Annotated in this window: 47 protein-coding genes and 1 tRNA gene (1 of these 48 running past the window's edge); 24 read left to right on the top strand and 24 right to left on the bottom strand. The window is 58.7% G+C overall.

Annotation, left to right across the window (positions count from 1 at the left end; all coding sequences use genetic code 11):
• Nucleotides 1–12: 12 nt before the first annotated feature.
• From AKL27_RS07255 to AKL27_RS07275, 5 genes are all read right to left on the bottom strand, one after another.
• Entirely contained in the window at nt 13–1,029 is a 1,017-nt protein-coding gene (locus AKL27_RS07255; RefSeq protein WP_050462142.1) for a TRAP transporter substrate-binding protein, read from the bottom strand.
• Nucleotides 1,030–1,191: 162 nt separating this feature from the next.
• Nucleotides 1,192–2,010: an HpcH/HpaI aldolase/citrate lyase family protein gene (locus AKL27_RS07260; protein ID WP_050462143.1), complete on the bottom strand. Its 819-nt coding sequence runs from the start codon at nt 2,008–2,010 to the stop codon at nt 1,192–1,194.
• Entirely contained in the window at nt 2,010–3,200 is a 1,191-nt protein-coding gene (locus AKL27_RS07265; protein ID WP_050462144.1) for a CaiB/BaiF CoA transferase family protein, read from the bottom strand. Before AKL27_RS07265 ends, AKL27_RS07260 begins: the two co-directional genes overlap by 1 nt.
• Nucleotides 3,201–3,246: 46 nt before the next feature.
• Nucleotides 3,247–4,407: an acyl-CoA dehydrogenase family protein gene (locus AKL27_RS07270; RefSeq protein WP_050462145.1), complete on the bottom strand. Its 1,161-nt coding sequence runs from the start codon at nt 4,405–4,407 to the stop codon at nt 3,247–3,249.
• 84 nt (nt 4,408–4,491) lie between these two features.
• Nucleotides 4,492–5,349 carry an FAS1-like dehydratase domain-containing protein gene (locus tag AKL27_RS07275; RefSeq protein WP_050462146.1) on the bottom strand — a complete coding sequence of 286 codons (858 nt, stop codon included), beginning with the start codon at nt 5,347–5,349 and terminating at the stop codon, nt 4,492–4,494.
• Between the two features lie 269 nt (nt 5,350–5,618).
• Between AKL27_RS07275 and AKL27_RS07280 the strand changes: the two genes are divergently transcribed.
• Nucleotides 5,619–6,578, top strand: a complete 960-nt coding sequence (locus AKL27_RS07280) for a LysR family transcriptional regulator (protein WP_050462147.1) — start codon at nt 5,619–5,621, stop codon at nt 6,576–6,578.
• Between the two features lie 32 nt (nt 6,579–6,610).
• Here AKL27_RS07280 and AKL27_RS07285 read toward each other — a convergent pair whose 3' ends face one another.
• Nucleotides 6,611–7,375: a sulfite exporter TauE/SafE family protein gene (locus AKL27_RS07285; RefSeq protein ID WP_050462148.1), complete on the bottom strand. Its 765-nt coding sequence runs from the start codon at nt 7,373–7,375 to the stop codon at nt 6,611–6,613.
• A 322-nt stretch (nt 7,376–7,697) separates the two neighbouring features.
• Here AKL27_RS07285 and AKL27_RS07290 point away from each other — a divergent pair, with 322 nt between their 5' ends.
• Both AKL27_RS07290 and AKL27_RS07295 read left to right on the top strand, forming a co-directional pair.
• Nucleotides 7,698–8,510 carry an SDR family oxidoreductase gene (locus AKL27_RS07290; protein WP_050462149.1) on the top strand — a complete coding sequence of 271 codons (813 nt, stop codon included), beginning with the start codon at nt 7,698–7,700 and terminating at the stop codon, nt 8,508–8,510.
• Between the two features lie 50 nt (nt 8,511–8,560).
• Nucleotides 8,561–8,650, top strand: a tRNA-Ser gene (locus AKL27_RS07295).
• A gap of 380 nt (nt 8,651–9,030) precedes the next feature.
• Here AKL27_RS07295 and dgoD read toward each other — a convergent pair.
• The gene (dgoD, locus tag AKL27_RS07300) at nt 9,031–10,194 is read right to left on the bottom strand and encodes a galactonate dehydratase (protein WP_050462150.1); all 1,164 of its coding nucleotides are present in this window, start codon (nt 10,192–10,194) and stop codon (nt 9,031–9,033) included.
• A gap of 111 nt (nt 10,195–10,305) precedes the next feature.
• Here dgoD and AKL27_RS07305 point away from each other — a divergent pair, with 111 nt between their 5' ends.
• Entirely contained in the window at nt 10,306–11,214 is a 909-nt protein-coding gene (locus AKL27_RS07305) for a LysR family transcriptional regulator (RefSeq protein WP_050462151.1), read from the top strand.
• A gap of 30 nt (nt 11,215–11,244) precedes the next feature.
• Here AKL27_RS07305 and AKL27_RS07310 read toward each other — a convergent pair whose 3' ends face one another.
• The gene (locus tag AKL27_RS07310) at nt 11,245–12,171 is read right to left on the bottom strand and encodes a LysR substrate-binding domain-containing protein (RefSeq protein WP_050462152.1); all 927 of its coding nucleotides are present in this window, start codon (nt 12,169–12,171) and stop codon (nt 11,245–11,247) included.
• 146 nt (nt 12,172–12,317) lie between these two features.
• Between AKL27_RS07310 and AKL27_RS07315 the strand changes: the two genes are divergently transcribed.
• Together AKL27_RS07315 and AKL27_RS07320 are read left to right on the top strand one after the other, a co-directional pair.
• Entirely contained in the window at nt 12,318–13,472 is a 1,155-nt protein-coding gene (locus AKL27_RS07315) for a mandelate racemase/muconate lactonizing enzyme family protein (RefSeq protein ID WP_050462153.1), read from the top strand.
• 78 nt (nt 13,473–13,550) lie between these two features.
• On the top strand, nt 13,551–14,882 hold the full coding sequence (locus tag AKL27_RS07320) for an MFS transporter (protein WP_083438922.1): 1,332 nt from the start codon (nt 13,551–13,553) through the stop codon (nt 14,880–14,882).
• A gap of 163 nt (nt 14,883–15,045) precedes the next feature.
• On the opposite strand, the gene AKL27_RS07325 is transcribed toward AKL27_RS07320, so the two are convergent.
• Nucleotides 15,046–16,398, bottom strand: coding sequence for a sensor domain-containing protein (locus AKL27_RS07325; protein ID WP_050462154.1), 1,353 nt, complete (start codon nt 16,396–16,398; stop codon nt 15,046–15,048).
• A gap of 231 nt (nt 16,399–16,629) precedes the next feature.
• Between AKL27_RS07325 and AKL27_RS07330 the strand changes: the two genes are divergently transcribed.
• Nucleotides 16,630–17,253, top strand: coding sequence for a hypothetical protein (locus AKL27_RS07330; protein WP_157056832.1), 624 nt, complete (start codon nt 16,630–16,632; stop codon nt 17,251–17,253).
• 39 nt (nt 17,254–17,292) lie between these two features.
• Here the strand turns inward: AKL27_RS07330 and AKL27_RS27615 are convergent, their stop codons facing one another.
• Nucleotides 17,293–17,457 (bottom strand): hypothetical protein, encoded by a 165-nt coding sequence (locus AKL27_RS27615; RefSeq protein WP_157056833.1) that lies wholly within the window; start codon nt 17,455–17,457, stop codon nt 17,293–17,295.
• A 208-nt stretch (nt 17,458–17,665) separates the two neighbouring features.
• Here AKL27_RS27615 and AKL27_RS07335 point away from each other — a divergent pair, with 208 nt between their 5' ends.
• Nucleotides 17,666–18,499 (top strand): AraC family transcriptional regulator, encoded by an 834-nt coding sequence (locus tag AKL27_RS07335; protein ID WP_050462156.1) that lies wholly within the window; start codon nt 17,666–17,668, stop codon nt 18,497–18,499.
• A 40-nt stretch (nt 18,500–18,539) separates the two neighbouring features.
• On the opposite strand, the gene AKL27_RS07340 is transcribed toward AKL27_RS07335, so the two are convergent.
• On the bottom strand, nt 18,540–19,127 hold the full coding sequence (locus tag AKL27_RS07340) for a LysE family translocator (protein ID WP_050462157.1): 588 nt from the start codon (nt 19,125–19,127) through the stop codon (nt 18,540–18,542).
• A gap of 306 nt (nt 19,128–19,433) precedes the next feature.
• Nucleotides 19,434–19,610, bottom strand: a complete 177-nt coding sequence (locus tag AKL27_RS27620; RefSeq protein ID WP_157056834.1) for a hypothetical protein — start codon at nt 19,608–19,610, stop codon at nt 19,434–19,436.
• Nucleotides 19,611–19,682: 72 nt separating this feature from the next.
• Between AKL27_RS27620 and AKL27_RS07345 the strand changes: the two genes are divergently transcribed.
• The 9 genes from AKL27_RS07345 (at nt 19,683) to AKL27_RS07385 (ending at nt 37,988) form a co-directional block, all read left to right on the top strand.
• Nucleotides 19,683–20,009, top strand: a complete 327-nt coding sequence (locus tag AKL27_RS07345) for a hypothetical protein (protein WP_157056835.1) — start codon at nt 19,683–19,685, stop codon at nt 20,007–20,009.
• Nucleotides 20,010–20,154: 145 nt separating this feature from the next.
• Nucleotides 20,155–23,358: a calcium-binding protein gene (locus AKL27_RS28620; RefSeq protein ID WP_050462159.1), complete on the top strand. Its 3,204-nt coding sequence runs from the start codon at nt 20,155–20,157 to the stop codon at nt 23,356–23,358.
• 135 nt (nt 23,359–23,493) lie between these two features.
• The gene (locus AKL27_RS28625; RefSeq protein ID WP_157056836.1) at nt 23,494–26,724 is read left to right on the top strand and encodes a calcium-binding protein; all 3,231 of its coding nucleotides are present in this window, start codon (nt 23,494–23,496) and stop codon (nt 26,722–26,724) included.
• Nucleotides 26,725–26,812: 88 nt separating this feature from the next.
• On the top strand, nt 26,813–30,034 hold the full coding sequence (locus AKL27_RS07360; protein ID WP_050462161.1) for a calcium-binding protein: 3,222 nt from the start codon (nt 26,813–26,815) through the stop codon (nt 30,032–30,034).
• Between the two features lie 405 nt (nt 30,035–30,439).
• Nucleotides 30,440–32,977: a nitrite reductase large subunit NirB gene (gene nirB / locus AKL27_RS07365; RefSeq protein WP_050462162.1), complete on the top strand. Its 2,538-nt coding sequence runs from the start codon at nt 30,440–30,442 to the stop codon at nt 32,975–32,977.
• A 43-nt stretch (nt 32,978–33,020) separates the two neighbouring features.
• Nucleotides 33,021–33,368: a nitrite reductase small subunit NirD gene (nirD, locus tag AKL27_RS07370; protein WP_050462163.1), complete on the top strand. Its 348-nt coding sequence runs from the start codon at nt 33,021–33,023 to the stop codon at nt 33,366–33,368.
• 5 nt (nt 33,369–33,373) lie between these two features.
• A complete protein-coding gene (locus AKL27_RS07375) occupies nt 33,374–34,657 on the top strand; it encodes an NAD(P)/FAD-dependent oxidoreductase (protein WP_050462164.1) in 1,284 nt (427 codons plus the stop codon).
• The gene (locus AKL27_RS07380) at nt 34,654–37,437 is read left to right on the top strand and encodes a nitrate reductase (protein ID WP_050462165.1); all 2,784 of its coding nucleotides are present in this window, start codon (nt 34,654–34,656) and stop codon (nt 37,435–37,437) included. The genes AKL27_RS07375 and AKL27_RS07380 overlap by 4 nt, the downstream gene beginning before the upstream one ends.
• A gap of 119 nt (nt 37,438–37,556) precedes the next feature.
• Entirely contained in the window at nt 37,557–37,988 is a 432-nt protein-coding gene (locus tag AKL27_RS07385) for a hypothetical protein (protein WP_050462166.1), read from the top strand.
• 26 nt (nt 37,989–38,014) lie between these two features.
• Here the strand turns inward: AKL27_RS07385 and AKL27_RS07390 are convergent, their stop codons facing one another.
• The 6 genes from AKL27_RS07390 to AKL27_RS27625 form a co-directional block, all read right to left on the bottom strand.
• Entirely contained in the window at nt 38,015–40,045 is a 2,031-nt protein-coding gene (locus AKL27_RS07390) for a putative bifunctional diguanylate cyclase/phosphodiesterase (protein WP_050462167.1), read from the bottom strand.
• A gap of 2 nt (nt 40,046–40,047) precedes the next feature.
• Nucleotides 40,048–41,250, bottom strand: a complete 1,203-nt coding sequence (locus AKL27_RS07395) for an EAL and HDOD domain-containing protein (RefSeq protein ID WP_050462297.1) — start codon at nt 41,248–41,250, stop codon at nt 40,048–40,050.
• Between the two features lie 147 nt (nt 41,251–41,397).
• A complete protein-coding gene (gene hemW, locus AKL27_RS07400; protein WP_050462168.1) occupies nt 41,398–42,642 on the bottom strand; it encodes a radical SAM family heme chaperone HemW in 1,245 nt (414 codons plus the stop codon).
• Complete coding sequence (gene rdgB / locus AKL27_RS07405) at nt 42,639–43,223, bottom strand: RdgB/HAM1 family non-canonical purine NTP pyrophosphatase (RefSeq protein WP_050462169.1); 585 nt, start codon at nt 43,221–43,223, stop codon at nt 42,639–42,641. The genes hemW and rdgB overlap by 4 nt, the downstream gene beginning before the upstream one ends.
• A 146-nt stretch (nt 43,224–43,369) precedes the next feature.
• A complete protein-coding gene (rph, locus tag AKL27_RS07410) occupies nt 43,370–44,104 on the bottom strand; it encodes a ribonuclease PH (protein WP_050462170.1) in 735 nt (244 codons plus the stop codon).
• Complete coding sequence (locus tag AKL27_RS27625) at nt 44,101–44,382, bottom strand: hypothetical protein (RefSeq protein ID WP_157056837.1); 282 nt, start codon at nt 44,380–44,382, stop codon at nt 44,101–44,103. Before AKL27_RS27625 ends, rph begins: the two co-directional genes overlap by 4 nt.
• A 113-nt stretch (nt 44,383–44,495) precedes the next feature.
• Here AKL27_RS27625 and AKL27_RS07415 point away from each other — a divergent pair, with 113 nt between their 5' ends.
• The 4 genes from AKL27_RS07415 to AKL27_RS07430 all read left to right on the top strand — a co-directional run bounded on the left by AKL27_RS07415 (nt 44,496) and on the right by AKL27_RS07430 (nt 48,652).
• The gene (locus tag AKL27_RS07415) at nt 44,496–45,389 is read left to right on the top strand and encodes a YicC/YloC family endoribonuclease (protein ID WP_050462298.1); all 894 of its coding nucleotides are present in this window, start codon (nt 44,496–44,498) and stop codon (nt 45,387–45,389) included.
• Nucleotides 45,390–45,429: 40 nt separating this feature from the next.
• Nucleotides 45,430–46,071: a guanylate kinase gene (gene gmk / locus AKL27_RS07420; RefSeq protein WP_050462171.1), complete on the top strand. Its 642-nt coding sequence runs from the start codon at nt 45,430–45,432 to the stop codon at nt 46,069–46,071.
• An 80-nt stretch (nt 46,072–46,151) separates the two neighbouring features.
• Nucleotides 46,152–46,355 (top strand): DNA-directed RNA polymerase subunit omega, encoded by a 204-nt coding sequence (rpoZ, locus tag AKL27_RS07425; RefSeq protein WP_050462172.1) that lies wholly within the window; start codon nt 46,152–46,154, stop codon nt 46,353–46,355.
• A 35-nt stretch (nt 46,356–46,390) separates the two neighbouring features.
• On the top strand, nt 46,391–48,652 hold the full coding sequence (locus AKL27_RS07430) for a RelA/SpoT family protein (protein ID WP_050462173.1): 2,262 nt from the start codon (nt 46,391–46,393) through the stop codon (nt 48,650–48,652).
• Nucleotides 48,653–48,669: 17 nt separating this feature from the next.
• Here the strand turns inward: AKL27_RS07430 and AKL27_RS07435 are convergent, their stop codons facing one another.
• A complete protein-coding gene (locus AKL27_RS07435) occupies nt 48,670–49,587 on the bottom strand; it encodes a LysR family transcriptional regulator (RefSeq protein WP_050462299.1) in 918 nt (305 codons plus the stop codon).
• Between the two features lie 131 nt (nt 49,588–49,718).
• Here AKL27_RS07435 and AKL27_RS07440 point away from each other — a divergent pair, with 131 nt between their 5' ends.
• Nucleotides 49,719–50,327, top strand: a complete 609-nt coding sequence (locus tag AKL27_RS07440; protein ID WP_050462174.1) for an FMN-dependent NADH-azoreductase — start codon at nt 49,719–49,721, stop codon at nt 50,325–50,327.
• Between the two features lie 65 nt (nt 50,328–50,392).
• Here the strand turns inward: AKL27_RS07440 and AKL27_RS07445 are convergent, their stop codons facing one another.
• Both AKL27_RS07445 and greB read right to left on the bottom strand, forming a co-directional pair.
• Nucleotides 50,393–51,736 (bottom strand): DUF3422 family protein, encoded by a 1,344-nt coding sequence (locus AKL27_RS07445; protein ID WP_050462175.1) that lies wholly within the window; start codon nt 51,734–51,736, stop codon nt 50,393–50,395.
• Nucleotides 51,737–51,890: 154 nt separating this feature from the next.
• A complete protein-coding gene (greB, locus tag AKL27_RS07450) occupies nt 51,891–52,448 on the bottom strand; it encodes a transcription elongation factor GreB (protein WP_050462176.1) in 558 nt (185 codons plus the stop codon).
• 285 nt (nt 52,449–52,733) lie between these two features.
• Here greB and AKL27_RS07455 point away from each other — a divergent pair, with 285 nt between their 5' ends.
• Together AKL27_RS07455 and AKL27_RS07460 are read left to right on the top strand one after the other, a co-directional pair.
• Complete coding sequence (locus tag AKL27_RS07455) at nt 52,734–53,633, top strand: hypothetical protein (protein WP_050462177.1); 900 nt, start codon at nt 52,734–52,736, stop codon at nt 53,631–53,633.
• 81 nt (nt 53,634–53,714) lie between these two features.
• Complete coding sequence (locus AKL27_RS07460; RefSeq protein ID WP_050462178.1) at nt 53,715–54,323, top strand: hypothetical protein; 609 nt, start codon at nt 53,715–53,717, stop codon at nt 54,321–54,323.
• 35 nt (nt 54,324–54,358) lie between these two features.
• Here AKL27_RS07460 and AKL27_RS07465 read toward each other — a convergent pair whose 3' ends face one another.
• The 3 genes from AKL27_RS07465 to AKL27_RS07475 all read right to left on the bottom strand — a co-directional run.
• Nucleotides 54,359–55,669: an EAL and HDOD domain-containing protein gene (locus AKL27_RS07465; RefSeq protein WP_050462179.1), complete on the bottom strand. Its 1,311-nt coding sequence runs from the start codon at nt 55,667–55,669 to the stop codon at nt 54,359–54,361.
• A gap of 160 nt (nt 55,670–55,829) precedes the next feature.
• Complete coding sequence (locus AKL27_RS07470) at nt 55,830–56,717, bottom strand: 23S rRNA (adenine(2030)-N(6))-methyltransferase RlmJ (RefSeq protein WP_050462180.1); 888 nt, start codon at nt 56,715–56,717, stop codon at nt 55,830–55,832.
• A 194-nt stretch (nt 56,718–56,911) separates the two neighbouring features.
• Nucleotides 56,912–57,671, bottom strand: the final stretch of a protein-coding gene (locus AKL27_RS07475) for a ClcB-like voltage-gated chloride channel protein (protein ID WP_050462181.1). It continues 980 nt past the right edge of the window; the window shows 760 of its 1,740 coding nt (coding positions 981–1,740); the start codon falls outside the window, past its right edge; its stop codon occupies nt 56,912–56,914.

Below are 57,671 nucleotides of genomic sequence, written 5' to 3' on the forward strand. Positions count from 1 at the left end.
CATCGCCAGCGCTTATTTGGCAGCACCGACCGCTGCCGTTTCCTTGTAGATTTCCTGAATCAGATCCTTGCCGACCCGCGCCTCCATGGCCCGGTGTACCGGCAACAATGCCTTGCGCCACTCGGCTTTTTCAGCATCGCTCAGGTAATACACTTTGGTCTTGCCCGAGGCTTTGATGGCTGCCAGCGCATCATCGTTTTCCTTTTGCGCGATCACGTTGGTGTAACGCGTGGCATCCTTCATCGCACCTTCCAGTTGCGTGCGGATATCTGCCGGCAATGCATCCCAGAACTTCTTGTTGACGATGACCGCATAGCCGATGTAACCATGATCCGATACCGTCAGCTGCGACTGGACTTCATAGACTTTTTGCGTATAAATATTGGACGGCGTATTTTCGCTGCCATCCACTACGCCGGTCTGCATCGCCTGATAGACCTCGGAAAACGCCAGCACTTGCGGATTGGCTTTCAGTGCGCGGAATTGCTCATCGAGCACTTTCGATGACTGGATCCGCATCTTCATGCCCTTGAAGTCCTCCACCTTGTGCAACGGCTTGTTGGCGGTCATCACCTTCATGCCATTATCCCAGTACGCCAGCCCGGTAATGCCCTTGCTTTCCAGTTTCTTGAACAGGCGCTGACCGATCGGGCCCTCGGTGATATGGGCCAGCACGGTCCGGTTCGGGAAAATATACGGCAAGTCGAAGACCTCATATTCCTTGACGCCGAGCGGACCGAACTTGGCCAGCGATGGCGCCAGCATCTGCACGGCACCGAGTTGCAGCGCCTCCATCTCTTCCTTGTCCTTGTACAACTGACTATTCGGATACAGTTCGACTTTCACGCGCCCCTTGGTGCGCTCTTCGGCCAGTTGCTTGAAGCGTTCCGCGCCCTTGCCCTTGGGCGTATTGTTGGCGACCACGTGGCTGAATTTGATGATGATGGGCTGTTGCGCACGGACCGGCAACGCCTGCAAGCCGATAGCGAACAATGCCGAGCTGACCACGGCAACCAGTTTCTTATGCATGCTTTTGTCTCCTTCAATTGAGTGCCTGGTGCGGTTGCACTGCATTCTCCTTCCCTGCCAGCCGGACCCTCTGCGTGGTCATCGGCAAACCATCTTACGTCGGAACTGCAAAGAGGCAGCGTCCCGGCTTACTGCAACTTCAAATTTCATCCATTTCTCAAACTATTCACCGGCTTGATGCAGAAAAGCCTGGGCCTGCATGATCACCGGTTTGTCGATCATGCGGCCATCCAGTGCAATGGCGCCGCCATCGGCGTTGGCGACTGCAGCCATTACCGCACGCGCCCATTCCAGTTCGGCCGCACTCGGCAGAAACCCTTGATTGACCACCGCAACCTGACGCGGATGAATGCACAATTTGGCACCGAAGCCGAGACGCCGTGCACGCGCTACTGCGGCCGCCAGAAACGGCGCATCATCGATACGGGTAGTCACGCCATCGAGCGGCGCCGCGATGCGTGCCAGACGTGAGGCGATCGTCATTTCCAGTCGCAAATGGGTCAACTCGCTTTCCGCTTCATCGCACTGCACACCCAGATCAACCTGCAAATCAATCGAACCGAAGGCCAGCCGTTCGACCCCGGCAGCACTGGCAATAGTGCGCATCTGAGTCATGCCCATCGCGGTTTCGACCAGCGGCAATACGCGTTGCGTGGCAGTCATGTGCGGGCGCAAGGCATCGACGTCGTCACTGCGCTCGGTTTTCGGCAACACCAGCCCGGCAATATTGGCCGGACCGAAACAGCGCACATCGTCGGCATACCATTCGGTATCGGCGGCATTGATGCGCACCCATACATTCGGCAATGCGCCCTGGGCCTGCAACCAGTCATGCAACACATCGCGCGCCTGCACCTTGGCTGCCGGCGCCACCGCGTCTTCCATATCGACAATGACTGCGTCGGCGCCGCTGGCCAGCGCCTTGCTGAAACGCTCCGGACGATTGGCCGGCACGAACAGATAAGACCTGGCGCCTGCCATCAGATCGCTCCGCGGGCGCGCAAGTCGCCGATCTGCTGCGGTGCATAACCCAACCCGGCAAGGATGGCGTCGGTATGCTCTCCGAGCGCCGGTACTGCATCCATGCGGTAATCCCAGGTATTGCTGACCCCTGGCGGCAACAATGCCGGCAGCGGCCCGACCGGCGAACCCACTTCGGTCCAGCGCTGACGCGCCGCCAGTTGCGGATGCTGCCACAGGTCTTGCATGGTATTGACGCGGGCATTGGCAATTTGCGCCTGATCCAGCCGCTCCACCACTTGTTGTGCCGTCAGTTTGGAGAATGACTCCAGAATCTGTGCGCGCAGTACGGCCCGGTTCTCATGCCGGCGCGAATTCGATGAAAAGCGCGGATCGTCGGTCAGTGCCGCATCCTGCAGCACTTGTTCGCAAAACACCTTCCACTCACGCTCATTTTGCAAACCGAGCATAACGACATTGCCGTCGCCGGCCGCAAACGGGCCGTAAGGATAAATCGTGGCGTGTTCCGCGCCCGAGCGTTTCGGCGCCGACGCACCTTCGTAAGCGTAGTACATCGGAAAGCTCATCCATTCGGTCAGCGCTTCCAGCATCGACAGATCGATATGGCTGCCAACGCCATCCCGGCCGCGCTTGATCAGCGCCGCCAGAATATTCGAATAGGCATACATGCCGGCCGCGATATCGGCAATCGAACAACCGGCCTTGGCCGGTTCATCGGCAGAACCGGTCACCGACAAAAAGCCGGCTTCGCTTTGAATCAGCAAGTCGTAGGCTTTCTTGTCGCGATAAGGACCGTTCTCGCCATAGCCCGAAATGTCGCACACGATCAGGCGCGGATATTTGGCATGCAACACCGCCGCCGACAAACCGAGACCGGCCGCCGCACCCGGTGCCAGGTTCTGCACCAGCACATCGGCCTGTGCCAGCAATTTGTCGATGATGGCCTGCCCTTCTGCATCTTTCAGATTCAGACTCAGGCTTTCCTTGGATCGATTGGTCCAGACGAAATGCGACGACATGCCGTTGACGCGTTCATCGTAGCCACGCGCAAAATCGCCGACACCGGGCCGTTCGATCTTGATCACGCGGGCGCCCATATCGGCCAGCTGGCGGGTACAGAACGGCGCTGCAATCGCATGTTCCAGACTGACCACGGTGATGCCCTCAAGGGGCCGGGTTGCTTGCATCATTTTTTGTTTTCCTCAGACGATTGGTCGGCAGTATCAGCACCATGCATCAGAACGAACGCGGCAAGCCCAGAATATGCTCGGCCACATAGGAATAAATCAGGTTGGTCGAAATCGGCGCCACCTGATACAGGCGTGTTTCGCGGAATTTGCGCTCGACATCATATTCGCAGGCAAAGCCGAAACCGCCATGCGTTTGCAGGCAGACATTGGCGGCTTCCCACGACGCCTTGGCCGCCAGGAATTTGGCCATGTTGGCTTGCGCGCCGCATGGCTGGTGCGCGTCAAACAATTCGCAGGCCTTGAAGCGCATCAGATTGGCAGCTTCGACTTCGATGTAACTGTCGGCAATCGGAAATTGCACGCCCTGATTCTGGCCGATAGGCCGGTCGAACACGATGCGCTCCTTGGCATATTGTGCGGCCTTGTCGATGAACCAGTAACCGTCGCCGATGCATTCCGCCGCAATCAGCGTGCGCTCGGCATTGAGACCATCGAGAATGTATTTGAAGCCCTTGCCTTCTTCGCCGATCAGATTCTCGACCGGGATTTCCAGGTTATCGAAAAACAATTCATTGGTTTCATGATTGACCATGTTGGGAATCGGCCGCACCGACATGCCGTTGCCAATCGCCTGGTGCAGGTCAACCAGGAAGATCGACATACCTTCCGATTTTTTCTTGACCTGATCCAGCGGCGTGGTACGTGCCAGCAAGATCATCAGGTCCGAATGCTGAATCCGCGAGATCCAGACCTTTTGCCCGTTGACGACATAGCGGTCGCCCTTCTTCACCGCCACGGTCTTGATCTTGGTAGTATCAGTGCCGGTCGTCGGTTCAGTCACGCCCATCGATTGCAAGCGCAAATCACCACTGGCGATGCGCGGCAGGTAGAGCCGTTTTTGCTCTTCCGAACCATGCCGCAGCAAGGTGCCCATGTTGTACATCTGACCGTGACAGGAACCGGCATTGCCGCCGCTGCGATTGATTTCTTCCATGATCACCGACGCTTCGGTCAGGCCGAGGCCGGAGCCGCCGTACTCTTGCGGAATCAGCGCCGCCAGCCAGCCGGCCTTGGTCAGCGCATCAACGAAGGCTTCCGGATAACCGCGCTCTTCGTCCACCTTGCGCCAGTACTCTGCCGGAAAGGTCATGCACAAATCTTTGACCGCATCACGCAAGTCCTGGTACGCATCCGATTGAAACGACATTCTTATCTCCTGAAATTTTCTGTCTGACTTAAGTATCTGTAATGACTGTCTGTAGTTGAATCTGCAATGAAGTCTTGCCTGCCCTCAGGCGACCGTGGCCGTTGCCAGCATGGCCAGTTCGCCGCGCAGGTTTTGCGCCCACAACGTGACCTTGCCATCCTCTTCGCGCTTGCCGCAAACATCGAAGGCTTCGATATCGAACAGGCTGCCGACCGCGCGGAAATCAAATTCCTGCAATATCGCTTGCGGCATCTGACGCTGCAACAGATCGGCCAGCAAGGTGGCGATCAGCGGACCATGCACGATCAGGCCCGGATAGCCCTCGACGCCGGTGACGTAGTCGCGGTCATAGTGGATGCGATGACCGTTGAAGGTCAGCGCCGAATAACGGAACAGCAACACCGGATCGGGTTCGATACGACGCGTCCACTGCGCATCGGCCGGCGCCATCCTGGGTGCTGCCGGCGCCGCGCCGGGTTGCGGCAAATCACGATAAACGATGTCATGTTCTTCGTACACGGCAAGCTGGCCGTCGTGCGTCATTTCATGGGCCACAGTGACAAAGGCCAGATTGCCGGTCTTGCCCTGCTTGACGTTGACGCTGGCGATGCGCGACGTGCGCGTGGCATCGGCACCGATAGTCAATGCGCCCGGAAAACGCAAACGACCGCCGGCCCACATGCGGCGCGGCAATGGCACCGGCGGCAAGAAACCGCCGCGCAGCGGATGACCATCGGCGCCGATCTGCGATTGCCGACAGGCAGTCCAGAAATAAATCCAGTGCCACAGCGGCGGCAACGGATCGCCGCTGGCCGGCGTCACGCTGCGGTCCAGCGTAGCAGCCAGCGCGCCGGCGAAAGACGGACGAATCACATCCTGATGCGCTTCAGTCTTGCCGACCCATTGCTGCAACAACGACAAGTCGAGATCGTGGGGTGTCATGTTTCTGCCATGCCAATGAAATAAGATAGGCGCAGTGTGCCGCTCAGGGCGCGTCGTGACAATTGGCTTTTTTGGAAGGGGGCCTTTGCTTCTGCCTAAGTCACGCGGCGTCGCCCGCCACACAAGGATTTATGGCGCACTGCAGCGCAAATGCAGGTTCAAAGTACGGAACAAACCGGCTCCGGCAAGATGCAACGATGATGCTCACATCCGGCGCTGGCAGGCGTACTATAGAGGCACTTTATTGCCATTACCGACAAGAGCCGCCCATGCTATTCGATCTGACCGACCTGCGCCTGTTCATCCTGATCGCCGAACTCAACAGCCTCACGCGCAGTGCCGAGCGCATGAATCTGTCGCTGGCGGCGACCAGCAATCGCATCAAGGAACTGGAATCGCGCTTCGGCATGCGGCTGCTGTATCGCGAAAGCAAAGGGGTGCAACTGACCCCGGCCGGACAGACCTTATTGCTGCACGCGCAACAATTCATGCAACAGGTGGAACGCCTCAAGGGCGACATGCAACAGTACAACAATGGCATCAAAGGCTACATCCGCATTTTTGCCAATACCACCGCCGTCACCGAATTCATGCCGGAAATTCTGGGCAAGTTCCTGACCACCCATCCGCAGGTCAACGTGGCGCTGGAAGAACGTCTGAACCACGACATCATCCGCGGTATCCAGGAAGGCACCGCCGATATCGGCATCGTTGCCGGACCGGTGCAAGGTGAAGGTCTGGAAATCCTGAATTTCTCTACTGACCGGCTGGTGCTGGCGACCGCACTGGAACATCCGCTGGCCGGCGCCGGACGCATCAGTTTCGCCGAGACCCTCGAATACGAACATGTCGGCCTGCACGAAGGCAGCACCCTGCACCACTTCCTCAACCGCATCGTGGCCGAAACCGGCCAACGCCTCAAACTGCGGATTCAGGTGCGCAGCTTCGAAGCCATGTGCCGCATGGTGGAAACCAATGTCGGCATCGGCATCTTGCCGCAGTCAGCTGCCAGCCGCCATCGTCAGACCATGCAACTGGGCCTGATCGAACTGACTGATCCGTGGAGTGTGCGCGAGCGCAGCGTGGTGGTGCAACGACTCGATGACTTGCCGTTGTATGCGCGCGAGCTGGTGGATTTCATCCGTCAGGAAACCGCGCTGAGCAGCGCGGTACTGGCGGCCGAAGCCGCTGAAGCCGCGGCCGCCGCAGCGGCAGCCTGTGCCGAATAGAGTGGGACGGCAATCCGCCGCTCGGCGCAGCCTCAGCCGTGAATCATCATCCACAGTGAAATGGCGATCAGCGCGCCGCAGAACAGGATGCGCAAACGCCGCTCCGGCAGATGATGCGCCAGTGCCACGCCCCACGAAATACTGAGCACCCCGCCCAAGGCCAATGGAATACCGACACCCCAGTCGACATGGCCGGCGCGCGCATATGTCCATAACGCCACCAGCGTCCCCGGTGTCACCATCGCCAGCCCCAAACCCTGCGCCGCGGTCTGCGTGGCACCGAAGAACGCTACCAGGGCCGGCACCGCCACAATCGCGCCACCAACACTGAAGAATCCGGCGGTGGCACCAGCGCCGATACCGACCGTAAACATGTATTTCTCCGCCAGCAGCACGCGTGGCCGTATTTCCTTTTGCTTGCGCAGCAAGGTCCACAGATAGTAAAGCGCCAGCACTGCCATGAATATCGCGAACGAAAAATGCAGTGTGGCCGCATCCACCACGGTCGCATAATGCGCCGCAAAATACGTCGTGAATACCGCCGGTATGCCCATCATCATGGCCGAACGCAATTCGATCTTGTTGCGTTGCTTGTAACGCCAGAATCCGATCAGCACATTCGGCACGATCATCACCAGCGCCGTCCCCTGCGCCAGTTGCTGATCCATGCCATACATGAAGCCCAGCACCGGAATCGCAATCAGCCCGCCACCAATGCCAAACAGGCCGCCAAGAACACCCAGCAATCCGCCCAAGACAAAATTGACTGCGGCCGCAAAAAACAGAGAATGCATCATAGGTGTAAAGTACGCACTTGGCCCGCCAATGCAACCGGATCTGTTGCTTGCCGAACGGTCATGTGAACCCAAAAGGAGAAATGTGTGAGTGGTATCGTCGTAGTGGCGCTCGAGTTCGCCGTGGTGCTGATGATCGGGCTGGCTATTTACATGGTCTTGAAAAAATAGGCTGGCTGCGCTGCTGCCACTGCCCTGTGACGGAGTGTATCAGTCCGTGTTTTGCATCACAAGTTGGAGCCTGCGGTCCGGCCCCGGCCAGAAAGATGAAATTTTTTAACGCTTGCCGCAACCGATGGTCGGCACAAGCCAAGGATAGGGAATCATGGAATTAGGATTGCAAGGAAAAATCGCGCTGGTCTGCGGCGCCAGCAAAGGCTTGGGTTACGCCTGTGCCGAACATCTGGCGCGTGAAGGTGCACAGGTAGTGATCGTGGCGCGCAATCAGGAAACACTGGATCTGGCCGCAGCCAAACTGGCCGCCGTCAGTCCCGGCGGCGCAGCCGCCATCATCGCCGTCGCGGTGGATATCGCTACCGCCGAAGGCCGCAGCAAGGCACTGGCAGCGGTCGACAAACTGGCCGGCGCCACCAATCGCGGCCCGGACATTCTGGTCAACAATGCCGGCGGCCCGCCAATTGGCGACTTCCGCGACTGGGACCGTGACATCTGGCTCAAGGCCATCGATGCCAACATGCTGACCCCGATCGAACTGATCAAATCCAGCGTCGATCAAATGATCGCACGCGGCTGGGGCCGCATCATCAACATCACCAGCGGCTCGGTCAAAGCGCCGCGTTACGATCTGGGCCTGTCGAACGGCGCCCGTTCCGGACTGACCGGCTTCGTCGCCGGCGTCGCGCGCAACATTGCCAAGAGCGGCGTCACCATCAACAACCTGCTGCCCGGCAGCTTCGAAACCGACCGCCTGCTGAGCGGCTTTGCCGCCTCCGCCAAGCTGACCGGCGAAACCGCCGAACAGGTGCGCGTGCAGCGCATGCAGGAAACCCCGGCCGGCCGCTTCGGCAACCCTGACGAATTCGGCGCCACCTGCGCATTTCTGTGCAGCAAGCATGCCGGTTTCATCAATGGCCAGAACATCCTGATGGACGGCGGCGCCTATCCGGGCGTGTTTTAATCAAAAACTGGCAGGCCCGGACGAGTAATGTATAATGCCGGGCTTGCGCAGGAAGGTTGGCAGAGCGGTTGAATGCACCAGTCTTGAAAACTGGCGAGGATGCGAGTCCTTCGTGAGTTCGAATCTCACACCTTCCGCCACTTATTTTCAAAACACCCGCTTTTGCGGGTGTTTTCATTTGCGGAAGGTAGTAAGCCGCCTGCGCGGCTTACGCGTGAGATTCGAAGGGAATCGCTTGCAAGCGATTCAGCGGCCTGCAGCATGTAGGCGAACTCACACCTTCCGCCACTTATTTCCAAAACACCCGCTTTTGAGGCTGTGTAAAAACGCAAATTTACCAAAAATTGGTGGGTAGGGAGACCCTCGCCGATACCGAGAAAATTGAATAGCGGCTGTTTTGAAAGGCCGATTTTTCGATGGGTTAAAAATTTTTACGTTTTTACACTGCCTCTTTTGCGGGTGTTTTCATTTGCGGAAGGGAATAAGCCGCATGCCCACGATGGGGTCGGGTCGTCCGTACTTACTGGTCGACCACAAAGCCGTCAAAATGCGGCCGCATGCTGATTGGTTTGACCAGCGCGGGACGAATCTTGCGGGCGTCCGGCAATACGTTCATACCCAGACCAGGTCCGGTGGGAATATCCACGAAACCATTCTTGGGTTCCGGCACAACGTCCACCACATTGTGGCCCAGATGCTTCATGGTCGAGGTGAAGGTGCCCGCTTCAAAGCCGGTGGCATACTCCTGAATCGCGAAATTGGGGATGGCGGCCGCCACCTGCAGACAGGCTGCCAGACCGATCGGTGACAGCGGATTGTGCGGAACCACTTGCACATGCCGGGCTTCGGCCATGGCCGCGACCTTCTTGGCACCGGTAATGCCGCCGCAGGTACATACATCGACCCGGACGAATTCGCAGGCTTCGCGCGCCAGCAGCGCTTCAAATTCATAGATGCTGAAGAAGCGCTCACCGGTGGCAATCGGTACGTGGATTTTCGCAGCCAGCCGGGCCATTGCATCGGGGCCTTCAGGACGGATCGGATCTTCGATGAACATCGGCGTGGTGTCTTCGATACCACGCGCAAAGGTAATGGCTTCCGGGACGGTCAGGCGGCGATGCAGTTCGACCAGCAGATCGACGCGATCGCCCACCACGTCGCGCATCTTGTGCACGTTCTCGATAGCGTCGCGCATCTTCTTGATATGCGTTTTGAAATAAATCTGGTCGTTACCTTCGTCGAGGAAGGGATTGATGTGGCCGAACGCATTAAAGCCGGCTTCCATCTTGCGCTGACATTCTTCGAGGACGGCCTCGATCGTGTTTTCGTAGATGTGCCCGTAAATGCGCGCCTTGGTACGGGCCGGGCCACCCAGCAATTCGTAAATTGGTACGTTCAGCGCCTTGCCCTTGATGTCCCACAATGCGATGTCAATGGCCGAGATGGCGGAATTGATCGCCAGCCCCTGGAAATAGCTGAAGCGATGCATCACGTTCCAGTGATGTTCAATATCGAACGCGCGCTTGCCGACGAGGTATTCGGCGAAACGCTCAATGGCGTTGCCGGCAGAAGCTATGTGCCCCCAGACGCCGGCTTCGCCCCAACCGACAATGCCTTCATCGGTTTCGATACGCACGTACATGAATTGCCCGACGTGCCATGGTTCAACTTTGGTGATCTTCATTTTTTTCATCTCCGAAACAGTGTGTTGGTCTTGCATGAGATGTACTTTACGAGCGATGAAAGCCGCAGAATCGTGTCAAAATTGACCCCTCTGTTAACCTGGAGGTATTGAATGACAATCGCCACGCATGCGTCCGATGAGATGGCTTTCTTTGTCGAGCTGATCAGGCGCGGCAGTCTGGCGGCTACCGCCCGGGAGCTCGGCGTCACACCGCCGGCGACCAGCAAGCGACTGGCCAATCTAGAGACACGGCTGGGCGTGTCGCTGCTGAACCGCACGACGCGTCGCCTCAGCCTGACCGCCGAAGGTGAGGTCTATCTGGCCACGGCAAGGACTGTGTTGGCGCAGATCGATGACATCGAGCACCAGCTCACGCAGGCCGCCGCTGAGCCGAAAGGCTTGTTGCGCGTCAATGCCACGCTGGGCTTCGGTCGCAATCATGTAGCGCCGATCGCATCGCAGTTTTGCAAGCGCTACCCGCAAGTGCAGATGCAGTTCCAGCTCACGGTCAATCCGCCGCCACTGACGGAAGATGCCTTCGATGTCTGCATCCGTTTTGGCGAGCCGCCCGAAACCCGCGTGATCGCGCGCCGGATTGCCCCCAATCGCCGCCTGCTGGTGGCCTCCCCCGCTTACCTGAAGCGCCGGGGCTCACCCAAAACACCGCACGATCTGGCGCAGCACGATTGCATCAGCATCCGCCACGGCGACGAAGCCTACGGACTGTGGCGTCTCTCCCGAGGAAAGTACACTGAAGCAGTGAAGGTGAATGGCGCGATGAGCACCAATGATGGCGATGTCGCCGTGCAGTGGGCGCTGGATGGACAAGGCATTGTCATGCGTGCCGAATGGGATATCGAAAAATACCTGCGCAGCGGTCGGCTGTGCCAGGTGCTGGAGGACTACCAAACGCCGCCGGCGGACATCTATGCGGTGTATCCGGCAAGCCATCAACTGGCTGCCCGGGTGCGTACTTTTGTGGACTTCGTGGCTGATTCGTTGCAGCGAGTGCGGCGATAAACACCCGGGCAAAGCCTCGTTAGCACTGCCTCAATTGGTATTCGATGACCACAAGGCATACGGTCCGTCGGCCAGTTGCTCGCGCAAGAAATTCACGCATGCCCTGACCTTGGCCGATTCCGACAGACGGCCGGTGGTCACGGCCCACAGGTCTGCGGGCCAGCGGTAGGCCGACAACACATGTTTCAATTCGCCGCTAAGCAGGCTTTTCACGGCATCCCACTCTGCCAGCCGGACAATGCCGTGGCCGTCCAGCGCCCATCGTCGAATGATGTCGTTGTTGTTGGATGACATGTTGCCGGTCACCTTGACCGATTCGAGGCCCTTCGGCCCGGTCAGGCGCCAGGTGCCAAAGGGCTGATCGCGCTCGCGAAACACCAGGCAGGAATGCTGCGACAGGTCTGCCAGTTGCAGCGGCTCACCGTTCTTTTCCAGATAACCAGGCGACGCACACAAGATGCGCTGACTGGGCAAAATGCGGTGCGCCACCAGATGCGGCTCGGGTACATCACCAATCCGGATATCGATATCCAGCCCCTCACTGAGCAAGTCAACCGGACGATCTACCACCGTCAGCGATACCTCGATGCGCGGATGACGCCGGGCAAACAGCGACAGCGCCGGCGCCACATGATTGCGACCCAACCGAAAACTGGTACTGACCCGCAGCATGCCGTGTGGCTCGGCTTCGTTTTCGCCCAGGGTCTCCTGCAACTGCCGTACGTTATCGAGGATGGTCCTGGCCCATTGGTAGGTTTTTTCACCATCGACCGTCGGACTGATCTGGCGCGACGTCCGATGCAAGAGCCGCACCCCCAAAGCCTCTTCAAGCAAGCCGATGCGCTTGCTGACATACGACGGCGACATGCCCAGCTCGGTCGCGGTCCGCGCGAAATTGCCCAAACGGATGACATCAACAAACAACTGCAGGTCAGGAAGACTGGGAGTATTCGCCACGAATCGTGCACCTTAAAGTGATATTTAGGTGCATTGTATATCGATTCGTCACGAATATCATTTGGTTACCAGCTCTGGCACCACTCCTGAATTTTTTCTGCTGCATGCAGCACGCGGCAAGCCTCTTTCTGAAAGGAAGCATCAACATGAAAATCGCACACATTGAAGTCATCCCGCTTGATATGCAGTTGGAACAGGTATTCAAGGGAGGCACCTATCAGGTAGCCTCGCGTCCGACCATCGTCACGCGGGTGACCCTGGCCAATGGCATCGTCGGCGAAACCTACGGTGGCGACGAATTCCATACCCAAAAAGAAATCGTGGCCGTGATGCAGGACCATCTGGGTCCGCTGCTGATTGGTCAGGACGTGCGGGACTTTCAGCGCCTGTGGGAGAACATGTTCAACGTCAATGTCGATCTGGGCAATCGCGGCCTGCACCAGCTCGACATGCACCCGCGCGGCATCCTGCTGCAAGCCATCAGCGCACTCGACAATGCCATGTGGGACGCCCGCGGCAAGCTGTACCAGACACCGGTCTACAAGCTGCTGGGCGGCATGCGCGATCGCGTGCCGGTCATTTCCATCGGTGGCTACTATCCCAAGGATGGGCGCGATGCCTGTGAAGCCATTGCCGAAGAAGTGGAGATGGTGCGTGAAACCGGCTGTATCGGCATCAAGATGAAGGTCGGTCGCGCCACGCTGGACGAAGACCTCGCACGCGTGCGAGCCGCCCGCAAGGCCGGTGGCCGCGACTTCGTCATCACCGTCGATTCAAACCAGGGATGGGACCCTCTGGACGCCATCAAATTCTGTCTGGCGATGGAGAAGGCCGATCTTGACGTGCGATGGATGGAAGAACCGATCAAGTGGTACGACCAGACCGATGGCTTGCGCCTGCTGGCCTCCAAGACATCGATCCCCATCAACGTCGGCCAGGGCGAAATTTCGGGGCGTGCCTGCCGCGACCTGATCACCAAGGGCGACGTTTCCATCCTCAATCTGGATTGCACCCTGTGCGGTGGTATCACCGAGTGGCAGCGCGTGGCAGACATGGCCAAATTCATGAACGTCGAAATGGCGCACCACGAAGAACCGCAAGTCGCCGTCCATTTGATCGCGGCCAACCCGCACGCCCTGTTCGTCGAAATCTTCGCCAACAAGATCCGTGACCCGCTGCTGTGGCAACTGCCCGATGGCTTCCCCAAGATCAGCAATGGTTATATGGAAGTCCCGCAAGAACCCGGCTTCGGTATCAAGCTCCGGCCCGAGGTGATAGAACGCTACCGCATCGACGGCTGAAGCGCACCACCCTTCCCCTGAAAAACGAACGCAGATTCGGTTCAGCGGACATCAACAAGACTCCCGAGGAGACACCCAATGAACGCCCTAACGACCAAGAGCATTGCGCGTCAGCGCTGGCTGATTATTTTGCCAGTCACTTTCATCATGTACACGATCTCGTTTTTTGATCGTGCCAACATGGGCATGGCGCTGCCCCACATCACCCGCGAACTCGCGTTGACGCCGGTACAGGCCGGCCTTCTCGGCGCCGCCTTTGCCTGGGGCTATGCGATTACGCAAATTGGCGGCGGCATTATCGCCCTGCTGGTGAATCCGCGGCGCCTGATTGCCATCTCACTGATGCTGTTCGGTGGTGCCGCACTTGCTACCGGGTTGGCCCGCACCCTCGACGAGCTGATCATCTGCCGTATCCTGCTCGGCCTGGCTGAAGGCCCGCTCTATGCAACAGTTGCCCTGTTCCTCGCACAGTGGTTCATGAAATCGGAGCGTGGCCGCGCCTTTGGCATCTGGAACCTGGCGATACCGGCAGGCGGCTTTTTGGCCGGCCCTATTTCGGGTGCCATCCTTGCGCACTATGACTGGCGCATCATGATGATTGTCGAAGGTTTGCCGGCCTGGATTTTCTGTGTGATCTGGCTGATTGCCATTCCAAAGAACCTGGAATCGGCACGCTGGTTGTCCCAGCAGGACCGCGTGACCATCAGGAAGAATCTGGCAGAGGAGCAGGCAACCCACCAGAAAACCGAAAAAGATCCATGGTGGTCGGTACTGACCGAACCTACGGTATGGCTGCTCACCGCCGGCTTTGCACTGAACGGTATTTTGATGTACGGCATGACGCTGTGGCTGCCCACCATCATGCATACCTACGGGAAACTGAGCGAAGTATCGATCGGCTTCTTTTCGGGGCTGCCCTTTATCGCATCAATGCTGGGCATTTTCTACATCACCCGGCGCTCAGACAAGCACGGACAGGAACGCCGTCTGCATGCCGCCATCCCTACCGCCCTTACCGGCGTGATGATGATCGCTGCGGCATTGATACCCATCCAGCTGTATTACCTGCAGATCATTCTGTTCGTCGCAGTAGGTTTCACGTTGAAGATGATCAATCCACTGATCTTTGCCTGGATCACCGAGATTTTGCCCACCCGCAAGGCAATCCCTGCGGTGGCCATTGTCAGCGGCGTCGGCAACCTGATCGGCCAGTCAGCCGGACCGCTGCTGGTGGGCTATGTGAAGTCCCATTCGAGCGACTATGTGTCGTCGTTGCTGGTATTGGCTGTCTGCGCCATTCTGGGCGGCGTTGCAATTGCCTGCGCGGGTGGCAAGGAGCGCCGGCAAAGCCGGGCCGATGCGACGGCGCTGCCGGCGGGCAATGCTGCGCACGGCGGCTTGCGACGCTAATTCGTCTTCACGCTAATCGTTGCATAAGCTGTGCAGGTGGCGACCAGGTCTGCGCAAGCAGCCTGGCGCAAGCAAGGCCCGTATCGCCCGAGGCATTCTGGCAGCAGTCATCTCAATCACACATCGGGCAGACTCGACTGCAAAGGCGGCAAGGACAGATCCCTTAAATGTCGATTCGGCTGCGATGACCATTGTTTTTGGCCAGATACATGCCATTGTCGGCATGTTTGAGCAGTTGCTGTTCATTGTCGCCATGTTCGGGATAGAGCGCGATCCCGATACTCGAGCGGATGTTCAGGTCGTGGCCATTTATATTGAAGGGCCGCTGCAAGGCATTGCGGATTTTTTCAGCGACCAGTGTGGCATGTTCCGGCAATGAGATGCCTGGCAACAGTACGATAAACTCATCCCCGCCTATGCGGGCAACGGTATCCGATTCACGCATGCATTGCTTCAGACGCCTGGCAACCTCTTGCAGAAACAGGTCTCCGACGTCATGCCCCAGGGTATCGTTGACCTGTTTGAATTTATCCAGATCGAGATACAGCACCGACAATCGCCCCCGCTCTCTGCGTGCCGTGGCCAGCGCGACTTTCAGGCGATCATACAAGAATCCGCGATTGGGCAGCGCAGTCAGTTGATCATACTGTGCCATGTGTTGCAGCCTGGCTTGCATTTTCTGGCGCTCGATGGCGGTGGCAATCTGGGTCGAAACGAACTGCAGCAGTTCCTGATCTTTTTCGCTGTAGCACGCGCCGCCCGCATAGGTTTTGAGCATCAGAACGCCGATCATGCCCTTGTGTGATTTAAGCGGTACACCAAGGCAGCAGAGTAAATTCGGAGCTACGGTGATCTGCGACTGCGCCAGCCGGGCAGCCATTGTTTCCGCGTTCAGCAGCAAGGGCTGCCCGCTGCGGATAATTTCTGCACAAAGCGTCCCGGCGGCCGGTCTGGAGGTCTCGGAAGGTTGCTCGACCACATCAACACAATAGGGGAAATTCAGTTGATCTTTTTCCTCGTCGTAGAGCGCAACGGAAAAATTATCTGCCGGCAACAGCGTGCCAACGATCTGATGAATACGCTGGAACAGCGCGATCAAATCCTCGGCGGCGTAGGCCGCTTCGGAAATCAGATAGAGCATGGCCTGCTTGGCTTCGGCCTGTTTGAGTTCGGTGATGTCGCGCGCAACACCGATCCGCAATTGCTCGGTCTGCGACCAGCGTGCTGACCACATGATATGGACAATCTGTCCATCCTTGCGGATATAGCGATTTTCAAAATGCAACTGGGGTTGCCCCAACGTGACATCACGCGCTGACTGCCGGGTACGTTCGCGATCTTCTGCAACCACCATATCGAACATGGTCTTTCCGACCATTTCTTGCGGCGTGTATCCGAAAATGCGTTCACATGATGCGCTGGCAAAGACAATGCATCCATCAACATCGACCGCAAACACGGCATCCATCAACAGATCGATAAAACTGGCAGACGGTGCGCGGGACTTCATATCCATAGGAAAAGTAAAATTTTGTGAATTGACCAGAGAATAGTACCAGTGACTTGCGGCCAGCAACGAAGGGGTGTGAGGAGTGGATTTTGCGACTTGAACGAAGTGAATCTTAAATTGCGGTTGGCGAGCGGTGGCTGACTGCCCGGCACAGGCAATTTATGCCTGCATCCTCGAAATCAATCTGAAAAATCTCGGCTACAATCCTTGCCTTCCAGAAATTTTTCATTGAATCCAATGCAGACATCAAAACAAAAAACAGGCTTCATTCCAATGTTCTTCGGCGTGGCCGGGGCCGCCTTGCTGGCCGCAGGAACCTATTTCCCGCAACTCAAAACCAGCCTCGGCTACACCTACACCATCGCCGGCACGCCATCCTACATCTGTTATGGCATCGCCGTATTGCTGCTGGTTTTTGCTTTGCTGGCAGACAAAATAAGAATCGATCTCGCGGCGCGCTTGTCGATCATTCCCATTTGCCTGATTGCAGGCTGTCTGGTCTATGGCAACTCGGTCTATGAACAGGGCACCGGCTGGGCGGCCCGCGAAGCGGCGTTTGATTCGCCTGGCTGGAAAATGACCGCGCAGGACAAGTACTGGCATCAACTAGGTGAAATGACCGGAGAAACGCGCTTGCGCACGCTGTATGAAAACTGGGGACCGTATGTTACCTGGAACAACAACCCGGTATTCCAGAATACGATTGGCTTGCTCTCTCGAGAGCAAGCCGACAGCCTGTTGCAGGCCGGCGAAGTACCGCAGACTTATACGCGGTTCGGTCTGGCGCTGTTTATCGCGGCGCTGCTGTCACAACTGCTTGCCACAGTCGCCATCTGGATACGAAGCCGCGCCGGCAGCTGAATCTGCCGGCTCTGGCCGACACGGCGTGCAGCACGGCCGCTACCCGATTGCCTTCGACACGTGATAAAACAGCGATCCCAGAATACCGAAAGCACCGATCAGCATCACGATCGGCCCCCAGTTGCGGGCGCGGGCGCCATAGCCGCCCAACAGCATCAGGATGCTGAGCGCCGGGATGAAGACGTAGGGACTGTTGAGATTCATGACGGGATTTTCCTGAATAATAAGGCGCAAGCGCGTGTCTGGTTATTATGCCGCGCGGGGATGTCGGGTACTTGATCCAGATCAAGACAAGCGCAGGCCCGACGGCACCTTCTCTGGTAGGATGCGCACTATTGCAGAGCGCTGCGCAAGCCGGTTGCGCCGCCACTGCCTGAACCGACAGACCACCGCAAGGAACAGGGTGCCGACCATGCCATCCACGCTCTCCCCGACCACGCCGACCTTCTGGCGCGACGCTGCGCTGCCCTTCATCGAAGCGCGCGCCATCGTTGATGGTCGCCGGGTCTGCTATGACCGCCACGCGCACGAGACATTTTCCATCGGCGCCGTGACGGCCGGCCACAGCACTTATCTGAATGGCAAAAGACAGGAACGCATCGGTGCCGGCACCGTGGTGCTGATGAATCCGGGCGACATCCATGCCTGCAATCCCGACGGTGATCAGCAGTGGTCGTATCGCATGCTGTATGTGGACGTCAATTGGCTGTCGGCATTGCAACAGGAAGCGGGCTTGAGTACGGACGGCCATTTCAGCGCCTTCGCCGCCATCTCCAGCACTGATCGCGGATTGTTTGCCGGCTTGAATCACCTGTATCAGGTGCTGACCGACAGCACTGCCGATGATCTGCTCAAGCACAGCAGGGCAATTCAGTATTTTTCAGAAGTGCAGCAAATCCTGACCCCGGTCGCGACGAACACACCACAGGCCGAAGACCGGCTCAGCCGCGCTGCCGACTACATCAGCGACAATTTCACGCGGGCGCTGAAACTGGATGACATCTGCACCGCTGCCGATCTGTCGGCATCGTATCTGATCCGCGCCTTCAATCAACGCTACGGCATGACGCCGCATGCCTATCTGCTCAATCAGCGCATTCAATATTGCCGCACCCGGCTGGCGCGCGGTCATGCAATTGCCGACGTGGCGCTGGCGGCCGGCTTTGCCGATCAGGCGCATCTGCAACGTGCGTTCAAGCGCATGGTGGCGGCGACGCCGGGACAGTATCGCAAACGCCACAACTGAAGTACGACGGCTGAAGCACCAGACCTGATGTGCGGCGGCCTCAGTGCCACAGCAAATACACTGCGCTGGCGGTGAGCAGCGCCGCCATGACGCGGTTGCCGAAACGGACCCGTGCCGCATCCTGCAAATATTGGCGCAAGAAAGTACCGGCATACGCCCAGCACGCAATCGATCCATAACACACCAAAAAATAAAGCACGGCAAAACGGCCGATCTGCATACCGCTGCCATCGGCGGCATAGGCGCTCATGCCGGCCAGCGAAGCCAGCCATGCCTTGGGATTGAGCCATTGCAACATGGCGCCGTACCACAGTGAAGGCTTGCGCCGTGCAGTATCGCCGCGAAACTGCCCGTCATCGCGGAGCAACTGGCAGCTCATGAAGAACAGAAACGCCACCCCGCCCCACTGAATCAGCCGGATCAATACCGGCCACCGTTCCACCAGTTGCTGCAAGCCGAGTCCGGCCAGCACCAGCAAGATCGCGAAACCGACAGTCGCCCCGGTGACATGCCGCAGGCTGGCCGCAAAGCCGTAATGCGCACCGGCATTCAAGGCCACCAGATTGACCGGTCCGGGCGTAATCGAGGACACCAGCGCAAACACAAACATGGAGAGAAAAACCGTCATTTTCTGCCTTCGCCCTGAGTCAGGGTAATTAACCAGATGACGAAGATAGTGGATGTGCGGGTTGCCGTATTGAAGAAAACACCCCTGCCGTCCGGCGCATCATTAAAAGATCAAATATTTACCGAGTTTGTATCGAATTTTTTTTATAAAAACAGGGGAAAACGCGGCGCAAGAATACGTATCGAGAACAGATTTCGGCGTTGCCGGAATTACGATGCCATCGCTTCAACGCTTTGTTAGCAGGCCTTGTACACGATATGCACGGACTCTCTTCGGCCAAATATCGATATCGTTATTTTTCGATTATTAAGTCATTTTTGTTTTTGCCCCATTCAAAAATTTCTGATTAGTTTCTACAATTGGCTTCATCGGTTTCCCCATGCCAGCGTCGTCATGTTCGCCGTCATGCATTGCCGGCTTCACAGCATCAGCAGCAAGCCCGAACCACGAAGCGGCACCATGCCTGCGTGCCGTTCCAGCCATTCGCATCCCCACCCGGGCTCCGCGCACGCAACAGGTGTCATGGCGTCGCTCCCCACCAAAGAAAGGTCTTTCATGCTTCCCATCAGACTGCGTACCACCGCATTTTGCTTCCTCTGTCTTGTGCTGACCGCATGTGACAACCGGCCGGATTGGGTTCATCCATTTGACAACGCCGCACTGGAGAATCACGACGCCAGCGATTACCGGAAAAACATGGATACCCGCTATCTGCCCACGACCAACGAACACGACATCCACAGCGAAACCAAACGGTTGTGGCGTTATCCGGTATTCACGCACAAGACCATCAATGACGATCCTGCCGGCACAAGCAACGATAACGGCATTGCGCCGGCAATCATGCAGGCCATCAGAACGCCGCCCCCGGCGGCGGTTTAGGTTGGCCGACTGACCAGCCCGGCGCTCACCGCAGCGCCCGGTACCGTACACACTGCGATGCCACTGATGCAGGCCAGCGACTGCCTTCGCATTCCCCGCATCAGCACGGCAACACCGACGTCATGACGTTAAAGGACAACCCGCCATGCCCAGCATCACCGTCAATATCGCCCGCGCAGGAACAATGTTCAGACGTGGCGACACCTCAGCCGTCAGTCATATGTGGTTCGAACTGACACCTGCCGCCGGCCATCCGCTTGAGGCGGAAAGTTTTGGCTGGAGCCCGGTATCGGACGGTGCACAAGCTGGCCGCTGGCAGCACGACGCCGGCCAGAAACATCTGCACAAAAGCGACTCTCTCACGCTGCAGATTTCACAAGCGCAATACGACAGAATTCGTGCTTTCGCACAGAAGCCAACCGCCCATGGCTTCAGTCCGGTCTTCGATGCACTGACCAACAACTGCATCGATTACGTCTGGAGTGCTCTGCAGGCCGGTGGCCTGACGCCGGTCAATTTCACCGGTCAGTTATGGCCTGGCAAAACCGTTCCTGCCATCGGCATGCCGCCGTTGCGCACCGACAATTGGCGTTCCGCCGATGCGGACACCTTTGTCGCCCGCTTGTTGCGGCATTCGCAAGCACTGACGAACGAATTCTGGAACAGCGCGGTGCAGACCGAGATCCGCAACAGCTACGCCAGCCACTGGAAACAGCACTGGTGGCGGCTTGATCAACTGTCCGCCGAACGTCGTTACGACCCGCTGGTACTCGATCTGGATGGCAACGGCCTGAGCACGAAGGGCCTGAGTTCGCGACCGGTACTGTTCGATCATGACAACGACGGCATCAGGACCGGTACCGGCTGGATCAACCCGGGAGCAGGATTGCTGGTGCTGGACCGCAACGGCAATGGCACCATCGACAATGGCAGTGAGCTGTTTGGCGACCACACCCCGCTGGCCGGTGGCGGTTATGCTGCCGACGGCTTTCACGCACTGGCGCAGCAAGACAGCAATCGCGACGGCATGGTGGATATGCATGACAGCAACTGGCATCAATTGCAGGTATGGCGCGATCTGAATCAGGACGGGATATCACAAGACAATGAATTGTTTACCTTGGCGCAGGCCGGGATAGCCAGTCTGACAGTGACCGGCCGCCCCCATCTCGATACCCTGTTCAATGGCAACCAGATTGCCGATAAAGGGCATTACACCAACATCGACGGCAGCAGTGGCGATATGGCAGACATCAATTTCGCCGCCAGCAACTTCTTCCGTCAATTTGCCGACACCATTGCGGTCGCGCCTCCAGCAGCGCAGCTACCGGATGCGGCAGGCAGCGGCAAGGTGCGCGATCTGCGGCAAGCCGCCATGCAATCGGCGGCTTTGTTTGCCACGCTGACGCAATACGCTGCCGCCCCCGACCGGCACCAGCAGCGCGAACTGCTGGATCAATTGCTGACGCAATGGGCCGCGACCGCAGGCATGAGCAGCTTGCGGGAACGTATCGGCGACCGTTACCACATCATCTGGCAAACCGACGACCAGGCTGCCTCTGCCGCCGGCCCAACCAGTACCGCCAGCGCCGAGCATACCCTTGCCAGAGAAAAGAAATTGCAGATACTGGAGGCATTCTACGGCCGGCCGCTGTTCGAAATGCGTACCGGCGTCGCCGTCGCGGTTGCCGGCATTACCGTGGCCGAAGGCAATGACGGCCAGCCTGGTGTCATCACCATCAATTGGCCGGCACGGCAGCAGCGCCTGTTCGACCAGACGTATGCCCTGTTGCAGGAATCGGTGTACGGCACCCTGTTGCCGCAAAGCCGTTTCCGGCCATTGTTCGATTCAGTACTGGCGCGGGTTCATGAGGATACTGTGGTCATGGATTTCAGTGCCATCGAACGTCTTTTCGCGACGGTCATCGCCGCCGACCGCGACCGCGGCCTGCAGGAGCTGATCGACTTCTATCAATTTACCACCGGCAGCCCCGCCATCCGTCACTGGCGTGCCGACCTGATGCTGGCGCGCCAGCTACATCTGCTCACGACATCTGAGAAAGCATCGCTGTTTACCGAGTTCGGCATCTCAGGCAACCGCCGCAGTCAAGCGATCAACCAGATTCTCGCAGACGCCCGGCAACGTACTTTCCGCGGCAACAAGAACCGCAATCTGATCTGCGGCAATGCCGGCGAAAACTGGCTCTATGGCGGCGAGCACCACGACCTGCTCGACGGTAATGCCGGCGATGACTATCTGCACGGCGGCGCCGGTGATGACATTTATCTGCTGCGGCACGGCTCTGGCCATGACGTCGTCGACAACGCGCCGGATCCCCGCGACGGTGCCGTGCTGCCGGCAGACAAGCTCGACACGGTCATCTTCGACGGCGTGTATACGGCGGACATACGCAGCATCAGTTTCGAGTTCGGCGACATGATCCTGGAATACGGCGAGCATGACAGTGTCACGATTGCCGATGGTTTCGCTGATCCGCTGAATGAAATTGATCGCTTTCAGTTTGAAGATGCCGTGCTGAACACGTCACAATTGCTGAATATCCATGCCATCCAGCCCTGCCGTCTGAGCGACGACCACGACATCCTGTCGCTGAGCCGCCACGGCGACACCGTGTACGCCGGCGACGGCAATGATGTCATTGACGGCGATGACGGCGACGACCTGCTGCACGGAGAAGACGGTAACGATCTGCTGGCCGGCGGTGGCGGCAACGATATTCTGGACGGCGGTGACGGGGATGACTTGCTGATCGGCGGTGCCGGCAATGATCTCTTGATTACCGGGAGCGGCGCTGACGTGCTGGCCTTCAATCGCGGCCACGGTAGGGACACCGTGGCGACTTCCGCCCACAGCCTTGCCGCCATCTCACTCGGCGAGGGCATTGCCTTTGCCGAACTGGCATTCGAAAAAAATCTGGACCATCTGCTCCTCCATACCGGCGACAGCGAACAGATCATCTTCCGCGACTGGTATGCCGATGCCAGCCGGCGCGGCGTGGCAGCACTGCAAATGGTGACTACCGGTGGCGACGGATCTGACCCCGCCAGCCTCGACGGCGATGTCGCCTGCTTTGACTTTTCCGCACTGGTCAGCACCTTCGATAAAGTGCGCAGCGCCGAACCCGGACTACATCGCTGGCAGTTGTCACCGGCACTGCAGCATTTCCGCCCGGGTGGCAGTGATAACGCAATACTCGGCGGTGAACGAGCGTACCGGTACGCCCGCAATGAAACGTTTCTGTGGCCGGCCACCAGCTTCGACATGCCGTCTGCCTCGCTAAGCGGCTTCGGGCAATCTGCCGCAAATCTCCATGCCCATCCGGTATAGGCGCCATGCACGACAACTGATGCTGCATCCGGGCCGGCAATCCGGTGCATCCGCGTGGTCCCGGTCCCGGTCCGGCAACCGTGCCAACTGCCCGTCCCCCCGGATGCGACGCTGCCGGCAAATGGGACACCATGCTTGCGGCTTACACAGGAGTTCCTCATTCCCACCATCACCATCAACATAGCGCCACCCGGCAACATGCTGGCAGATGGCAGCATCAATATTGCCGGCCATATGTGGTTTGAGCTCGATGACGGGCAAGGCCTGGAATCCAGCGCAGAAAGCTTTGGCTGGACCGCGGCGCCGGCCGGCCGGCATGGTCAGGTGGAGCGCCACGACAGCAACAACTTCCAAGGAAAGAGTTACTCCCGGACGATCAGCATTTCGCCGTTGCAGTACACCAGCATGATCGCGTTTGCCCGCGCACCCGTGGCTTTTGGCTTTGATCCGGTCTACCACATGATCAGCAACAACAGCATCGACTTCACCTGGCGCACACTGCTGCAAGGCGGTTTGCAGCCGGATGATTTCATCGCGGCCTGGCCGGGCCTCGACCGCTATCCGATTCCGGATCACGTCACCGATGCCCAACGCCGCCGCTGGCGCGACGCGTCTGACTTCGTGACGGAACTGTCGCGGGAATCCGGCGCACTGCTTGAAAGCAGTTGGAACGCACGCCTGTCTGACGATTTGTATCAGCATCATCGCGACGGCTGGGAAGTTTGCTGGGCGCGCTATGCCCGGCTGCGCCCGGCACTCTGGCGCAACGACTTGCTGCTGCTGGATCTCGACGATGACGGTGTGGAAACGCGCGGCTTCCTGGATGGCGAATATTTCGATCACGATAACGATGGCATCAAGACCGTCACCGCCTGGGTCGGGCCGCATGACGGCATTCTGGTGCTGGACCGCAATCAAGACGGCGTCATCGATAGCGGCGCGGAACTGTTCGGCCGCCACGCCCTGCGCGCAGCAGCCAGCAATGCGGCAGACGGCTTTCAGGCACTGGCTGATCAGGATCACAACCGCGACGGCAGCGTTGACCGGCACGACCGCAACTGGCAGCACATGCGCATCTGGCGCGACCAGAATCAGGATGCCGTCGCGCAGCAGCACGAATTGTCGACACCGGCGCAACTCAACGTCACTGCATTGCAGGTCAGCAGCAGCTACCACTGGCAACGACTGAGCAACGGCAACGTGATTGTCCGCCGCGGGCAATTCCGCAGAGTCGATGGCAGCGTCGGCAACATGGCCACCATTGGCTTGAAGGAGGCGCCATTGTTCCGGCAATTCAGGCACCCCATTCCCGCCGACGACAGCAACGCGCATTTGCCGGATGCTCCCGGCAGCGGCAAAGTGCGTGATTTGCGCGCCGCCTGTTCGCAATCGCCTGCCTTGCGCGCCACCCTCATCCGCTACGCCTCCGCTGCGAACCGGGAAGCACAACACGCCCTGCTGCCACAGTTGCTGTCGGCGTGGGCCGCCACCGCCGGCATGAGCGCTAATTTGCAGCAGCGCGTCGGTGACCGTTACCGGGTACGCTGGAAAACGACAACGGAAGCGCTGCTCGACAGCGACCACAGCGCCCGGCTGGAAAACCTGCAGCACATCCTGCCAATCCTGGATGCATTCAATGGCCGGCACCTGATTGAGGTCCGCAATGGCGACATCGTCGCCGCGCATGGCATCACCGTTGCTGCCGGCAAGCCGGGACAACCAGGCAGCATCAGCATTGCACTGTCGCGCCATCAGCTTCAGGTGCTGGAAAAAGCGTACCGGAATCTGCAGGAATCGGTGTATGGCATTCTGTTGCTGCAAACCCGCTTCAAGCCCCTGCTCGAAATGGTACAAGGACGTCTCGGACAGGGTGTGATGCAAATGGATTTCCGTTCATTGCAGTATTACTTTGAACACCTGATCGCCGCCAACCGCAATACCGGTCTGGCCGAATTGATGGAATTCTTTCTCTACGCCACCACCAGCAGTGCCGCGCCGCAATGGCGCGCCGACCTGATGCTGGCGCGCCAGTTGCACCGGCGCTACGCGTCGGACGACACCCGCGATATACCGCACCTGTTTGCACGGCAGCACAATGCGCATCTGCATAACCGCCATGAATTCAATTCCGTGTTTCTCGGCACCCGCGGCGACGATTTCGCCTTTGGCAATGGCCGCAACGATCTGCTGCGCGGCGGCCCCGGCAATGACCACTTGTTTGGCGATGAGGGCAATGATCTGCTGGACGGCGGCAGCGGCGACGATATATTGACCGGCGCCGACGGCGACGATATCTATCTGTTGCGACGCCGGTCCGGCCACGATGTCATCGATAACCGTGCCGACTGGCACTACGCTGATTCGCGACGCGTGCCGCGACAACAAGGCCACGACATCGTGATATTTGACGACATCGCCTCCGGCGCACCGCTGCTGATCAGGAATCGCGATGGCGACATGCGGCTTGAATACGGTGCCGGCGACAGTGTCACCATCAGGCAGGGTCTGCAACATCGTCACCATGAAGTCAACGCCTTTCATTTTGCCGATGACGTGGTCATGACCACCGCCCAACTGATCAGGTCGCGCGGCATCGAACCGCTCATGCTGGGCGCTGACGACGACCGGCTGCGTCTGAGCCGTCACGACGATATCGTGTATGCCGGCGCCGGCGACGACGCCATTGCCGGCCGGCGCGGCAACGATACCTTGCATGGCGAACACGGTGACGATCTGTTGTTCGGCGGCATCGGCAACGATGTCCTGAACGGCGGTCCCGGCGCCGACATCCTGATCGGTGGCAGTGGCAACGACCTGATCATCGCCAATGGCGGCGCCGACATCATCGTCTTCGATCGCGGCGACGGCGCCGACAGCGTGCGCCTGTCCGGCAGCGGACAAGGCCGGGTAGTGTCGCTTGGCGGTGGCATCCGCTATACCGACCTGCTCTTCAGAAAAGCGGGCAATGAACTGATTTTCCATCTCGGCGCCTCCGAGTCGCTGACGTTCCGCAACTGGTATGCCGGCCAGGAACATCAGGGAATTGACGCCCTGCAAATGATATTGCATGACGACTATCACCCGGCCTCCGGTGCGGCGCTCAATACCATGCGCATCGCACTCTTCGATTTCTCGACACTGGTGGCGCAATTCGATGCCATGCGCCGCAGCCATCCGCGGCTGACTGGCTGGGCGCTGACGCCGGCCTTGCCGCACTGCCATTTGGGCGGGCATGACAGCGCGGCCCTCGGTGGCGAATCCGTCTTGCACTATGGCCGCAACCGCAACTTCCTGTCTGCGGCCGTTGCCCCCAGTCCGTTCGACCACAGCACTTTGTCCGGCGCCGCTGCCGAACTCACGTCATGACGTTCATCGCCGCGACCAGCATGCAGCACCGTTGATTCAGGCTTTGTCTCCCTCTCCGCAATCACCACCGCAAGCAAAGGAACCGTTTATGCCCAGCATCACCATCAATATCGCCGCCCCCCTTGCAACCGACGTCACGGGAAGCGCCGCCAATCTCCGCTTCATGTGGCTGGAACTTGACGACGGCAATGCACATGCCGCCAGCATCAGCAGTTGCGGCTGGCTGCCGCCGCCGGCAACGAGGCCGCACGAGCCCGGCAGACTGGTTACCGGTCAGCATGCGCAGGAGATACGCAAAAGTTACAGCCGGACACTGAACATTTCAGCCAGCCAGTATCAACAGCTCAGCGCGTTCACTGCCAATCAGCTGGAGCAGGAACTGGCGCCGGCCTACGACCTGTTGAATAACAACAGTGTCAACCTGGTCTGGCGGGCGCTTGAGGCCGCCGGCCTGGTGGCGGACAATCCGCGCTGGCCCGGCGCCTGGCACATCGATGGCGGCGGCACGACTGAGGAGAACGTGGCAACAGACGTCACCCCGGCACACACCGCAGAGGATCTGAAAAATTTTCTCGGCGACCTGCTGCAGCAATCACGGGAACTGGTTTGCGACAACTGGAAAAGCACCGTGCTGCGGAATCTGCAGACACATCTGGCCCAGCGCTGGCAAGACCATGCTGGCGACTATGAGCGCACGCGCCTCATGCGTTATGACCCGCTGGCGCTGGATCTCGATGGCGACGGCCTGGAAACCCGCAGCGTGAGCGACGAAAGGCCGGTCTATTTCGATCATGACGGCGATGGCGTCCGCACCGCGACCGGCTGGATCGCTGCTGATGACGGTCTGCTGGTTCTGGATCGCAACAACAACGGCATCATTGATGATGGCAGTGAACTGTTCGGTGACAACACTGCATTGATGTCCGGCGGCACCGCCAGCGATGGCTTTGCCGCACTGGCCGACCAGGACAGCAATCGGGATGGCGTGGTCAACCGCGATGACGCTGGCTGGAGCCGGCTCAGAATATGGCGTGACTTCAATCAGGATGGCCAATCCGACAAAACGGAACTGTTCTCCCCGGAGCAACTTGATATTACCAGTCTGACGCTGGCCGCGACCCGGCAGCGTCTGACCCTGGGCAATGGCAACCAGATCGCCGATACCGGCCATTACACGCGGCGCGATGGCAGTCGCGGCGAGATGGCGGATGTCAATTTCCGGGCACAGCCCTTTTTCCGCCGCTTCACGGATACGCCCGTGATCAGCCATGCCGTCACGCAACTGCCCGACGTTGCCGGCAGCGGCAAGGTGCGTGATCTGCGCGCGGCCGCCATGCAATCGCCGGCGCTGCTGGCTACCCTCACCCAATACCGCGACAGCACCACCAGCAGCGCACAACAGGCGTTGCTGGAGCAATTGCTATCGGACTGGGCCGCCACCGCCGGCATGCACTCGTCCCTGCAAGACCGGCTTGCCGGCGGGTACCTGATCGAATGGCGCGTACTGGGCCACGATATCGTGCGCAACGATGCACGCGGCGCGGCATTGGTCGCGGCACTGGAAAAAAAACTGTCGATTCTGGATGCCTTCAATGGCCGTCATTTCTTTGACGTGCGCAATGGCACGCCGGCAGCGTTCACCGGATTTCACGTACGCCCGGGACAGCAAGGCCAACCGGGCCGCATCACCATCGCCTTGTCGCCGCAGCAACTCGACACACTGGAACGAAGCTATGCCGCCTTGCACGATTCGGTGTACGACAGCCTGTTGTTGCAAACCCGCTTTACCAGCTTGTTCGGACAGGTCAACACCAGCTTTGCCGACAACCGCGTACAAATGGATTTCAGCGCCATCGAACAGCATTTTGAACAGGCGCTGGCGGCCAACCGCCCCGATGCGATGGCGGATCTGATCGAGTTTTACCAGTACGCCAATCTGCCCGGACTGCCGCAATGGCGCACCGACGTCATGCTGGCGCGGCAAATCCATCAGCGCGCCGGCATACCCGAGGAACAGCAGTTGTTTGCACAGAACGGCATCTCCCGCGGTCAGCGTTATGAATGGAAAAACAATATCATCATCGGCTCGATTGCCGGCGAATGGGTATTCGGCAGTTACCAGAATGATCTGATCTACGGCGATGCCGGCAACGATGAACTGTACGGATTCAATAACGACGACCTGCTTGACGGTGGCAGCGGCGCTGATTACATGAAAGGCGGCAGCGGCAATGACATCTATCTGTTGCGACGCAATTCCGGACATGACGTCATCGACAATACCGACAGCGAGTTCAGCTATACATCATGCAGCAGTCAAAGTAATGATATCGTGGTCTTTGAAGATGTTGCCGTCGGTGACCTGCAGATCATCCGGCGCAGCGGCGACGATATGCAACTGAAGTATGGCGACAACGACAGCGTGACGATCAAAAACGTATTCGTGGCACCGAATTGCGAAATCGATGCCTTCCATTTTGCCGACAATGTGGTGCTGACCACCGCGCAATTATTCGACGAGGTGGAACTGGAGGCGACGCAGCTGGGCGCCGCCGATGATTTCGCCCGCTTGAGCCGCTATGACGAATTCCTGTTTGCCGGTGACGGCCGCGACACCATCGACGGCGCCGCCGGCGACGATTGTCTGAGCGGTGAACATGGTGACGATCTGCTGTTCGGCAATACCGGCAACGACCTGCTTGATGGCGGCAGTGGCAACGACTTGCTGATCGGTGGCCATGGCGACGATATGATCCACGCCGATGACGGCGCCGACGTGATTGCATTCAATCGTGGCGATGGCGCCGACACCATCCGGATGTCAGCCGCCACCGACGGCAACACCGTGTCATTGGGCGGCGGCATCCGCTACGACGATTTGTGGTTCGAAAAAGCCGGCCGGCATCTGCGCCTTGATCTCGGCGGCGGCGATACGATGACTTTCAATGACTGGTATGCCGGTGAAGCGCAGACCGGGGTCGCCTGGCTGCAAATGATGACCGAAAACGGCCGCGACTATGACGGCAGTTCCACCTCGCCGTTGCAGAACAAGAAAATCGTGCAATTCGATTTCAGCCGGCTGGTCGCGCAATTCGATGCCGCCCGCCATACCGATCCCGGACTCGGACGCTGGGCGCTGGCGACGGCATTGCCGTCAGCCCATCATGACGGCAGTGACATTCTGGCACTGGGTGGCGAACGTGCTTATTGCTATGCCCGCCGGGAGCCGTTTCTAATGCGCGCCGACGAAACCGACATGTTGCAACCGCTGGCGCAGTACGATGCCGCCCGCTCGGCATTGCTGCAATAGCGCCCGGTTCACTGCCGCGCCACTGCCATTTGCACGGCAGTGGCGGCAACGCCGGCAGTGTTGGCCATTGCCGCCATGTGGCGCCCGTGCGCATCGGCTTCGCACCATTTTCGGGCGGCTCGCACCGCAATACATCACAGCATGATGCATTGCTGCGCTTCCGTATCCGGCATCCCGCTGCGCGGTGAGGGAAACCCTGACATCCACTGTCTGGCACAGCTTTTGCTCATGAGAAGACATCGGATCAACGACGATCCCCACATTTATTGCTGATCCAAAGATGGATTGACAGGACAACGGCGTCCGCCCAGCCAGGTATTGCACCTGCGCAGGCGGACGCTTTTTGTTTTCAACGGGATCAATGCGAGCGGCCTGAGCAGCCGGCGCCACAGGGAGAACTGGATCATGAAAATCATCGTCGTCGGACACGGAATGGTCGGCCACAAATTTATCGAGAATCTGGCAGACGGCGGCTTGCAACACATGGACATTACCGTCTTGTGCGAAGAACCCCGGCCGGCCTACGACCGCGTCCATCTGTCGGAATTCTTTGCCGGCAAATCGGCCGCTGATCTGTCACTGGTGACGCCCGGATTTTTCGAGCGCGACAATCTGTTGCTCAAACTCAATGCCAAGGTCGACGCCATCGACCGCATCGCCAAAACCGTCCGCATCAGCAGCGACGAAGTACTGTCCTACGACAAACTGGTGATCGCCACCGGCTCTTATCCATTCGTGCCGCCGGTGCCGGGCAAGGATCGCAAGGATTGCTTTGTCTATCGCACCATCGAAGATCTGGAAGCCATGCGCGAGTGCGGCAACCGCGCCAGGACCGGGGTCGTGATCGGCGGCGGTTTGCTCGGACTGGAATGCGCCAAGGCGCTGCGCGACATGCAACTGGAAACCCATGTGGTGGAATTTTCACCGCGACTGATGGCGGTGCAGGTAGACGAAGGCGGCGGCCGCGTGTTGCGCAAGAAAATCGAAGAACTCGGCGTCACTGCCCATACCCACAAGAATACCCTCGCCATCGTCGATGGCATCGACGGCACGCATCGCCTGCAATTTGCCGACGGCAGCCATCTCGATACCGACATGATCGTGTTTTCCGCCGGCATCCGGCCACGTGATGAACTGGCGCGCAACAGCGGCCTGGCGGTTGGCGAGCGCGGCGGCATCGTGATCGACAACCAATGCCTGACTTCCGATCCGGATATCTACGCCATCGGCGAATGCGCCTTGTGGGATGGCAAGATCTACGGTCTGGTGGCGCCCGGATACGACATGGCGCGCACAGCGGCGGCACATCTGCGCGGCAGCGAAGCGGCCTTCACCGGCGCCGACATGAGCACCAAACTGAAACTGATGGGGGTCGATGTTGCCAGCATCGGCGATCCGCATGGCCATACCGCCGACAGCCGCGCCTACCAATTCACCGATGAACGCAAGCAGATCTACAAGAAGATCGTGGTATCCGGCTGCGGTACCTATCTGCTGGGCGCGGTCATGATTGGCGATGCCGGTGAATACGGCACGCTGCTGCAAATGATGCTGAACCGCATCGCGTTGCCGGCCGATCCGGAATTCCTGATCCTGCCGCAAGCCAATGGCCAGTCGCGTCCGGCGCTCGGGGTCGACGCCCTGCCCGCCAGCGCCCAGATCTGTTCCTGCAACAATGTCACCAAAGGGGCGCTGTGTGAGGCGGTGGCCGGCGGCGCGGCATCAATCGGTGCCCTCAAGAGCTGCACCAAGGCCGGCACTGCCTGCGGCGGCTGCGTACCGCTGGTAACCCAGATCATGAAGGCGGAAATGCAACGTCAGGGTCTGGCGGTCAACAACCATGTCTGCGAACACTTTCCCTACTCGCGTCAAGAGCTGTACCACCTGATCCGCGTTGGTCAGATCAAGTCCTTCGAAGCCTTGCTGGCACAACATGGCAAGGGCCTCGGTTGCGACGTCTGCAAACCGGTGGCGGCCAACATTCTGGCCTCGTGCTGGAATGATTTCGTGCTGAAAAAGGAACATGCCGGGTTGCAGGATTCGAATGACTATTTCCTCGGCAACATCCAGAAAGACGGCAGTTACTCGGTAGTGCCGCGCATGGCCGGCGGCGAAGTCACACCGGCCGGACTGATCGCGGTAGGCCAGATCGCACAAAAATATGGCTTATACACCAAGATCACCGGCGGTCAGCGCGTCGATCTGTTCGGCGCCCGCATCGATCAGTTGCCCTTGATCTGGGAAGAGCTGATCGCTGCCGGGTTCGAATCAGGACATGCCTACGGCAAATCGCTGCGCACCGTCAAATCCTGCGTCGGCTCGACCTGGTGCCGTTATGGCGTGGATGACAGCGTGGGCCTGGCGATTGCATTGGAAAACCGCTACAAGGGCTTGCGCACACCGCACAAGATCAAGTTTGGCGTCTCCGGCTGCACCCGCGAATGCGCCGAAGCGCAAGGCAAGGATATCGGCATCATCGCCACCGAAAAAGGCTGGAATCTGTATGTCTGCGGCAATGGCGGCATGAAGCCGCGCCATGCCGAATTGCTCGCTGCCGACCTTGACCGCGCCACGCTGATCCGTTACATCGACCGCTTCCTGATGTTCTACGTGCGCACCGCTGACCGCCTGCAGCGCACCAGTGTCTGGCGTGACAACCTGGAAGGCGGACTCGACTATCTCAAAGCGGTGGTGCTGGATGACAAGCTGCACATCGCCGCCGAACTGGAAGCCAACATGCAGCATGTGGTCGACACCTATCAATGCGAATGGAAAACCGCCGTCACCGATCCGGAAATCCGCAAGCGCTTTCGTCACTTCGTCAACAGCGAGGCGACCGACAACAATGTCCGGTTCGTCGAAGAGCGCGGCCAGATCCGTCCCGCCACGCCGCAAGAGCGCAAATTGCTGGCAATCCCGGTGGTAGCGGCAACCGCCGCATAAGACAAACGCTGGTAGTGGCAGCCATCACGTTAAGGAGAATCTGATGCAAAGCGAACCGCACGTCGGCGACTGGATTGCCGTTTGCGCCCTGGAGGATATTGTCCCCAATACCGGTGTCTGCGCCTTGATCAACAATCTGCAGATTGCCATCTTTCACGTAGTCGATTCAGCGTCACGCATTTTCGCCATCGACAATTACGATCCCAACGCCGAGGCCGCGGTCTTGTCACGCGGTCTGGTCGGTAGTCTGGCCGAGCGCGTGGTGGTGGCGTCGCCACTGTACAAACAGCATTTCGATTTGCAAACCGGTGAATGCATTGAAGCACCCGAGCATTCGGTCAATGCTTACCCCACCCGCATTGTTGACGGCCGGGTGTGGATCGTCGCGTGATCCCCATGACCAGCATGCCGCTGCCATCGCCGTCACCACTGTCGCCTGCAATGCCGCGCCGGCAGTCGCTGGTGGTGATCGGCAATGGCATGGCGGCCATGCGCACCGTCGAAGAGCTGCAAAAGCTGGCGCCCGATCTGTACGACATTACGGTGTTCGGCGCGGAGCCGCACGGCAATTACAACCGCATTCTGCTGTCGCCGCTGCTGAGCGGTGAAAAGAAAGTGGACGACATCATGCTGCATCCGCATGCCTGGTATCACGCGCATGGCATTACGCTGCATGCCGGCGACCCGGCAGTACGGATTGACCGCCGGCGACGCATGGTGCATTCGCAAGCCGGCATGGAAGTCGCCTATGACCGCCTGCTGCTGGCAACCGGCTCAACCCCGTTCATCATTCCGGTACCGGGTCACGACTTGCCCGGAGTCATGGCATTCCGCACGATTGATGATGTCCATCACATGTTGGCAGCAGCCCGTGTCCATCGCCATGCGGTGGTGATCGGCGGCGGTCTGCTGGGACTGGAAGCGGCCAACGGTTTGCTGCGTCAGGGCATGCAAGTCACGGTAGTGCATGTCAGCGCCAGCCTGATGAATCAGCAACTGGATGCACCCGCCTCGGCACTGTTGCAAATGGCGCTGGAAGCCAAAGGCATCCGCTTCCTGCTGGATGCACACACTAGTGAAATCGTGGGCGACACCACCGCAGAAAAACGCGTGCGTGCGGTACGTCTCAAGGATGGTCGCGATATCCCGGCCGATCTGGTGGTGATGGCCGCCGGCGTGCGACCCAACATGGCGCTGGCACAACAAGCCGGCTTGCAATGCGAACGTGCGATTCTGGTAGACGATACCTTGCAGACCTACGATCCGCGCATTTATGCCGTCGGCGAATGCGTGCAACACCGGCGCACCACCTTCGGTCTGGTGACGCCGATCTGGGAACAGGCCCGCGTGTGCGGCGCGCATCTGGCCGGCGCCGGCCATCGCCGCTACATCCAGCAGGCCACCGCCACCAAGCTCAAGGTCAGCGGCGTCGACCTGTATTCGGCCGGCAATTTTGCGACCGGCGCCGGCATCGAAGATCTGGTCCTGCGTGATCCGGGACGCGGCATCTACAAGCGCCTGGTGCTGCAAAACCAGCGTCTGCTCGGTGCCGTGCTGTATGGCGATGTCAAGGATGGACCTTGGTACTTCGACCTGATTCGCGACGGCAGCGATATCAGTGCGATGCGTTCGCGCCTGCTGTTCGGCAAGGCGCTGTGTGCAGCGGCAACGAAAGCATGAACATGCATCAGACCTTATATCCGCTGACCGCGTTATCGGTGCGCACCACCTGCCCCTATTGCGGGGTCGGCTGCGGCGTCAAAGCCAGTCTGCAGGAAGATGGCAGTGTCAAGGTCGCCGGCGATGAACAACACCCGGCCAATCTCGGCCGGCTGTGCGTCAAAGGTTCGGCGCTCGGAGAAACCGTGGCGCTCGATGGCCGCATGCTGTATCCGCAATTGCGCTCGCGCGACGATGGTACAACCCGACGCGTGACATGGGACAGCGCCATCGACAAGGTAGCGCAGGGATTCGCCGACATCATCGCCGAACATGGCCCGGATGCGGTGGCGTTTTATATTTCCGGGCAGGTGCTGACCGAGGACTACTACATCGCCAACAAGTTGATGAAAGGCTATATTGGCAGCGCCAACATCGATACCAATTCGCGCCTGTGCATGTCGTCCGCAGTGGCAGGTCACAAGCGCGCATTCGGCGAAGATCTGGTGCCGGTCTGCTATGAAGACCTGGAGCTGGCTGACCTGATCATCCTGGTCGGTTCCAACACCGCATGGTGCCACCCGATCCTGTTCCAGCGCATTGCCAGGATCAAGGACAGCCGGCCGCAGATGAAGTTGGTGGTACTCGATCCGCGCCGTACCGCTACCTGTGAACTGGCCGATCTGCATCTGCCGCTCAAGCCCGGAAGCGACGTCGCGCTGTTCAACGGTTTGCTGAACTATCTGGCGCAACAGAACGTCATCGACAGCAGCTTTGTCACGGCCCACACCAACGGCATGCAAGCCGCGCTGGATGCCGCCGGCAGTGCCGATCTGCAAGCCACGGCCACGGCCTGCGGCCTGGCCAGCGCCGACCTGCTGGCGTTCTATGCGCTGTTCGCTGCCAATCCAAAAACCATCACGGCGTTTTCGCAAGGCGTCAATCAATCCTCTTCCGGCACCGACAAGGTCAACAGCATCATCAATTGCCACCTGCTGACCGGGCGCATCGGCAAACCGGGCATGGGACCGTTTTCGATCACCGGCCAGCCCAACGCGATGGGCGGCCGCGAAGCCGGCGGTCTCGCCAACATGCTGGCCGCGCATATGGATCTGGATAATCCGCTGCAACACGACATCGTCCGCACATTCTGGGATGCGCCGCGCCTGGCCGTGCGCCCCGGACTCAAAACGCTTGATCTGTTTCACGCGATTGAGCAAGGCCGGGTCAAGGCCGTCTGGATCATCGCCACCAATCCGATGGTCAGCATGCCTGATGCCGATCAGGTACGACGCGCATTGCAGGCCTGCGAACTGGTGGTGGTCTCCGACATCATGCAAGACACCGACACCAATGCGCTGGCCGATGTCTTGTTGCCGGCGCTGGGCTGGGGCGAAAAAGACGGCAGCGTGACCAATTCAGAACGCCGCATTTCGCGGCAACGGGCATTCTTGTCCGCGCCTGGCGAAGCCCGTGCCGACTGGCAAGTATTGTGTGCGGTGGCGCGACGCATGGGCTTTCCCGGTTTTGATTTCACCCATGCGCATCAGGTATTCGACGAGCACGCCCGACTCAGCCGCTTTCGCAATGGCAGCGGCAGCAACGAAAGCCTGCGTCAATTCAATCTGGATGGGTTGTGCGGCCTGGGGCAAGCCGGCTTCGATGCCTTGCAACCAGTGCAGTGGCCGTTGCAGCGCCATGCTGACGGCACGCTCAGCGGCAGCGCCCGTCTGTTCACCGACCATCGCTTTGCCCATGCCGATGGCAAGGCGCGCTTCATTGCCACCACACCGCGCGCCCCGGTCAACCTGCCGGACCAGACCTACCCCTTGATTCTCAATACCGGACGCGTGCGCGATCAGTGGCATACCATGTCGCGCACCGGAAAATCGCCCAAGCTGGCCGAACATACCGCTGAGTCTTTCATCGACATGCATCCGCAAGACGCCTTGCTGTATGGCGTGCGCGATGGCGAACTGGCACGCGTGGCAACGCGCTGGGGTAGCATGGTGGCACGCGTGCGGCACGGCGGCGGGATTGCCCGCGGCAGCCTGTTCGTACCGATTCACTGGAACAATCAGACCGCTTCCGATGCCCGCGTCGGCGCCCTGGTCAATCCGGTCGTCGATCCGCTCTCGGGCGAACCGGAGTTCAAACACACGCCGGCATGCGTGGCACCGTTTCCGGTGGCGTGGCACGGCTTCATTTTGAGCCGCACCGCAGCGGACTTGTCGCAACGCGTCGATATCAGCCATTGGACCCGGATTCAGGGCGTGCAGATGACGCGCCACGAACTGGCCGGACGGCAGACCATCAGCGACCACAGTGCCTGGGCCCGCAGCCTGTGTCCAGATGCCGGAGCTGCCGGCGACTGGCTCGAATATCAAGACCGCAGCGCCGGCATCTACCGCGCGGTGCAAGTGATTGACGATCGCATCGCCTTTTGCCTGTTTCTGTCACCGAATGTGACGATCGATCTGCCGGCACGCAACTGGCTGAGCAGTCTGTTTGCACTGCCGCGACTGAGCGAGATCGAGCGCGCTGCACTGCTGCTCGGTCAGCCGATGGAAAAGACTGCCGATACCGGCGCTACAGTCTGTTCCTGCTTCGGTGTCGGCTGCAACACGATCACCGATACCATCCGCCGGCACGGACTGAAAAGCGTCGGCGAGGTCACGGCATGTCTGAAGGCCGGCGGCAATTGCGGCTCGTGCGTACCGGAAATCAAGAAACTGCTGACACAGGCATTGGCACAACAACCTCAGCCAACCGAATCGGTAAAAATAGAAAATATTCTGTAAGCCTGCAAACAAATAACCAAATCCATGGATTGATTGGCGCCCGCAATTGCGCCCCCTGTTCTGCTCCCGTTACGCTCTGATATGCGATCGGCGTGACAGAAAACCCAAGGAGCCAACCCATGATCTATCCACACAAACTGCCAACGATGCGGCGTTCACCGGCGCGTCTGGCCTGGGCCGCAGCCGCTGGCGCGCTCTTGCTGCCATTGCTGGCACCGGCGATGGAAATACAGGTTGAAGGTGTAGCGATGTCTGACGGCACCGCAGCGTCGCTGGTGAATATGCGCGATCCAAGAATTGCCGGGATGCCACGCGCTGAACTGCTGCCGGCTGACGGCAGCATCCGGCGCAATATCGTGCGCTACCCGGCGGTGCCGCCCGCGCCGGCACCTTCATCGCTGTGGCCGGCACCGTCATCGGGACCATCACCGCTGCTGACCTATATCGGCGCAGTCGCTGCGGGCATTGCTGCCGGCAATCCCAACCTGCCATATACCTCGAATGAAATGATCAAACCTGCCGGCGCCTACGACAGCAAGACGCCGCCCTGAACCACGCGCACCTGAGATGGCCCGGGTCAAACGCCGGCGATGAACTTGCGACCTTCGGTCAGCAGCAATTGGAAATTATCGGCAGGAATCGGCCGCGAAAACAGATAGCCTTGCATTTCAGTGCAGCCGGCCGCTTTGAGGAAATCGAGTTGCGCCTGATTTTCCACGCCCTCGGCAATCACCTTGTGCTTCAACTGCTTGGCGATGCCGATGATGGCGCTGGCAATCGCGCAATCGTTGGTGTCATCCGGAATGCCCATGGTGAAGGAACGATCAATCTTGAGCGTATTGATCGGGAAGCGCTTGAGATACGACAGACTGGAATAGCCGGTACCGAAATCATCGAGCGAAATCGTGACGCCCAACTGGCAGACTTTTTCCATGATGGAAATGATACGGTCGGTACTGGTCATCAACATGCTCTCGGTGATTTCCAGTTCCAGCCAGTCGCCCGTCAGCTGATGGCGGCTCAAGGCGGCGCCGACCCGGTCCGGCAATGAGCGGGTAAATTCGCGCGCGGTGATGTTGATGGCAATCCGCACCGGTGCCAGCCCCGCCAGTTTCCATTGCCGCGCCTGAGCGCACACCGCTTCCAGCACCCAATCGCTGAGCTGCACAATCAAACCGGTTTCTTCCGCAATCGGAATGAAATCGCCCGGCAACAGCAAGCCGCGCTCCGGATGCTGCCAGCGCACCAGCGCTTCGGCGCCGGTGATCAGACCGCCCGCCAGTTCCACCTTGGGCTGGTAATGCAACAACAATTCATTGAACTCAAAAGCGTGCAGCAAACCGGTCTCGATGCGCAGCAGATCAAGCGTGTTGCGGTTCATCTCTTCGCTGTAATAGGCGTAGCCGCCTTCATTGTTTTCGCCGCCCTGCTTGGCCCGGTACATGGCGATGTCGGCCAGTCGCAGCAAGGTTTCGGTATCGCGCGCATCTTGCGGATACATGCTGATGCCGATACTGGCGCCGACGCGCAACTCGTGGCCTTCAATGAAGAACGGTTCGTCAAACAATGAAATCAGTTTTTGGGCGATGAAGCCGGCCTGATAATCCTTGTCGATATCAAACAGTGCAATCGCAAACTCATCGGCACCGAGTCGCGCCACCACATCATCTTCACGCAATGCCTTGCGCAAGCGAATCGCCACTTCGACCAGCAACATGTCGCCGGCAACATGACCGAGCGTATCGTTGATCGGCTTGAAGCGGTTGAGGTCGATGAACATGATGCAACCGTACAGATTGCCATGCTGCGCCGCCAGCAGCGCTTCGTCGACGGTACGCGTGAGCAGCGTGCGATTGGGCAAACCGGTCAGCGAATCGTAATAGGCCAGATGATGAATCAGCTTTTCTGCGTTCTTGCGTTCGGTAATGTCGTTGAGATAGCCAATCATGCCAATCGGCTGTCCGTGCTGATCGGTCATGACCGACAACGACAGGCTGGCCCAGAATGCTTCACCCGATTTCTTGCGCCGCCGCACTTCCATCTCGCGCCCGCCCTGAAACAGGAATACGTCGCTCAGCGAATCTTCTTCGTCTTCATTTTCATACAAAAACAAGACGTTGCGGCCGATCACTTCAAGCGCGCTGTAGCCGAACAATTGTTCGGCGCCACGATTCCAGCTGGTGATGAAACCGGCCTGATCCATCGTGATCACCGATTCGTGCATCTGATTCAGAATCTGCGCTTGCTGTTCCAGCTTGGATTCGATCTGGTCGAGCGAGTGGCTGCGGCGTTCGGTCTCGGCCCGGTTTTGCAGCAAGCGTCCGGTCAGCGCCGCGAACGATGCCAACAACGCATGCTCGGCATCGGTCCAGGCGGTGTCATGCTGAAAACTGTAATGGCCGAACACGATGCCGTTGTGCATCACCTCCTGCGTCAGTTGCGGATGCAATGTCAGCGGTTCCACCACGTAGCGGCCACCGGGACGTTTGAGCAAACGCGACGCGATCTGACCCAGGCTCTCATGCAATGCCAGACCTTCAAGGCCGAGCACCGCATCCAGCAACGCTGAACAGCAGGCCAAATCATTGCTGCCGAGAGTGGCGATCATGGTTAGGCCTCGTGGCTGACTTTGGATGCCCAGCGATAGGCCTGCAACAAGCTGCGACAATAGGTCGCGGCATCGATGCCGGATTCTTCCAGATCACTGTGGCGTAACGGTACGCTGCCGTATTCGGCGCGCTCCACCAGATCCAGCAATTTACCCAGACGTCCGCGCCGCTGCAGCAAGGCATCCAGAATGTCGGGTGGTAATTTCAATGGCGCCACGATCATGCTGACCGGCATCGCCAGCAACACGTCCAGCAATGAAAACATACCGACAATGAAGGCACGATCCTGTTCATCGCGATCACCGCCCTGATGCTGGCACAGCGCTTCCAGCAAGCCGGCGCGCGCAGCGGCGCGCGGCAACAAGGGATTGGCCGATTCGTCGCCGGGAAACCGTGCATACAGCAAGAGTTGCAGCCAGCGTTGCAACTGGCGGCGGCCCAGCAGATTGATGGCCTGGGTAAAGTTGGTGATATGCGCGGAAAAACCGAAGGCGGCCGAACTGACCAGTTTGAACAATTGATACGACAGCGCCGGATCCTGCTTCAGCAAGGCTTCCAGTTCCGGGGCATCGGCATCGCGTGCCACCAGTTCCAGCAACTTCAGCAAACGGGCGCGCGAAATCGCGTCTTTTTGCGAAGCATTGCTGGACGGATGCAAGGGATATTCGCCGCTGAACCAGCGGAAACCTTCCGCCCGGCATTGATCGAATTGCAAGGGTGTGGCGACATTTTCCGCCAGATGCGGGCCACGCAGGCGATGCATCCAGTGCGCTGCCCCCAGCGGAATGCCGTCGCTGCAATCAAGCAGCAGTGACTCCGCATGCGCATGCATGATGGCCTGACGCGGTGCCAGGCCGTCAGCGATGATGCCGTAGCCCTGCTTGTGCAGGCGATCCAGTGCCGGATGCTGAAGCGAATCGGTGCAATGCTCTACCGGAATGCGCAGCATGACCTGCCCGCGCCGCAGCGGCTCATCCAGTTCCAGCGAAAAGCGGGCCGGATCAGGTACCGGCAGGATGCATGACAACTGTCCCAATGCCTGCGACAAACCAAATTCGTTGAACAAACGTGAAAACAGCGCACTGCCGTCATCGTCGCACGGCGAAATATGGAGTGACAGAGCGGTCCATAGGCAATGGACGTCCGCGACAGGCTGTAGAAAAACTAAAGGAAAAGGAGGAATGCTTTTATCCTGGCCAGCCATATTGTTTTCGTCATTGCCGCGACCTGTCAGCAATGCGCTTCATGATGATCGATTAGTTAACAATAAATAAAGAAATTCCCCGAAGAACTCTTATCTAAATCCAAATTTTTTCTAATATACCCGATAAATATCAACTTCCACACACGCTCATTCAGATAAAAACATCTCTTGCAGATCATTCAAAAAGCGGCGGCCCAGCTCGGTCGGCCGCAGCAACTTATGATCCCGGTACAGCATGCCCTTGTTTTCGGCAGCATTCAGAGAATCTTCAATGAAATTGAGTGAAAGACCGGTTCTTTCTGCAAATAAATTTACCGGCACGCCATCGTTGAGGCGCAAGGCATTCAACATGAATTCGAAACCCAGTGCCGCGCGGCCGATTTCCCCTTCTTCCTGAATCGCATTGCCGGCCCGCATGTGCTCCATATACGTCTGCGGATGCTTGTAGCGCGCCTGCCGCACGATGCGGTGCGGGAACGACAATTTGGAATGGGCGCCGGCACCGATGCCGAGATAGTCGCCGAACTGCCAGTAATTCAGATTGTGCCTGGCCTGCCGTTGCGGCCGGGCATAGGCCGATACTTCGTAATGCTGATAACCGGCGGCGCCGGTCAGTTCAGCAATCATGTCTTGCATGTCGGCGCTGGTATCGTCATCCGGCACGGCCGGCGGATACTTGGCAAACAAGGTATTCGGCTCCAGCGTCAGATGGTAGAGCGACAGGTGCGGCGGCGCGAAGTCGATTGCCGTCTGGATATCCTGACGGGCTTGCGCTACGCTCTGCGATGGCAGCGCATACATCAGATCAAGATTGAAATTGTCGAAATTGGCATGCGCGATGTCGATCGCCTTGCGCGCCTGGTCGCCATCATGAATCCGGCCCAGCGCTTTCAGGTGTTCGGTATTGAAGCTCTGAATCCCGATCGACAAACGATTGATGCCACTGGCGCGATAGGACCGGAATTTCTCTGCTTCGAAGGTCCCCGGATTGGCTTCCATCGTGATTTCGACGGCGCCATCGAGCGGCAACAAGGTGCGGATATCCGACAACAGGCGATCCAGCCCGCCAGCCGACAACAGGCTCGGGGTACCGCCGCCGATGAAAATCGAATAGATCTTGCGCCCCCAGATCAGCGGCAGCGCGCTTTCCAGGTCGGCACGCAAGGCGTCCAGGTATTCCTGTTCCGGAAAGCTGCCTTTGACTTCGTGCGAATTGAAATCGCAATACGGGCATTTCTTGACACACCACGGGAAATGCACATACAGCGACAACGGCGGCAAGGCCGTCAATTGCAGGCTGCCGGGCTTGAGAAAAGCCAGCGCCGCCTGCGCCGGATCGGCTGCACTGCGCGGCGCCGGCGTGTCATTACCGACCGGTTTGATAGGAATCATCGCAATTTCTCAACCAAGGCACGCAAGGCCTGACCACGATGTGAATGCTGGTTCTTTTCGGCCGCCGTCAATTCGGCGGCGGTGCGGTTCAGTGCCGGCAGCCAGAAATGGGCGTCATAACCGAAACCACCCTCACCTCTGGCATCGGCAATGATTTCACCATGCCAGGCGCCATCGGCAATTACCGGCTGCGGATCATCGGCATGCCGCACATAGACCAGCACACAGTAATAATAGGCCGACTTGTCGGCATGCGCTGCCAGATCGGCGACCAGCTTCAGGTTATTGGCGGCGTCCGACTTCGGCTCGCCGGCGTAACGCGCCGACCACACCCCCGGGGCGCCACCCAAGGCATTGACGCACACCCCGGAGTCGTCGGCCAGCGCCGGCAAACCGGTCAGCCGCGCAGCATGGCGCGCCTTGGTCAGGGCATTTTCGACAAACGTGGCAAACGGCTCGTCCGCTTCCGGCACATTGAATTCCCCCTGCGCATGGACTTCACGGCCGACGGTGGCGAGCAGGCTGCCGAATTCCTTGAGTTTGCCGGCGTTATTGGAGGCGAGAACGATTTTTTGGGTCATGACAATAAGTACTTAAGAATAAGGGCCAAACGATCAGCTCACGGCAAACTTGCCGGACCTCACGCGCTCAACGCAATAAGCCCTGCCGGCATGTCGCCGGCAGGGCTTTGCTGAATCCAGACCGAATTGTAAAGCGAATCAGCCGATCAGGCTGGCAGGCCCAATGCCTGTTTTTGCAAGACCAGCAATTCGCCGATGCCCTGCTGGGCAATGTCGAGCAAGCCGTCGAGGGTGGCGCGATCAAACGCGGCGCCTTCGGCGGTACCCTGCACTTCGACGAAATGGCCGGCATCGGTCATGACCACGTTCATGTCGGTATCGCAATCCGAATCTTCCGGATAATCCAGATCCAGCACCGGCATGCCGCGATACACACCGACCGAAATGGCGGCGACGAAATGCTTGACCGGAATCGCCGCAATCTGCTGCCGTCCCAGCAACACCGAAAACGCATCATAGGCGGCAACCATGGCGCCGGTAATGGCCGCGGTACGCGTACCGCCGTCCGCTTGCAGCACATCGCAATCGAGATGCAAGGTGCGTTCGCCGAAACCCTGCAAGTCGAACGCGGCGCGCAAGGCACGGCCGATCAGGCGCTGAATTTCCTGGGTACGGCCGGATTGCTTGCCCTTGGCGGCTTCGCGATCCATCCGGGTATGGGTAGAACGCGGCAACATGCCATATTCGGCAGTCAGCCAACCTTGCCCCTTGCCCTTCAGAAAGCCGGGCACCTTGTCTTCGATGCTGGCGGTGCACAGCACCCGGGTATCGCCGAACTCGACCAATACCGAACCCTCGGCATGCCGGGTGTAATGACGCGTCAGCCGGACCGGCCGCAAATCAGAGGGGGCGCGTCCGCTGGGACGTTGTACTGTGGTCATGAGTGCTTTCTGTTTGAATGAATGATGAAAGGTGATGAAAAGCCAATGCGGACAGAAACGACAGGCAGGCAGCGGGTAACCGGCAAACAGGCCGTGCCGGCCTGCGCCATGATGACAAGATCACGACCAAGTTGACAGCAAGCGCGCGGCAAATCCACAGGTTTTGATAGCGCGCGGCCGGCAATCTTCTTTACAATGAGTGCTGGCGATCTGTCGGCACCGTGTTTTTTACCGGCATTGTGTTGATAAACTGCCTGTTTGTAAAGGCTGGACGGCAACTGCCGGCATCCGCAACAGGCGCAGCGCACCCCATACATTCCGACCGGCTCGCCGGTCGCGCGTATTCATCACAGTCTGCCACTCCGGAGAATTGAATTTGAGCATTTACAGCATGACAGGCTATGCCGTCACCACCCGTGACACCGCTGCCGGCACCATTACCGTAGAACTGAAGAGCGTCAACTCGCGCTTTCTGGATCTGCAATTCCGCATCAACGACGACCTGCGGGCGGTTGAACCGGCGTTGCGCGAAGCCATCATCGCCCGTCTGGTGCGCGGCAAGGTCGAATGCCGCCTGAGTTTCGGGCGCAAGGCCGCCACCGGCTCCAGTCAGGCGCTCAATGCCGTGCTGCTGGCCTCACTGGCCAATTTCCAGCAACAAGTGCGGCAACAGTTTCCCGAGGCCGCTGCCCTGTCGGTAAGCGAATTGCTGCGCTGGCCGGGCGTGATCGAAGAAGCCGAACTGGGCCAGGACACGCTGCAGGCCGATGTCATGGATACCATGCAACAAACCCTGAGTGCCTTTATCGACAGCCGCGCCCGCGAAGGCGCAGCGCTGCAGGCGGTATTACTGAGCCGGGTCGATGCCATGGAAGAAATCGTCCAGCGCATCACGCCGCTGGTGCCGCAACTGGTGGCTCAGTTTCAGCAAAAAGCCACCGAACGCATGCAGGAAGCACTGGGACTGGCCGCGCCCGGCAACACGCCGACCGCGCTGCCGCGTGAAGAAGCACTGGAGCGCATTCGTCAGGAAGTCACGCTATATGGCATCCGTATCGATATCGCCGAAGAATTGGCTCGCTTGTCAGCCCACCTGAGCGAAACCCGGCATATCCTGAAAAAAGGCGGCCAGGTCGGCAAACGTCTCGATTTCATGATGCAGGAACTCAACCGCGAAGCCAATACCGTCGGTTCCAAGGCGGCCATGAAAGAACTGGCAGATGCTTCGATGGCGCTCAAGCTGCTGATCGATCAGATGCGCGAACAGGTACAGAACCTGGAATAACCGCCCGCCAACCCCTCAACGACTTCTACGCGAGAATCTCATGTCCGCCAAACACTCAACTTCCGGCAGCCTGTTCATGGTCGTGGCCCCGTCCGGTGCCGGCAAATCGACGCTGGTCAACGCCCTGCTCGGCCAGGAGCCGGCCATCAAGCTGTCCATTTCGTACACTACCCGGCCACCGCGTCCAGGCGAAGAACACGGCAAGCAATACTATTTTACCTCTCCCGAAGATTTCCTCAAGCGCCAGGCCGAAGGTGAATTTCTGGAATGGGCCGAAGTGCATGGCAATTATTACGGCACTTCGCGCCTGATGATCGCCGACCAGATCGGCAGCGGCACCGATGTCTTGCTGGAAATCGACTGGCAAGGCGCGCAGCAGGTGCGCAAGCAGTTTCCCAACGCCATCGGCATCTTCATTCTGCCGCCATCCATTGCCGCACTGGAAGAACGCCTGAAGAAACGCGGCCAGGATGAACCGCATGTGATCACGCGCCGGATTCTGGCTGCAGGCGGCGAAATCGCCCACTCTCCGGAGTTCGAATATGTTATTATCAACCACGAATTTGCGGAGGCGCTGTCGGAAATGACCGCCATCGTCAAAGCCGCCCGCTGCCGCTTTCCGCAGCAGGCAGCCCGCAACACTTTCTTGTTCAATCAACTCGGTATTCACGCCAGCGTCTGAGCCCGCATCACAGGGGATTCAGAAAGTAGTCGCCGCTGACATCGTATCGAGTCAGGACATCACGCATTTCAGGAGTAATTATGGCCCGTATCACCATCGAAGATTGTCTCAAGCAAATCCCAAATCGTTTTCAGTTGACCCTGTCGGCAACTTATCGCGCACGTCAGTTGCTGCAAGGCCATACACCGAAAGTGGACGCCAAGGACAAGCCAACCGTGATCGCCCTGCGTGAAATCGCAGCCGGCAAGGTCGGTATCGAGATGCTGAAAAAAGTGCCCGCCTGATTAGCTCCTGTCCATGCCGCTGATATCTGCCACGTATGAGCCTGACACCGACGGATTCAACCCCATCAGCGACGCCAAGTAACAACCGAGCGACATCCGTTCGCTCGTCTTCCAAACCCGATGCAGCACAACCGGCTTTGCACAGCGGGGTAGCGACGTTTACCCATCTGACGCACAAGCTGGAAGAATATCTCACGCCTTCCGAACTGAAGAAGGTCAAGGAAGCTTATCGCTTCTCGGATGAGATGCATCTGGGGCAGATGCGCAAGTCGGGCGAGCCGTATATCTCGCATCCGCTGGCGGTCGCCGAAATCTGTGCCGACTGGAAACTTGATGCCCAGGCCATGATGGCGGCGCTGCTGCATGACGTCATGGAAGATCAGGGCGTCAAGAAGGAAGAACTGATCGAGCGCTTCGGCGCACCGGTCGCGGCACTGGTCGATGGCTTGTCAAAGCTTGACAAGATCGAATTTCAGAGCCAGATCGAAGCGCAGGCGGAAAACTTCCGCAAGATGCTGCTGGCGATGGCGCGCGATGTGCGCGTGATTCTGATCAAACTGGCCGACCGTCTGCACAACATGCGCACGCTGGGCTCGATGCCGCCGGAAAAGAAACGCCGCATTGCCCGCGAAACGATGGAAGTCTATGTCCCGATCGCGCATCGGCTCGGACTCAACAACATCTATCGCGAACTGCAGGAACTGTCGTTCTCGCATCTCTATCCGCTGCGCCACAAGACCTTGCTCAAGGCGGTCAAGGCCGCGCGCGGCAACCGCCGCGAAGTAGTCACCAAGATTCTGGAGTCCGTTACCAGCACATTGATTGCCGCCGGCATTCCGGCTCAGGTCGACGGCCGCGAAAAGACCCTGTACGGGATTTATCGCAAGATGCGCAACAAGCATCTGTCATTTTCCCAGGTGCTCGATGTCTACGGTTTCCGCGTGGTGGTCGACAGCTTTGCCAATTGCTATGTCGCGCTCGGCACCCTGCACTCGCTGTTCAAGCCGATGCCCGGCAAGTTCAAGGATTACATTTCGATCCCCAAGCTGAACGGCTACCAATCGCTGCACACGACATTGATCGGCCCCTACGGCACCCCGGTCGAATTTCAGATCCGTACCCACGACATGCACCGCGTCGCCGAATCCGGCGTCGCCGCGCACTGGCTGTACAAGGATGACGAAGGCAATCTGACCGACCTGCAGCAACGCACGCATGCCTGGCTGCAATCGCTGCTCGATATTCAGAAACAGACCGGCGACTCGGCCGAATTCCTGGAGCACGTCAAGGTCGACCTGTTCCCCGATTCGGTCTATGTGTTCACGCCGAAATCGAAGATCATCGCCCTGCCGCGCGGCGCCACGGCGCTCGACTTCGCCTACAACATTCATACCGATATCGGCGATCAGACCACTTCCGTGGTGATCAACCATGAACACGCGCCGTTGCGCACCGAGCTGCACAATGGCGATATCGTGGAAATCATTACCTCGCCGTCGTCACGTCCGAGCCCCAACTGGCTCAGTTACGTGCGTACCGGCAAGGCCCGCTCGGCGATCCGTCACCGGCTGCGTACGGTCAATCTGGCCGAATCGCAGGCGCTCGGCAAACGTTTGCTGACCAATGCCCTGACCGCACTGGGCGTGGATGCCGATTTGCCGACCGCCGTGGTGGAACGGTTGCTGAACGAATCCAGCGCCAAAACCCTTGACGAGTTGTACGCCGACATCGGCATCGGCACCCGTATGGCGCCGCTGGTCGCGCGACACATCATCGGCCTGCAGGAAAATGGCAGCAATGCCTTGCCGCTGCTCGATATCGAAGGTCATGTGGTGCCCGGCAAACCCGATCCGGTGGTCATCAACGGCAACGAAGGTTCGGCAGTGCAACTGGCGCAATGCTGTCAGCCGATTCCGGGCGACCGCTTGTGCGGACAGCTCAAGCATGATCAGGCGCTGATCGTCCATACCGAAGATTGCGAGACCGCCAAGCGCAATCGCGAAAAAGAACCGGAACGCTGGATCGAAGTGATCTGGGGCAACGAAATCAACCGGCGCTTCGAATGCCGCATCACGATTCTGGCGCACAACGAAAAAGGTACGCTGGCGCGGATCGCTGCCGAAATCGGCGAAGCCGATGCGAATATCGTCACCGTCAGCATGGACGACGAAGGCGACCGCACCATGAAGCACCTGCGCTTTACCATTCTGGTCGACGGCCGCGTCCATCTGGCCCGCACCATGCGCGGCATCCGCAGTGTCGACAGCGTTACCCGCATTTTGCGCGAACGGAACTGACAGCTGCCGCCTGAACTTCAGGGGCGGCGATGCGCCGGATTGCTGCAGGCACCGGCTTCCACCTTGGTTGCGACAAAATCGATCAGCGCACTGACTGCCAGCGGCAACTGGCGGCGATGCGGATACACGGCGTACATGCCACTGACATCGCTGCGATACTCCGGCAACACCATCACCAGCGTGCCATTGCGCAAATCTTCCGCCGCCACCAGCATCGGCAGAAATGCCACGCCCAATCCGGCGCGGGCAGCGCGCAGCAAACCGTGCGCGGTATCAATGCAAAGCCGCGGCGCAACCCGCACGCTCTCCGCACCGTTCGCCCCCTCCAGCCGCCACAGCGTATGTGCTGCGGCAGTCGAACTGGCCAGACACGAATGTGACGCCAATTCGGCCAAGGTTTGTGGCGTGCCACAGCGTTCCAGATACGCCGGACTGGCCAGCAAACCACGATGACTGTCGGTCAGTTTGCGCGCCACCAGACTGGAATCTGGCAATTGCCCGGCGCGAAACGCCAGATCAATCCCTTCCGCAATCAAGTCCACCGTGTTGTCGCTGAGCAGAAATTCCAGTTGCACCTTGGGATAGCGCTGCATGAATTCGCAGATCCACTCCATCGAAAAATTATCAAAAAAATCAGCCGGCGCCGCCACCCGCAACATGCCCACCGCCTCGCGGCTGATATCGGTCAGATTGGCACCGGCCTGCACGATATCTTCAATACCCGGCGCACAGCGCTCGAAGAATTCGCGGCCCGGCGCCGTCAGACTCAGTTGTCGGGTTGAGCGGTGCAACAGCCGCACGCCCAATTGCTCTTCCAGCATTTGCAAACGCCGGCTGACAGTATTCGACGGGATGTTCAAACGCCGCCCGGCAGCAGCGAAACTGCCTGCGCGGACCACGTGCACAAACACGGCAACGTCATTAAGGTCAATCATCATTACACCCATAAATGGATTAGTTAAATCACATTCTCCCATCTATTCAATGTATTGAACACTGCTTATGATGGCTTCAAGGTCTTCCGGACCAAGCACATCATCTCAACCAGTTTCTCTCAAGGAATATCATGTCGACTCTTTTGCATATCGATTCCAGCGCCCGCTACAGCAACTCCATTTCACGTCAGCTGACAGCAGCTGCAGTTGCCCAATGGCAATCAAAGAACGCCGGCGGTAAAGTCATCCGCCGCGATCTGGCTGAAAACACCCTGCCGCACATCAACGAAGCCCTGCTCGGCGCCTTCTTCACACCGACCGAAAACCGCTCGCCGGAACAGCAAACCGCGATTGCCACATCGGAACAACTGGTGGAAGAATTGTTTGCTGCCGATACCATTGTGATCGGCGTGCCAATGTACAACTTCGCGCCGCCATCGACCCTGAAAACCTGGATCGACCACGTATTGCGCGCCGGTCGCACCTTCCGCTACGGCGAGCAGGGTCCGGTCGGTCTGGTGACCGGCAAGCGCGCCATCGTGATCCTGTCACGCGGCGGCGTTTATTCTGAAGGTCCGGCGCAAAGCATGGACTTCCAGGGCGCTTATATCAAGAGCGTGTTGGGCTTCATCGGCATCACCGATGTCGAACTGGTGATCGCTGAAGGCGTATCAATGGGCGAAGAAAAAACCAAAGAAGCCATCGCCCACGCACAAGAAAAAATCACCGCCCAAGTCTGAAGACCGGTGCAAGGATCAGTGGCAGTACACTGATCAGTCTGAGCGTGTCGCATCCACTGCCGCGCTCAGACCAGGTGATGCATGCTCTTGTGCAGCCGCCGCAATCCCAGCCACACACCGGCAGCAAACAGTGGCACTGCAATGCCGGTAGCGATATCGGGATTGATCGGCCAGCCGGCGACCTTGGCCGCCTTGCCGGCATAGTTGAACAGCCCCACCATGTAGTAGGAAATGGCTGCCACCGACAAACCCTCGACTGCCTGTTGCAGGCGCAGTTGCTGAGCAGCGCGGGCATTCATCGACTCCAGAATCTTGCTGTTTTGCTGTTCCTGCAGAATCCCGACCCGGGTCCGCAACAGATCATTGGTATGCGCCACCCGTTCGGCCAGCGCCTGCTGCCGCTGCGCTACCGAGGCGCAGGTATTCATGGCCGGCGCCAGGCGGCGATCCATGAATTCGCCGATGGTCGGCACGCCTTCGATGCGCGTCTCGCGCAACTCTTCGATACGCGCCTGCACCAACCTGAAATACGCTTGCGATGCCGAAAAACGATAACTGTTTTCGAGCGACATTTTCTCGATGCGCGCCGCCAGTCCGGTAATCTTGCGCAAGATCAGTTGGTCTGCGACATGCTCATCCACCTGAGCGCCATCAGGCTGGTCACTGTCGACCATGGCCGCCGTCAGTGTCACCAGATCACCTTCAATCTGATTCAGCGTCTGCACCGCCTGCTGCGCATGCGGCAAGCCCAGCAGCGCCATCATGCGGTAGGTTTCGATTTCGAGAATACGCTGCACCAGACGACCGCCCTGCATGTCGCGCAGATCGACATCACGCACCACAAAGCGACTGAAGCCGTCGGACTGGATCAGAAAGTCGGTCCAGATTTCTCCGCCCTGCAATACCTTGCTGGACGCCATCAGCTTGCCTTCGAAGATGCGCTGCATGTCTTGCTCCAGCGCCTCGGAAGCAGGCTCACCCTGCTCCAGCACCACATGCGCCGCCACCATCAGACGCCCTTGCAGACGCAGCAGCCATTGCTGCGGCAGATGGCGCAATGGCACTTCAGCAAAGGCCTGCGGCACCGGGCATGGTTGCGCGTGATGTTGGGCGAAGGTATAGGTGGCGAACTCGGTGTGACACTCCCATTTGAGACGGAAGCGGCCAAAGTCGAAATAGAAATGGCGGGCATCGACGCCCGGCGCCGGCACCCCGAAATGCGTGCACAACTCCACCAGCAATTCATGCTGTACCGTGGCATGCCGGTTGGCGTTGCCATCCTCGCGCAGAAATACGGCCAGATGCGTCAGGCTTTCGGGCGCATGGAGTTGCAGGAACGGCCGGGAATGGACTTCAGCGGCCAGCGCGACACGCTGCGGATGATTGAGACTGGCATACACGAACGACATTGATCACCTTTATCAAATACGAATTTCTGGTTAACGGTCCTGCCTGCCAGCGACGCCTGCGGTCATCACCGCGATCACGCCGGGAGCACTGGCCACCGTTTTATTAATGACGTCTGCAGCACATTTCATGCCTGCCGTCTGCAGCCGGATCCGGTTACGCCGAAGGCGCCGGATAAGTCACTTCGAGAAGCGTCAGATGCTCGACCCCGGCCGGCGTCTGCAAACTGATTTCGTCACCTTCGCGCGCCTTGGTCAAGGCGCGCGCCACCGGTGATATCCAGCTGATCTTGCCATTCAGCGGATCAAGTTCATCAATGCCGACAATGGTGACCGTCTGTGAGACCCCATGCTGGTTTTCATAGGTAACGGTCGCGCCAAAGAAAACCTGATCGCTGCCGTGATGCACGGTCGGATCAACCACTTCGGCCAGATCCAGACGCTTGGTCAGGAAACGGATACGACGATCAATTTCGCGCAAACGACGCTTGCCGTAGATGTAATCGCCATTCTCGGAACGGTCGCCATTCGAGGCTGCCCACGACACGATGCGCACCACTTCCGGCCGCGCCACATCAATCAATTGCAGCAACTCGTTCTTGATGCGCTCATAGCCAGCGGGGGTAATGTAATTCTTGGCGCCGGCCGGCATCGCCGGCAAGGCCAGTTCGTCATCGTCGTCGCCATCCGGCTCTTTTACAAATGCTTTATTCATCAGAACCTGTCAGTCATTGATTGTGAATGCGAACGCGGTTGCAGGCATTACATGCCTGGGCGCAGCGTAGCGTCGCAGTAGCGCTGCGGCAACCAGTTGCAACAACGGCATGGATGCCGGCGGCCCGTTTCCGAAGGGTTCAAACCAAAATTTGCGCGCCAGCACAGATTTTGGTTTGAACGCATCATCACAAGTTGATTGCTGACAGGCCCTGCACGATTGTAGCGGTATGTTAAAGTTCACGAGGCTGCAATTCACAGAATTTATCCACTTTCTTCCGACCTCATGGCTTCCACCACTTCTTCCCCCCACTATCGCATCGGCCTCGCTGCCAACCGCGCCCATCAGGATGCACCCAACTCGGCACTGGTGCAGTTGTTGCGCGGTGCGCAACAACACATTGAAGCGTTGCAGCCGGAACTGGTAGTCGTGGGCCGCACGCTCGACGCCATCGATCAGCTTGGCCTGCTGCCGGACTATCCGCACCTGGAGCGTTTTCCATACGGTCGCCAGGGTGGCCTGATGAAGCTGGTGTCGCGGGTGGTTGACAGCGATCCGGCGCGCACGCTCGATGCCATCATTTATCTGATCGATCCGGTCGATCCGTCGTCGACGTTTCCGGAAGCGGTTGCCCTCAAACGCCAATGCGTCATTCACGGCAAACCGTTTTTGTCGACGCTGGCCGGTGCCCGCGAATGGTTCGAACTGGAAGCGGTGGCCGCCGGTGCTGCACCGGATCGGTGCCTCGACAACCGCTTTGACCTGAGCCAGGAGGGCATCGCCCTGATCGCCCATGATTCGATGAAGCCGCGCATGCTGGCCTTGGCAGAACGTCATTTTGAAGTACTCGACAGCTTTGCCTTTCGCTGCGCCACCGGCACCACCGGCGGCTTGCTGAATGCACTGGCACAAAAAATCAAAGGCGTCGAGGCCGGCCGCAACTGGGTCAAGCCCTTTCTCAGCGGACCGATGGGCGGCGACGCCCAGATCGCCGAACTGATTCTCGATCATCAATGCCGGCGGGTCTTGTTCCTGGAAGATCCGCATGTGGCGCGTCAGCACGAAGCCGACATCCAGTTGCTGGAACGCGCGGCCCGTACCGTCACCGATTACGCTTCCTGCATGAGCGATGAAAAATGGGGCGACCGCTGGCTGACCCAACTCAACGCCCGTCGCCGGGCATGACGGGGCCGGCGCTGCAGACAACTCTTGTTTTTGCGGGGTCTGCCCAACATGTAGCGGCTCTGCTGCCAACCTCTGAAACCATTGCCTAACGACACCAGCCCCGGCCACGAACCCAGAAACAAGCTCAAACGATTGTTGCTGACGCCGCTCATCTATACCGCCGCGATTCTGCTGGTGCTCGAAGAGTGGCTGTGGAACACCTCCAAACGGTTGCTGGCATGTCTGCCGCAAGTCGCCATCATTGTCAGATTGGAACAATGGATTGCCAGTCTGTCACCTTATGCAGCACTGGCAATCTTTGCATTGCCGACAATACTCTTGCTGCCAGTCAAGATTCTGGCCCTGCTGTCCATTGCCCACGGCCATCCGACGCTCGGTTTGCTGATCGTGCTTTCTGCCAAGGTGGCTGGAACGGCGCTGGTGGCGCGTTTGTATGGATTGACCAAGAATGCGCTGCTGTCGCTGGCTTGGTTTGCGCGCTGGCAGGAGGCGGTATTGGCCTTCAAGGACCGCATGATTGCCCAATTGCGCGCAACCGCCGCCTGGCAACAGATCACTGCGGTACTGGCCACGCTCAGACAGCGCAGCCGGGAATCATGGGCCGCGTTCAAGGCGCGTCATGCCAATGGCCGGCTCGGAAGAGTGATCAGGAAATTTGCCGCCAGACAGCGTGATCGCTGGCGTCAGTAGGAACAGGGTCAGGCGGCAAGCGCCCGCAGGATCGCTTAATCCTGATCCTTGCCGTCTTGCGACTGGTGTCCCATGTTGGAAGAGATATTGTTGCCCCACTCGAACGCATCGCGCTCCAGTGCGAAGAAATCATCGGCTGACAACCGCAGATTGGTCAGCAACTCGCTGAGGTCGCTGCCGGCATTTTCGGTGCGTTCGGTGAACTCCACCAGTTGCAGGATTTCGCCGTAAAAGCCGGTGCGATACAACAAGGCATCGCGAATTTCCGCACTCACGGTAATCTGCTTGACCACGGTATCCATGCTCATGCCGAACAAGGCATCGATCAGCGACATGATGCCGACCGTGAAGGCGATTTCCGACATCTTGCGCCGGCCCGGACGAATCTTCTCGGTAATAAGTTCCAGCATCTTGCCGCGCGTGGCAGCCAGAATCAGCAGCGGCGACAAGGTATGGGCACGCGCCGGCTCGGTATTGGCAAACAGCAGAATCTGCAACCAGCGCTTGAGCTGACGACGTCCCAGCACGATCAGCGCCTGCCCCAGCGAATCGATGTACTTCATGAAGCCATACACGGGGGTGTTGACCAAGCGCAGCAAGGTCAGACTCAGGGCGACGTCGCGCTTGATATAGCGCACGATTTCGCCGTTATCGACATTGCGCACCAGCAACGTCAGGATGTGCATGATGACGATTTTTGATGCTTCCAGCTTCTTGCCCTGCAGCACTACCGGCTTGGCAAAATAGTAACCCTGGAAATAATCGAAGCCGAACGTCACGCAGTCCTTGAATTGCGCCACCGTTTCGACTTTCTCGGCCAGCAGCATTTTCTGCGCACGCTTGAAATGCACGCTCAGCTTCAGCAACTTGCTGGGATCCAGCTCCATGACATCGATCTTGATGATCTTGACCAGCGGCAGCAACTGTTCGATATCGGCCGACTCGGCAATCACATCATCGAGGGCAAACGTGTACCCGGCCTTGACCAGTTCGGTCACGCGCTTGACCAGCTCGGGCGTGACCCGCACCGTTTCCAGAATTTCCAGGATGACCTTGTCGGCCGGCAAGAAATGGATGAAATCACTCATCAGCACCGTGGCATCAACATTGATGAAGCCGAGGAAATTGCCGATGACGTTATTGAGACCGAGTTCCGACGCGTGCGCTATCACCGCCGCAGTGGCGGACACATCGTCGCTCACATTGGCGGGGCCAACGGCGGCGCTGCGAAACAGCAGCTCGTAGCCAATCAGTTCCTGATCACGGTTCAGAATCGGTTGCCGTGCCAGAAAAAAATCGTGGGCGTGCTGCTCAGGGATGGCGAGGTCAGAAGACAAGTCAGTCATGATTTCTAGTTTTAATTACCCCAACATCAGCGTCGGCAAAAATTGATTGACAGCAACAACCGCTATTTTATGCCGCGAGGCCTTGCCATTACCAAAAAAACTTTGATGCAGACACCTGTGATGTTGTGAGTTGCGCTTGCTCTTTCCTGATTCGGACATCTTATGCTTCGCCCGTTTCCAGCGTGAAACCCGCCCCGCTGTCACGACCGAGAACCTCGACCAGATACGGCATCATGTTGCGCAATGTCGCTTCCAGCGTCCATGGCGGATTGAGCACGAACATGCCGCTGCTGTGCAAACCAAAACCGTCGGGCGAAGGCGAACTGATCGACAACGTGACATTGAGCCAGCTTTTGGCGCCGAGGCGCTTGAGCTTCTCGGGCATTTGTCTGGATTCCATGCGTTGCAGCACAGGATACCAGACCGCATAAGTGCCGGTCGGAAAACGTAACAACGCATCCTGCAGTGTTTCCTTGACGCGCTGATAATCGCGCTTGTCTTCATAAGGCGGGTCAATCAGCACCAGCGCCCGGCGTGATGGCGGCGGCAGCAATGCCTTGAGCGCCAGGAATCCGTCACCGCGCTCAATCATGATGCGCTTGCCGCGCGTAGTGTGACGCACGCCCTGCGCGGCAGCATGCGCTTCCAGTTTATTGAAATTCTCTGCCAGGATCTTGGCTTCGCTGGAATGCAATTCAAACAGGCGCAGGCGATCCTGCTCCCGCATCACATGAAATGCACAGTAAGGCGAGCCGGGGTAATAACGCATCTTGCCGCTCGGATTGAGATCCTTGACCAGCTTGACGTAATCAGCCAGCGGTTCCGGCAAATCCTTGCGGTCCCACAGCGGGCCGATTCCCGTTTCGTACTCCGCGTTCTTGCTGGCAAAACTGCCATCAAGTGCGTAGACACCAGCGCCGGCATGGGTATCGATCACCATGCAAGGAGTGTCCTTCTGGCCGAGATAGCGCAACAATTGAATCGTCACCGTGTGTTTCAACACATCGGCGTGATTGCCAGCATGAAAGGCATGGCGATAACTCAGCATAAGGTAATTCTGTTCTGTTGTTCGTTTAGCAGCACGCGCAAAAAAATGTCTGTTTTAACCAGTTTTTGCAAAGAATTTCGCATTCTAACAAGGATGTCATCTGAATAGACAGCCTCGGCCCCGTTTGTTACAAACCGATCAATATTTATTTGCTCGCATTTGGCGCCGGTTGCCGGCCGCCGATTGCGGCAAATTTAACCAGTACCGGCGCGATCCAGCCGGAAATACGCATCCAGCAAGGACGTCTTGTAAACCACTCCCAGCAGACGCGGATCGTCGAGGCTGGCGATCACCGGCAGCCGTTCGCCCTGATGATCGAGAAACACTTGCAAGGCCTCGCCCAGCGACATGTCCGGCGTTACTTCGTGCAAGAAGTGGGCGCGCAGATAATCCCCAGCCTGCTTGCCATCCGTACTCTGCCTGTCCACCAGCGACGAGGTCAGGTCCTGCAACGCCACGACACCCAGATAACGATTCTCATCGTCCGTGATGTAAATGTACTTGACCGGATATTTCAAAAACATCCTGGTGATCTCGGCAAACGGCGCCGTCACCGGCAACACCGTCTCCGCCGGCTTGATCAGTTCGCTCATCTGCGTACCGCGCAGACGCACCCGTTCAGCCGCATCGCGATGGCGTTTGAGCGTGATGTCATACATCGACTTGCCATTCAGGCTACGCGCCACGACATACGCCACCACACACGACAGCATCAACGGCAACACCACCTGATAACTGAGCGTCATCTCGAAAATCATCAGGATCGCCATCAGCGGCGCACTGGTGGCGGCGGCCAGAAATGCTCCCATGCCCACCATGGCATAGGCGAACGGCGCCGAGATCGCGTGCGGCAAGACGGTATGCGCGACATCGCCGAACAAGAATCCGATGGCGGCGCCGACAAACAGGGTCGGGGTAAATATGCCGCCCACGGCACCGGAACCGGTGGTCAAT

Source organism: Herbaspirillum autotrophicum (assembly GCF_001189915.1).
Taxonomy (GTDB): domain Bacteria; phylum Pseudomonadota; class Gammaproteobacteria; order Burkholderiales; family Burkholderiaceae_D; genus Herbaspirillum; species Herbaspirillum autotrophicum.

What these genes read in the sequence shown, in the direction of transcription:
- AKL27_RS07320 (WP_083438922.1), top strand. Translation starts at nt 13,551, where the DNA reads ATGAACGCCCTAACGACCAAGAGCATTGCGCGTCAGCGCTGGCTGATT.
- AKL27_RS07285 (WP_050462148.1), bottom strand. Translation starts at nt 7,375, where the DNA reads ATGATGCATTCTCTGTTTTTTGCGGCCGCAGTCAATTTTGTCTTGGGC.
- AKL27_RS27615 (WP_157056833.1), bottom strand. Translation starts at nt 17,457, where the DNA reads ATGAATCTCAACAGTCCCTACGTCTTCATCCCGGCGCTCAGCATCCTG.
- nirB (WP_050462162.1), top strand. Translation starts at nt 30,440, where the DNA reads ATGAAAATCATCGTCGTCGGACACGGAATGGTCGGCCACAAATTTATC.
- AKL27_RS07345 (WP_157056835.1), top strand. Translation starts at nt 19,683, where the DNA reads ATGCTTCCCATCAGACTGCGTACCACCGCATTTTGCTTCCTCTGTCTT.
- AKL27_RS07280 (WP_050462147.1), top strand. Translation starts at nt 5,619, where the DNA reads ATGCTATTCGATCTGACCGACCTGCGCCTGTTCATCCTGATCGCCGAA.
- AKL27_RS07275 (WP_050462146.1), bottom strand. Translation starts at nt 5,349, where the DNA reads ATGACACCCCACGATCTCGACTTGTCGTTGTTGCAGCAATGGGTCGGC.
- AKL27_RS07445 (WP_050462175.1), bottom strand. Translation starts at nt 51,736, where the DNA reads ATGTCGTTCGTGTATGCCAGTCTCAATCATCCGCAGCGTGTCGCGCTG.
- AKL27_RS07330 (WP_157056832.1), top strand. Translation starts at nt 16,630, where the DNA reads ATGCAGACATCAAAACAAAAAACAGGCTTCATTCCAATGTTCTTCGGC.
- gmk (WP_050462171.1), top strand. Translation starts at nt 45,430, where the DNA reads ATGTCCGCCAAACACTCAACTTCCGGCAGCCTGTTCATGGTCGTGGCC.
- AKL27_RS07470 (WP_050462180.1), bottom strand. Translation starts at nt 56,717, where the DNA reads ATGCTGAGTTATCGCCATGCCTTTCATGCTGGCAATCACGCCGATGTG.
- AKL27_RS07380 (WP_050462165.1), top strand. Translation starts at nt 34,654, where the DNA reads ATGAACATGCATCAGACCTTATATCCGCTGACCGCGTTATCGGTGCGC.
- AKL27_RS07305 (WP_050462151.1), top strand. Translation starts at nt 10,306, where the DNA reads ATGACAATCGCCACGCATGCGTCCGATGAGATGGCTTTCTTTGTCGAG.
- AKL27_RS07265 (WP_050462144.1), bottom strand. Translation starts at nt 3,200, where the DNA reads ATGATGCAAGCAACCCGGCCCCTTGAGGGCATCACCGTGGTCAGTCTG.
- AKL27_RS07315 (WP_050462153.1), top strand. Translation starts at nt 12,318, where the DNA reads ATGAAAATCGCACACATTGAAGTCATCCCGCTTGATATGCAGTTGGAA.
- AKL27_RS07435 (WP_050462299.1), bottom strand. Translation starts at nt 49,587, where the DNA reads ATGATTGACCTTAATGACGTTGCCGTGTTTGTGCACGTGGTCCGCGCA.
- rpoZ (WP_050462172.1), top strand. Translation starts at nt 46,152, where the DNA reads ATGGCCCGTATCACCATCGAAGATTGTCTCAAGCAAATCCCAAATCGT.
- AKL27_RS07360 (WP_050462161.1), top strand. Translation starts at nt 26,813, where the DNA reads ATGCCCAGCATCACCATCAATATCGCCGCCCCCCTTGCAACCGACGTC.
- AKL27_RS07340 (WP_050462157.1), bottom strand. Translation starts at nt 19,127, where the DNA reads ATGACGGTTTTTCTCTCCATGTTTGTGTTTGCGCTGGTGTCCTCGATT.
- nirD (WP_050462163.1), top strand. Translation starts at nt 33,021, where the DNA reads ATGCAAAGCGAACCGCACGTCGGCGACTGGATTGCCGTTTGCGCCCTG.
- AKL27_RS07260 (WP_050462143.1), bottom strand. Translation starts at nt 2,010, where the DNA reads ATGGCAGGCGCCAGGTCTTATCTGTTCGTGCCGGCCAATCGTCCGGAG.
- AKL27_RS07325 (WP_050462154.1), bottom strand. Translation starts at nt 16,398, where the DNA reads ATGGATATGAAGTCCCGCGCACCGTCTGCCAGTTTTATCGATCTGTTG.
- AKL27_RS07255 (WP_050462142.1), bottom strand. Translation starts at nt 1,029, where the DNA reads ATGCATAAGAAACTGGTTGCCGTGGTCAGCTCGGCATTGTTCGCTATC.
- AKL27_RS28620 (WP_050462159.1), top strand. Translation starts at nt 20,155, where the DNA reads ATGCCCAGCATCACCGTCAATATCGCCCGCGCAGGAACAATGTTCAGA.
- greB (WP_050462176.1), bottom strand. Translation starts at nt 52,448, where the DNA reads ATGAATAAAGCATTTGTAAAAGAGCCGGATGGCGACGACGATGACGAA.
- rph (WP_050462170.1), bottom strand. Translation starts at nt 44,104, where the DNA reads ATGACCACAGTACAACGTCCCAGCGGACGCGCCCCCTCTGATTTGCGG.
- rdgB (WP_050462169.1), bottom strand. Translation starts at nt 43,223, where the DNA reads ATGACCCAAAAAATCGTTCTCGCCTCCAATAACGCCGGCAAACTCAAG.
- AKL27_RS07430 (WP_050462173.1), top strand. Translation starts at nt 46,391, where the DNA reads ATGAGCCTGACACCGACGGATTCAACCCCATCAGCGACGCCAAGTAAC.
- AKL27_RS07465 (WP_050462179.1), bottom strand. Translation starts at nt 55,669, where the DNA reads ATGACTGACTTGTCTTCTGACCTCGCCATCCCTGAGCAGCACGCCCAC.
- AKL27_RS07390 (WP_050462167.1), bottom strand. Translation starts at nt 40,045, where the DNA reads ATGATCGCCACTCTCGGCAGCAATGATTTGGCCTGCTGTTCAGCGTTG.
- AKL27_RS07415 (WP_050462298.1), top strand. Translation starts at nt 44,496, where the DNA reads ATGACAGGCTATGCCGTCACCACCCGTGACACCGCTGCCGGCACCATT.
- AKL27_RS07385 (WP_050462166.1), top strand. Translation starts at nt 37,557, where the DNA reads ATGATCTATCCACACAAACTGCCAACGATGCGGCGTTCACCGGCGCGT.
- AKL27_RS07375 (WP_050462164.1), top strand. Translation starts at nt 33,374, where the DNA reads ATGACCAGCATGCCGCTGCCATCGCCGTCACCACTGTCGCCTGCAATG.
- dgoD (WP_050462150.1), bottom strand. Translation starts at nt 10,194, where the DNA reads ATGAAGATCACCAAAGTTGAACCATGGCACGTCGGGCAATTCATGTAC.
- AKL27_RS07270 (WP_050462145.1), bottom strand. Translation starts at nt 4,407, where the DNA reads ATGTCGTTTCAATCGGATGCGTACCAGGACTTGCGTGATGCGGTCAAA.
- AKL27_RS27620 (WP_157056834.1), bottom strand. Translation starts at nt 19,610, where the DNA reads ATGGCTGGAACGGCACGCAGGCATGGTGCCGCTTCGTGGTTCGGGCTT.
- AKL27_RS07290 (WP_050462149.1), top strand. Translation starts at nt 7,698, where the DNA reads ATGGAATTAGGATTGCAAGGAAAAATCGCGCTGGTCTGCGGCGCCAGC.
- AKL27_RS07395 (WP_050462297.1), bottom strand. Translation starts at nt 41,250, where the DNA reads ATGGCTGGCCAGGATAAAAGCATTCCTCCTTTTCCTTTAGTTTTTCTA.
- hemW (WP_050462168.1), bottom strand. Translation starts at nt 42,642, where the DNA reads ATGATTCCTATCAAACCGGTCGGTAATGACACGCCGGCGCCGCGCAGT.
- AKL27_RS07440 (WP_050462174.1), top strand. Translation starts at nt 49,719, where the DNA reads ATGTCGACTCTTTTGCATATCGATTCCAGCGCCCGCTACAGCAACTCC.
- AKL27_RS07335 (WP_050462156.1), top strand. Translation starts at nt 17,666, where the DNA reads ATGCCATCCACGCTCTCCCCGACCACGCCGACCTTCTGGCGCGACGCT.
- AKL27_RS07455 (WP_050462177.1), top strand. Translation starts at nt 52,734, where the DNA reads ATGGCTTCCACCACTTCTTCCCCCCACTATCGCATCGGCCTCGCTGCC.